Raw genomic sequence first — 57671 nt, 5'->3', positions numbered from 1 at the left:
TAAACAGGACTACCTGTTTACCACTTTGAGTTACTATGCGAAAACCAATAAATTTTGGTATAGTTAAAGCGTATTGAAATAGCCGCCAATAGTTTTGGTGGCCAACGTAATAAAATGAGGTAGCTGAATGTCTGACACTCCTACAGACGGCGACAAAAGTAATAAATTGTTATACTGCTCTTTTTGTGGAAAAAGCCAACATGAAGTGCGTAAATTAATTGCAGGCCCTTCAGTATACGTTTGTGATGAATGTGTAGAGTTGTGTAACGATATTATCAGGGAAGAGATCAAAGACATTGCTCCTAAGCATGATACGTCTGACAAACTACCTGTACCAAAAGAAATTCGTAAACACTTAGACGATTATGTTATTGGTCAAGATCATGCTAAAAAAGTATTGTCTGTTGCCGTTTATAACCATTATAAACGGCTACGTAACCAATCGACTAAGCAAGACATTGAATTAAGTAAAAGTAATATTTTGCTTATCGGCCCAACAGGTAGTGGTAAAACATTACTTGCAGAAACATTAGCGCGCCTACTTGACGTGCCGTTTACTATGGCCGATGCCACTACATTAACCGAAGCAGGTTATGTAGGTGAAGATGTTGAAAACATCATTCAAAAGCTTTTACAAAAGTGCGATTACGATGTTGAAAAAGCACAGCGCGGTATTGTCTACATCGATGAAATTGACAAGATTTCTCGTAAATCAGATAATCCTTCAATTACGCGTGACGTATCAGGCGAGGGCGTTCAACAGGCGCTACTTAAACTGATTGAAGGCACCGTTGCTTCTGTTCCACCGCAAGGTGGTCGTAAACATCCACAGCAAGAGTTTTTACAAGTAGATACATCTAAAATCTTGTTTATTTGTGGTGGTGCATTTTCAGGCCTAGATAAAGTAATTGAGCAACGTAGCCATAAAAACACCGGTATCGGTTTTGGCGTGAGCGTAAAAGAGTCTGCGGCGAGTCGTTCTTTAAGTGAAACATTTAAAGATGTAGAGCCAGAAGATTTAGTTAAATATGGCTTAATTCCTGAGTTCATAGGCCGTTTGCCGGTAGTGGCTACGTTAACAGAACTTGATGAAGCAGCTCTTGTACAAATATTGAGTGAACCTAAAAACGCGATTACTAAACAGTTTTCAGTATTGTTTGGTATGGAAGACGTTGAACTTGAGTTTCGCGATGATGCCTTAGCTGCAATTGCCCACAAAGCAATGGAGCGTAAAACAGGCGCACGTGGTCTTCGTTCAATTGTTGAAGGTGTATTACTTGATACTATGTACGAACTTCCTTCAATGGATGATGTAAGCAAAGTGGTTATTGATGAAACCGTTATTAAAGGTGAGTCAGATCCAATCTTGATTTATGAAAATAATAAACAAGATAAAGCTGCATCAGAATAGTTTTTAAGCTATTTGAATGGAAAAAGGAGCCTTAGGCTCCTTTTTTTATAATTAATTTAATCGAGTAAGGGAAAATTGTTGAACTTTAATTAGGTTATCCCCATATACTTGAGTAATCTTTAAAATAAATGAAGTGCGAAGAGAAACTATAATGACGCTTGAGAGAACCGACCGAGTCGAAATCCCAGTCCTTGCACTGCGCGATGTTGTGGTATACCCGCACATGGTGATCCCGCTTTTTGTTGGCCGTGAAAAATCAATAAAATGCCTAGAAGCGGCAATGGACAAAGACAAACAAATTTTCTTGGTTGCACAAAAAGATGCAACTGTAGATGAACCAGAGCAAGATGATATTTATCGTATCGGTACTATTGCCACTGTACTTCAGTTATTAAAATTACCAGACGGTACAGTTAAAGTTTTAGTCGAAGGTACACAGCGCGCACAAATTGAAGAATTTGTAGATAACGATGACTTTTTTGTCGCTAATGCTCAATTTATTGAATCTGATTCTGTAGATGAACAAGAGCAAGATATTTTTATCCGAAGCGCAATTAGCCAGTTTGAAGGCTATGTAAAGCTTAATAAAAAAATTCCACCTGAAGTACTAACTTCAGTTTCAGGTATCGATGAGCCAGCACGTCTTGCCGACACAATGGCAGCGCATATGCCGCTTAAAGTACCTGAAAAACAAAAAGTGCTCGAAATTTCAAGTGTCACAGAACGTCTTGAATATTTAATGGCACTAATGGAAGGCGAAATAGACTTATTGCAAGTTGAGAAGAAAATTCGTACCCGCGTTAAAAAGCAGATGGAAAAATCTCAGCGCGAGTATTACCTCAATGAGCAAATGAAAGCCATTCAAAAAGAACTTGGTGAGCTTGATGATGTGCCTGATGAATTTGAAGCGCTTAAAAAGCGTATTGAAGATTCTGGCATGCCTGATGAAGCTAAAGAAAAGGCAACTACAGAGCTCAATAAGCTTAAAATGATGTCGCCAATGTCTGCAGAAGCAACTGTAGTGCGTTCATACATAGATACATTAATTAATGTGCCATGGAAAAAACGCTCTAAAGTGAAAAAAGACTTAGCAGGCGCACAAAAAATTCTTGATAGCGATCACCACGGCTTAGATAAAGTAAAAGAACGCATTATTGAGTACCTCGCAGTACAACAGCGTACTAATAAGCTCAAGGGGCCAATTTTATGTTTAGTTGGACCACCAGGTGTTGGTAAAACATCACTTGGGCAATCTATTGCACGTTCTACTGGTCGTAAGTATGTTCGTATGGCACTTGGCGGCGTACGTGATGAAGCCGAGATTCGCGGTCATCGTCGTACATACATTGGTTCAATGCCAGGTAAGCTAATTCAAAACATGACAAAAGTGGGCGTTAAAAACCCATTATTCTTATTAGATGAAATCGATAAAATGTCATCAGATATGCGCGGCGACCCAGCATCAGCATTGTTAGAGGTGCTTGATCCGGAACAAAACAGTCATTTTGCCGATCACTATCTTGAAGTCGATTACGATTTATCTGACGTTATGTTTGTAGCAACATCAAACAGCTTTAACATTCCTGGTCCATTATTGGACCGTATGGAAGTTATTCGCTTGTCGGGTTACACCGAAGATGAAAAGCTAAACATTGCAAAAGAGCACTTAATTACTAAACAAGTAAAACGTAACGGCTTAAAAGAGTCTGAAATAGTTATTGAAGACAGCGCAATTATTGGCATTATTCGTTATTACACACGTGAAGCGGGTGTACGTAACTTAGAGCGCGAAATTTCGAAACTATGTCGTAAAGCAGTTAAAAATATCTTACTTGAAAAGGACACTAAAATAGTGACCATCAATCAAGATAACCTAGAAGACTTTTTAGGTGTGCAGCGCTTTGACTATGGCAAAGCTGAAGATGGCGACCGTATTGGTCAAGTTACAGGCTTAGCATGGACAGAAGTTGGCGGTGATTTGCTAACAATTGAATGTGCGGCAGTGCCAGGTAAAGGCAAGTTAAGTTACACCGGTTCTCTTGGCGATGTAATGCAAGAGTCGATTCAAGCGGCAATGACGGTTGTGCGTAATCGAGCAGATACTTTCCGTATTAATAGCGACTTTTACGAAAAACGTGATATTCACGTACACGTACCTGAAGGCGCAACACCAAAAGATGGTCCTAGTGCGGGCGCAGCAATGGTAACGGGTCTTGTATCTAGCTTAACGGGTAATCCTGTACGAGCAGATGTTGCTATGACTGGTGAAATTACACTACGCGGTGAAGTACTTCCTATTGGTGGTTTAAAAGAGAAGTTATTAGCGGCGCATCGTGGTGGAATTAAAACAGTGATCATTCCAAAAATTAACGAACGTGACTTAAAAGAGATACCAGACAACGTGCTGGCAGGTCTTGATATTCACCCAGTTACTTGGATTGACGAGGTGTTAAAGCTTGCTTTAGTGCATCCTGTTGAGAGTTTTTCGGTCGAAACACCTAAAAACCAAGAAAAAACATAAAAAAAGTGCTTTTTAGGGCTTTTCAAATCTAAACGGTATGATAAGTTAAGCACTGGTTTTCAAGCCTAGCCCTTACGGGGCCTAGGCTTAAGAAAAATATAATCATGTGGGCATTAAAAGTTTGCTCTAAAATTTTCAAAAAAGTGATGTTAGTTTAAAAAACCATCGCTCTTGATAATAACAATGAAAGAGGATGATATTGTGAATAAATCTCAATTAATCGATCAAATCGCAGCTGATGCTGACATTTCTAAAGCGGCTGCAGGTCGTGCACTAGATTCATTCATCGAATCTGTATCTGGCGCGCTAAAAGATGGCGACTCAGTTGCACTTGTAGGTTTTGGTACTTTCTCAGTACGTGAACGTGCTGCACGTTCAGGCCGTAACCCGCAAACTGGTGAAACTATCCAAATTGCTGCTGCAACTATTCCAGCTTTCAAAGCCGGTAAAGCGCTTAAAGACGCAGTAAACTAATCACTGTTTTAAACACATTAGTTATGGCGAGTGTAAAGTTACTGATTCACCAAAACAGATGAGTTAAGTAACTTTTCCGCCAGTTACTTCAAGTGAAAAAGCGTATCTGGTAAGATACGCTTTTTTTACATGTGACAAGGTAAAATACCTTGATCAAAAAGAGATAAACAAATGCTTGAGAAAATCAGAGAAGGTTCGCAAGGACCTGTAGCCAAAATAATTTTAGGCGCGGTGATTTTATCTTTTGCCTTAGCAGGGATCGGTAGTTACTTAGGTCAAACCACAGAACAACCCGTTGCTGAAGTAAATGGAATTAAAATTAGTCAAACCGATTTTAACCGTGCTTACCAAAATGAACGTAGCCGTTTAGAGCAACAATTTGGTGAATACTTTACACAAATTGCAGCTGATCCAAATTACATGGCACAAATTCGCCAAGGTGTAGTTGACCGCTTAGTACAACAAGAATTGCAATCACAGCTAGCGGCTGATTTAGGCCTTCGCGTAAGCGACGAAAGTGTACGTAAAACAATTTTAGAATTACCGTACTTTCAAATTGGTGAAAAGTTTAATAACGATCGTTACCTACAAGTAATTCGTCAAATGAATTTTCAACCAGATGCTTTTCGTGAATATTTACGTAAAGATATGACACGCAGCCAGGTAGTATCTGCTGTTGCAGGTACAGACTTTGCCCTAGAGAGCGAGCTGAAAAGCGCAATTGCTCTTCAGCAGCAAACTCGTAGTATTGATTACGTAGTTGTAAACAAAGAGGCACTTGCGGCGAATGTTGAAGTATCAGATCAAGAAGTATCTGATTACTACGACCTAAACGCATCTCAATTTTTATCTCCAGAGCTTATCTCAGTAAGTTACATTGAGCTTAAAGCAGCAGATATCAATGTTGAATCGGTAACCGAGGATGACGTTAAAGCGTATTATGAGCAAAACAAAGCACAATACGTTGAGCCAGAAAAGCGTCGCGTATCACATATCTTAATTGATAACAGTGAAGACGATGATGCAGCAAAAGAAAAAGCCAATGCACTTCATGCACAACTAGAGCAAGGTGCAGACTTTGCTGAGTTAGCGCAATCATCATCTGACGATATCGTTAGTGGCGAAATGGGCGGCGACCTTGAATGGATTGAACGTGACGTAATGGACCCTGCATTTGAAGACGCGACTTTCGCACTGCAAAACAAAGGTGACATTTCTGAGGTTGTTGCTTCTGAGTTTGGTTATCACATAATTAAACTTACAGACATTCAACCACAACAAGTTAAAGCGTATGACGATGTTAAAGCTGACTTACGTGCTGAATTAGAACAAGCTGAAAAAGTAGATGCGTTTTACGAAAAGCAAACAGAAATGGGCGCACTTGCATTTGAAATTTCAGACCGCTTAGACGACGCTGCAGAAGTTGCTGAAGTGGAAGTTAAATCTACACCTCTTTTAGCACTTAATGCTCTACCAGAGCCTTTAAACAGCCCTGCAGTTGTAACAGCACTAACATCAGTTGATTTACTTGAAGATAAAGTAAACTCTGAAGTTATTGAGCTTGGTGAGGAGCATGCAATTATTGTTCGTATTAACGAGCATAAACCTGCTGCTACTAAAGCGCTGGATGAAGTAAGCGAGCAAATTAAAGCGCGTTTAGTTAATGAAAAATCATCTGAGCTTGCTAAAGAAAAAGCGCGTAGCTTATTTGCAGAAGTACAAGCAGGTAAGAGCTTAAATGATGTAGCAAACGAGCAAAGCTTGACGGTTCGTCAAGAAGCGCAGTTAACACGTCAAAGCTACACTGTTTCACCTGCTATTGTGACTCAAGCATTTAAAATGGCTCACCCAGCAGGTTCTGCGGTAGTTGAGCTTGTTAATTTAAATAATGGTGATGCAGCAATTGTTGCGCTTAAGTCGGTAACAGATGCACAAGTTGCAGCTAATATTGACCCTCAAGCAAAACAAAGCATTACTATGGCGCAAGCTAATAAAAACTACATGGTATTTATTGAAGCGCTTAAAGCCAATGCTGAACTTAACTTACCAACGGCTACACAAACTGTTGAATAATTAATTTTAGCTCATAAAGAAAGGCGCTTTTAAAGCGCCTTTTTTATTGTCTTAAATAAAGTTGGTATATTACCAATTCGCTTAATTAAGTATTATTGCGGATTGGTATTAATTACCTCTGGCAATAAACTCAATCCGATTGCCGCTAGGCTCTCTTATCATCATATGTTGGGTTGGACCTTTACCTAAGTTTTCTGGTGCAAACTCTATAGTAATATTATTTTGCATTTCTAAGTGTGTATGTAGCTCGCTTAACTTTTTGATACTTTCAACACTGAGTGCTAAATGGTGTAGGCCCACATTTTCTGCCCGATTAAACTCCACACGTTTTTCATCATTTTTTACGCGCCATAATGTAATGGTTATTTTATTGTTTGATAAAAAATAAGCGGGGTAGGTTGGATCACTTCCTAGCGTTTTAAAACCAAGTACATCAGTAAAAAATGCTTTGGATGCATTTAAGTTTGATACGGTTAAACCTAAATGATCAACGCCACCAACCCAACTTTTAGAGCTAGAGTTTTCGTCAGCTATTGAGGTTGTTGATAGCAGTAGTAACGCTAATGATGAAATGCCTGTGAGTAATGTTTTTTTTAGCATAGATCCTCTTTATGGTTTTAGTTGTTAAATTGCGTATTTAACAAAGACCTTCATAAAGGAGATTACATTACACGCTAGGCTGCTTTTAGCAGCTCAGTAATCGCTGCGTTACTTTTGATTGGGGGTTTTGAAAAACATCTTCAGTAGGGCCGTATTCAACTACTTCGCCTTTATCGAGTACAACCACATAATCACTGATGTGGCGCACTAGACTTAAATGATGGGTGATCATCACATACGTAAGGCCTGTGTCGCGCTGCAGTTTAAGTAATAAATTCACTATTTGCGCGCGTATAGAAGGGTCTAAAGACGAAACGGCTTCATCAAGCACAATCACCTTAGGATCTAAAATTAATGCACGAGCAAACGCCACACGCTGTAGTTGCCCCACACTAAACATATGCGGGTAGTAGTGTTTATGATCGATTAACAAACCCACCTTTGAAAGCGTTGCATCAATCTTTTCAGTGCGTTCACTAGCATCAAGTTCAGTATTATATTGCAGGCAATCATCAAGCATTTCGCCAATGGTTAATCCCGGGTTGAGCGATGCAGCTGAATCTTGAAAAATCATACGAATATGGCGACATTGATTATCGCGTACGCCATTATCTTCGATAATATTATTCTCGAGCAAAATTTGCCCGCTATCAGCAGTATCAGCTCCTGAAAGTAGTTTTGCTAATGTACTTTTACCTGCACCTGTTTCACCAATTATGGCAATACTTTCGCCTTTACCGACACAAAACGAAATATTTTTAAGTACTTCAAACTTTTTACGTGAAAAAAGCCCAGCTCGCACATTGAACGTTTTTGATAGTGCTTGTACTTTTAGTAGCGGCTGCATTATTTCATGTCCTTAATTAACGGAAAATGGCACGCATAACTATGACCATGATGCTTAGTAAGGGTGGGAGTTACCACGCAGGCTTTTTGTGCTTGCGGACAACGCGGCCCGAGGCGGCAGCCAATAGGCAAATGTTGCAGAGTAGGGATAGTCCCTTTAAGTGCATAAAAAGGTTCTTTATGTGCTAAACCTTGTTCGTAGTCTGGCAAGCTTTTTAGTAATGCTTGCGTGTATGGATGGCGAGGCTGTTTAAATATTTCATGGGTTGGGCCTGCTTCAACCATTTGCCCGCAATATAAAACATGAATGCCATGCGACCAATGTGCAATCTCTTCAAGTTCATGAGAGATCATCAAAATAGACATGTTTTTAAGTTGGTTTAAGCTTTTTAGTAATCTAAATACTTGTGCGCGAGTCGTGCTCTCAAGCGCTGTAGTTGGCTCATCAGCGATTAATAACTTAGGCGTGCGAGCAATGGCCATCGCAATCATTACTTTTTGACATACGCCCTCTGAGAGCTCATGAGGGTAACTACTTAATACCGCTTCGTGGTTTTTAATGCCCACCTTATGAATAAGCGCTTTTACTCTGTCTTTTCTCTCGCGGTTGCGCTTTAAAAAGAAACCTTTAGTTGCGATCTCTGGGAGTGTTTCGGCAATTTGGTCAAATATTTTAGCGGTTGGGTCAAGGCAGCGACTTGGATCTTGATAGATCATCGCTATATCTTGGCTTACTATTTTACGGCGTTTCTCTGGGCTTAAACGCATTAAGTCTACGCCGCGCCAATGAATACGGTCGGCAGTAATATCCCAGCGTTCGTTCAATACACCAATAATCGCTTTTGCTATTAGGCTTTTACCAGAGCCAGACTCGCCCACAAGCGCATGTACTTCGCCTTCTTTTAAGCTAAAGCTCACTCTGTCTACGGCTCTAATTACAGTTTCAGAGGTACGTAGTTCAATTGTTAAGTTACGAACATCGAGTAATTGCATTTAATCAGCCTTACGTGCTTTTAGCACTTGTCGCAGGCCATCGCCTACTAAATTAGTAGATAACACGGCTAAAAATAACAGTACACCAGGTAGTGCTACAGTCCACGGCGCTAGATAAATAAGGCCTAAGTTTTCGGCTAATATTGCGCCCCATTCGGTCGTCGGTGGCTGAGCCCCTAATTTTAAAAATCCCAGTGCTGAAATATCTAATATAGCGGTAGAAAGCGCCATCGTGAATATAACCACAATATGCTCATAAATATTAGGAAAAATACCACGCGATATAATATGCCAATTAGACGCACCATCGAGTCTAAACGCAGTAATGTAATCTTTACTTAATTCATCAACAATCAGGTTACGCACTGAGTGAATAAATTGCGGCAGTAATGCTAAAATAATTGCCCATACGGTATTCATTAAACCCGGGCCGAGTATGGCGATTATTATTATTGCCAGTAACAAAGAAGGAATAGAAAGCGTTATATCAAGCAAGTGATTTAAAAAGCTTGAACGCAGCCCTTTACTAATCCCTGCAAAAGTACCCACTAACACACCAAAAATAGTCGTGATTAGGGCGGCTACAACAGAGAGGCCAAACGTATACGTAGCACCATTCATTAAGCGCGAGAGTACATCACGGCCTAAATCATCGGTACCTAAAAGAAAGCGTACATCGCCCATTTCTCGCCACGATGGCGGAATAAGTAGTGCATCGCTATGCTGTTGATTTACACCATAGGGGGCTAAAAAAGGAGCGGTGGCGGCCAATAATGCAAACGCCATAAATATCCATAAACCAACCAAAGCAGGGTGGTTATTTTTAAACTTTCGCCAAAATCGCGCGAGTGGCGATTTATTCGACTCTTCAGAAAATAAATTAAACTTTGCCATGGGCCTGATTCCGCGAGAGTGGATCGAATAAAGTGTAAGTAAGCTCAGCTGTAATAGAAGCTAAAATAACAAATAAAGACACTGCCATTAACCCGCCTTGAATTGCAGGAAAGTCACGCTGATAAATACTATCGATTAACCATCGGCCAATACCCGGCCACGAAAAAATAACTTCGGTAATCATCGCAAGCGTTATTAGCGTACTAAATTGCAAACCAATTTGCTTAATTACCGGCAGTAATGCATTACGCAGTGCATGGTGCATGATAAGTTGACGGCGGTTAAGGCCTTTTGCCCTAGCTGTTTTAATAAAGTTTTGATCCATTACCTTAAGCATAGACTCGCGAGTAAAACGCACTAATACCGTGGTTGGATACATGGCTAGTACAATAGTAGGGAGTGTTAAATGGCGCAGCGCATCAACAAAAGCCATTCCTTTATATGGAAATCCAGCTAGAGCAATATCAATTAATATAAACCCTGTACTGGCGGGTATTTCGTAAAGGAGCCCCATTCTGCCCGACATAGGAAACCAGCCAAGCTTTAATGAAAAAACCATTATTAATAACAATGCGAGCCAAAATACAGGCATTGAATAACCCACCATAGTGGTAGAGTTTATAAGCTTGTCGGGCCAACGTTTATGATACCCAGAGCCTAAAATGCCAGTCGGTACACCAATAACAACCGATACAATTAATGCGTATACGCTTAGCTCTAAAGTAGCCGGTAGCAAATCAACAATATGGCTAAACACACTATTACCAGAGGCAAACGAAAGCCCCCAATCACCCTGAAATATTCGCCCTAAAAAGGCAATGTATTGCATAAAGTAATTGCTGTTATATAAATATTTGTCTTCAAGCTCACTATGCTGTGCAAAGTTACTACTTGGTATGCCGCTTAAATTACTTAGCGGATCACCGGGAAATAAATACGCCAGTGAAAACGTAAATACGCTGAGCATCAGTATCATAAAAAAGAACAAACCAAGGCGACGTAAAATATAATCTAAGATCATTATTTCTTCCTCGCATTGGCAAGCGAAATAGCGCCAAACGGGCCAAGTGTTATGCCTTCCACATCGGCGCTACTCGCTTGAAAGCGCAGGCCATGAGCAATCGGTAATAACGGCAGCTCTTGAATAATTAAGCTTTGTGCGTCTTCGTAGTATTTTTTACGTTTGTTTAAATCAGTGGTGTCTAGTGCTTGAGTAAGCAATAAGTCAAATTGGGGATTACACCAGTTTGCTGGGTTTTTACCACTAAAAGTAGCGGTACAACTCAGCAGTGGGCTAAAAAAGTTATCAGGATCGGGTGTATCTGCGGCCCAACCAAGTAATACACTGTCGTGCCTATGCTCGCCAATACGTTGAATAAACGTGTTCCACTCATATTCTACAATGCTTACATTAACGCCCACTTTGCGTAAATCACTTTGCATAAGCTCAGCCATTTTTCGCGCGTTAGGGTTATAAATACGACTCACAGGCATAGCCCATATCGTCATATCAAAGCCATCAGGTAAGCCTGCTTCAATTAGTAACTTTTTAGCAAGTTCTGGATCAAACGTAGGTATATCTTCTTGTGGCTCAAACGCCCAAGAGGTTGGCGGCAAAATAGATTGTGCGCGAGTACCGTTACCGTAATAAACCGCCTGCATTATTTTATCTACATCTATTGCATGTGCGAGTGCTTGGCGTACGCGCAAGTCGTCAAACGGGGCACGTTCTGTATTAAATGCCCAATAACCTATGTTTAAGTTCGTTTCTTTTTCAACGTTTATATCATCACGTTGCGCTAAAATACTTAATTGCGCACTACTTGGATGAGCCGTTACATCGCACTCTTTAGTCAGCATTTTTGCTATACGCGTAGTGCCGTTAGGGGTTATGTCGTAAACCAATTGTTCAAGTGCAACGTCGTGCTTCCAATAAAGTGGATTACGGTAAAAGCGTACAAGGTGATCTCGGCGGTATTCTTTGTAAATATACGGGCCAGTGCCAATAGGGTACTGATCAAATAAGTTTTCTTCGTTTTTTTTCTTAAGTTCCATGGCGTATTCTTCTGAAAGCACCACGGCAAAGTCGGTGGCCATATTAGCTAAAAAGCTGCTTTCAGGATTAAACAGTTCAAAACGCACTTGGTAGTCAGACACACGCACAATTTTACGAATGAGTTGATCAATTCCCACACTTTGAAAATACGGGTAATTAGCATCGCCCACAAAGTGATATGGATTGTATACATCGAATAATCGGCTAAAGGTGAATATAACGTCGTCGGCGTTAAAATCCCGCGATGGGGTAAAATAAGAAGTTGTATGAAACTTTACATCTTTACGCAAGGTAAAGGTAACCGATTTACCATCTTTACTAATTTTCCAATCGGTTGCTAACTCACTTTGAAATTCTGCCGTAACAGGGTCAATGCTAATTAAACGGTCGTATAATTGGTTAGCAATTATATCAATAGTTGAACCGGTGGTCGTGACTTGCGGATTAAACGACACAGGGTTAGCTTCAGCGCAATAAACTAAGCCTTGGTTTTTTTCTTCTATGATTTCTTCTTTGCTATCAAGGCAACCAACTAAAGTGGTGGCAAGCAAAACAAGTAATAATTTATGCACCCGCATAACCTCTGACTATTGTTGATCCAACAAGTTGTATTTTTTAAGATAACCACGTAATTGATGATACGTTAAACCAAGTACTTCTGCAGTTTTCTTTTGATTAAATTGGCTATGTTCGAGCGCTTTATTAATCATGTTTATTTCAAAGTCGTTAGAACGCTCTTTTAAGCTGCACGGAAATTGAATATCGACGGCTATATTACTGCTTGCCTGAGCAATCGGCGGCGCAACAACAATAGGCTCGGCATTAACAGTTTGAGCCGCTATAGGTGCTTTAATGCGCGCTTTTGGTCTAAATGGGCTATCGAATGGGTCTAAAATAATCTGGTGAACGGGGATATGTTCACTACCGTGGCGATACAAACTGCGTTCAACCACATTTTTAAGTTCACGAATATTACCAGGCCAATCATAACTAAGCAGTGTTTCTGTTGCGCTTCGGGTAAAACCGCTAAAGAGTTCCCACTCTAAATCGCGCGCCATATTCATCGCAAACTGCTCAGCAAGAAGCATAATATCGTCTTGGCGTTCGCGCAGTGGCGGCAGGGTAATTACATCAAAGGCAAGGCGATCGAGTAAGTCACTTCTAAATTCACCTTGCTCAGCTAAATAAGGAAGATCTTCGTTTGTAGCACACACTAAGCGTGTATCTACTTTTACAGTTTGTTTGCCGCCAACACGTTCAAACTCACCGTATTCTATAACGCGCAGCAATTTTTCTTGTACCATAGCTGAGGTATTAGCTAATTCATCTAAAAACAGTGTGCCGCTGTTAGCGCGTTCAAAACGACCTTCGTGGCGTTTGCTTGCCCCCGTAAAAGCACCGCTTTCGTGGCCAAACAATTCACTTTCGAGTAAGTTTTCGTTAAGCGCTGCACAGTTAAGTTTTACGTAGTTTTGATCCCAACGCTTTGATAAAAAGTGTAAGCGTGCTGCTATTAGCTCTTTACCTGTGCCGCGTTCACCAATAATAAGTACCGGTTTATCTAAATTAGCCAGTTGCGATACCTGATCTAATACAGACAGAAAGCTATCTGATTGGCCGAGTAAATTATCCTGTTGGCGATATTGGCTCATATTTCCTAACTCTTGGTCATTTTTACTAACAGTTAGTGTATTTCATAAGTAGGGATAACTAAAGAAATTTGTATATTTAGTTTAACGTAATGAAAATAAAGTGTATTTTAACTTTTAAAAAGTTGGCAAGCATATTGATACTAGTTATAGCAGACTAACTAAGTTTTAATTACAGAGGTAAATGTTATGGGAATTTTTTCACGTTTTGCAGATATTGTTAATTCTAATATCAACGCCATTTTAGATAAAGCAGAAGACCCAGAAAAAATGGTTCGTCTGATTATTCAAGAAATGGAAGATACGCTTGTTGAAGTACGTTCTACATCAGCTAAAACATTGGCTGAGAAAAAAGAAATTGTACGCCGCTTAGATACACTTAAAGCGCAGGTAAGTGATTGGCAAGATAAAGCCGAACTGGCTTTAAGTAAAGACCGCGACGATTTAGCGCGTTCAGCCTTACTTGAAAAGCAAAAGTCGGCAGATGCAGTTGCTTCAGTAGCGAGTGAGCTTGAACATGTAGAGTCTCATATTGAGAAATTACAGCAAGAAGTAACGACGCTACAAGAAAAGCTAGCAGATGCTAAATCTCGTCAAAAAGCAATTATACTTCGCCAACGTTCGGCTGAGTCGCGCCTTGAAGTTAAAAAGACACTTGATAGCTCAAAAGTAGAAGAAGCACTTAACCGCTTTGAACGTTACGAAACCAAAATTGATGGACTAGAATCTCAAATTGAGTCGTACGATTTAGGTAAAAAGACGTTAGCGGATGAAATTGCTAATCTACAAAAAAATGAAAAGATAGATGATGAGCTAGCCGAACTTAAAAAGAAGTTAGCTGATAAATAATTACATATAAAAATATATGGGGCCCATGTGCCCCAGCTTAAAAACATCAAAACGGATTATCAGGAGAGGATTATGTTTGATCCAGAGATATTAGTTGCACCATTTATCTTGTTTATGATTTTTGTTGCTCCGCTGTGGCTAATTTTGCACTACCGTAGCAAGAAACAAGTAAGCCAAGGTTTAAGTGAGCACGAACATCGCCAATTACTTGAGCTTGCACACAAAGCTGAAAAAATGGCTGATCGATTAGAAACACTTGAAGCATTGCTTGATCAAGAGTCACCACAATGGAGACGCAAAGTATGAGTGCCAAACGCGAATTATTAAGAGACCCACAACGCGGTAAAATAGCCGGTGTATGTGCGGGATTAAGTGACTACTTTAATATGGAGTTATGGTTAGTTCGCATTATATTTGTTAGTGCGGTACTGCTAACGGGTGGCCCATTATTTGTGGTAGCGTATATTGCAGCCTGGTTCATTTTAGATAAAAAAGAGCCCGCAACAGCGCAAACTAAAAGCTCAACTAAAACTGACGATCCGCTAGAAGTGAAATTTAAAGTATGGCAAAAAGGCGAGCCGCCGCGCCGCGCATTGCAAGACTTAAAAGAGCGTTTAACGCGTGTAGATACTCGCCTTCAAGATATGGAGCGCCATGTAACTTCAAGCGAGTTTACGGTGAGCCGTGAAATTAACAAACTTTAAAGGATTTAATAGCACCTTATTTGCAGCGTGATAAATTACGGCAAATTAGGTGCAAGACACTTTATGAGCCAATCATTTGCAAAAAAGACCTTTAAAAGCATTAAAGGCAAAGCACAAAAAGCCCTTCATCGCAGTTTAGACCAACACGTAAAGCTTGCCGTAACTGGCCTAAGTGGTAGTGGTAAAACAGCCTTTATTACCGCGCTTGTTAAACACTTAACAACCCAAGCGGACGATAAAAACTTACCTTTTTTTGATGTAATGCGCGAGCACCGCCATGTGGCCACTAAAGTTGTGCCGCAAGAGGCGTTAAAAGTTCCTACGTTTAATTATACCCGCGCGCTAAATTCATTATTACCCAGCGATGGGATGCCTACATGGCCTGCATCTACCGAGCGTATTAATACGCTGCGCTTGGCAATAAAGTATCAAAGTAATGCAGGGCTGCGCGGCCACTTTTCACCGCAATCAACGCTTTATTTAGATATTATTGACTACCCGGGTGAATGGCTCCTTGATTTACCTATGCTTGAGCAAAGCTATGCTCAATGGTGCGAGCAGCAATACCCGTTATTAACTCAGCCTTCGCGCGTAAACACATCAAGTGATTTTTTAATGGCCGTTGAGCAACTTGACTTAAACGCTCCCGTTGATGAAAACGCACTTGCCCATATTGCTCAGCTTTATCAAAGCATGTTAGTCGGGCTTAAAAAAGACACCAAACTTGCCATGTTACAACCTGGGCGCATGCTTATGCCTGGCGACTTACAAGGCGCGCCATTGTTATTGTTTTTTCCGGTATCGGGTGAAATAAACAGTGACGATGTCGTTGTGGGTTCTAATTTAGCGCATTTAATTAAGCGCTTTAACGCTTATATAAAAGAAGTTGTAAAACCATTTTATAATGAGCATTTTAGGCACTTTGATCGCCAAATCGTACTTGTAGATGTACTTAGTGCGTTAAACGAAGGGCACGAAACACTCCAAGAGCAAAGCAGTGTAATAAACCAATTACTCGCACACTTTAATTATGGTGAGTCGGGCTTTTTTAAACGTTTATTTAAGCCCAACATAGACAAAATATTATTTGCAGCTAATAAATCAGATCACATAAGTGCAAAACACCATAAAGATTTAGCACTACTACTTGATTCGCTCGTGCATGAGCAAAGTAATCATTTAAAGTTTGATGGTGTAAAAATAGAAACCATGGCTATGTCGTCAATTACAGCAACGCAGCCGCGCCAAATTACCGACAAAGGCCAAACGCTTGACTGTATTTATGGTAAACCGCTAAACGAGCCAGATTGGCTTACGTATTTACCGCCGCAGCCTCCCTCGCGGATGCTTAATAAAAATGAGTGGCCAGAACAGGGATTTGAGTTTTTATCGTTCTCTCCAATGCCGAGCCCCGATAAACAACTAAAACATATTCGATTAGATCATGTCATGCAGTACCTGCTAGGAGACAAATTAACATGAGTGAGTCAAACCAACCATTTCAAGCAGGGCGTCGTATAGATACGCAAAGCATTGAGCAAAACGAACCCGTTTTAGAACCTGCAAAAATTATTCAGCACGGACAAAGTGATTACGAAGAACTTGAAGATGAAGCACTAGAGCCAGAAATAGATCTAGAACCTGTATACAAAAAGTCAAAGTGGCAAACACTTAAAGGTGTTTTTGCTATTAGTTTTATAGTGCTGGTGCTTTTAGAATTTGCGTACTCGTTAGTATTTGCTTTCGAGCAGTCAATTATTTTAGGCAGTGTTTATTTAACTGCGGTTGTAAGTGGCGTACTGCTAATAGGGCGCTTATTGTGGCGAGAGTACCGAATGCTGCGTAGTTTAAAGCGTAACCAATTGCACCGAGTTGAAGCCGACAGGCTTTTAAACAGCGAGCAAGTAGGTGGTGCATTACCTTGGCTCGAAAAGCTTAATAAACATCAAGAGCTTGATAACTTTGAAACCTTTAAAAACCAAGCAGCGATGCATCACAGCGACAAAGAAATAATGACGCTGTACGCCAACAGTTTATTAATAACCCAAGACACCAAAGCTAAAAAGCTTATAAATCGTTTTGCGACTGAATCCGCACTGCTAGTTGCTCTAAGCCCGCTTGCGCTGGTGGATATGATGGCTGTGCTTTGGCGTGGTACTAAGTTAATAGAACAAATTGGTAAAATTTACGGCATTGGTTTTGGCTACGCGAGCCGTATAAAGCTGTACCGTATGCTGATAAAACAAGTAATGTTTGTAGGCAGTGCTGAGCTTGTATCTGACCTTGCTGCAACTGCATTAAGTGCTGAGCTTTTAGGTAAGCTTTCGGGACGAGCTGCGCAAGGGGTCAGTGCTGGTATTTTTACAGCGCGTATTGGTTACAAAGCAATGGAGCTTAGTCGCCCGTTACCAAGGCTTGAAAACAAACGCAGCTTACTAAAAGGCACTGTGCAAAGCATCGCAGGTAAAATTATGAGCCGTAAAAAGGCTGAACCAACACACTAGATTAGCAGTGGCAATATTTGTGTACAAACGTGCGCTGCACGGTTTTTACACAAATAGCCATCTGAGCATCCGGCATGCTTGCTGTTTGTAAGCGCATACGTTTTGATTGTTGAATCGCAAAAACATAATAATCAAAAAAATGAGCCTACAATGAGCAAGCATCATATAAACACCCAGTGTATTCACGGACCACAAAAAGCAAACGACCCGCACGGCGCACTCACTTCTCCTTTGTATCAAACCTCTACCTTTCATTTTGAAAATGCCGCACAAGGTGCTGCGCGTTTTGCAGGCGACGAACCTGGCTATATTTATACGCGCTTAGGAAACCCTACAACCACAGAGCTTGAACAAAAAGTTGCTCAACTAGAGAGCTGTGAAGCAGCTGCTGCAACCGCAACAGGTATGGGGGCCGTATCTGCCTCAGTACTGAGCTTTTTATCGCAAGGAGATCACCTTGTTGCCTCAAGTGCTTTATATGGTTGTACCTTTGCGTTTTTCTCGCATATGTTGCCGCGCTGGGGAATCGAAGTCACTTTTGTTGATATGACCAACGAGGACGAACTACGCGCTGCCATCAAACCTAATTCAAAAATGATATTTGTAGAAACGCCAATCAACCCCACTATGGCGGTTATTGATTTGGCACTGATTGGCGCAGTTGCTAAAGAACACAATTTAATTAGTGTGGTCGACAACACCTTTTTAACGCCGCTACTGCAATCGCCTAAAAAATACGGCATCGACATTATAATGCACAGTGCGACCAAGTACTTAAACGGCCACGGAGACGTAGTAGCGGGTATTGTATGTGGATCGCTTGAGCACATAACACACATTAAAATGACCGTACTAAAAGACATTGGTGCAACTATAAGCCCGCACGATGCATGGCTAATTAATCGAGGTCTAAAAACACTCGCCATTAGAATAGAGCGCCATTGTCAAAGCGCACAAACGATAGCCGAATATCTAGAAGCGCACCCACAAGTAAGCACCGTATATTACCCGGGGCTTAAATCGCACCCAGGTTATAAGTTTATTGGTAATCAAATGAAAGCCGCTGGTGGTGTTATTGCGTTTGAAATAAAAGGCACGCTACAAGATGGCGCTCAATTTATTGATAGTATGAAACTTTGTACACTTGCAGTAAGCCTCGGCGACGCTGAAACACTAATTCAGCATCCTGCATCTATGACTCACTCGCCTTATACGCCAGAGGAGCGAGCCGCCGCTGGAATAAGTGATGGGCTGATCAGGCTCTCGGTTGGGCTTGAAGATGTTAACGACATTATTAGTGATTTAGACCAAGCTTTTACTAAAATTGGTTAGATGTATTTAATTGTATACACATAAAAATAAGCTGCAGGCCTTTATTTAAAGGCCTGTATTTTTAATGTGCCACAGGTGTAATTTTAACTTTACGATATAAGTGATCGCGCTAAATACTGATGTTAGCCTATCTATTAAACTTTTCTTCACTTTTGCATAGTATGGGGTCATTCGATATTCATTAGGTTTGAGTATCACACTGACACCGATTTAGGGCTCACACCCAAGAAGGTACTTATGGCTAAAGCAAGTAAATACACATCTAAAACACCAGACGAAAATGGTGTTATACACTGGAGTGATGAAGAAAATAAAATTTGGTCTGAGCTTGTAGCGCGCCAACTTGCATGCATTAAAGGCAAAGCTTGCAACGAGTACATGCAAGGGTTAAAAAAGATTAACCTGCCGCACGACCGTATTCCGCAGTTAAGCGAACTAAACGAAGTGTTGCTGGCCACTACCGGTTGGCAAGTTGCGCCAGTACCTGCGCTTATCGACTTTGATGAGTTTTTTCGATTACTGGCAAACAAGCAGTTTCCGGTAGCTACATTTATTCGTAGCCGCGAAGAGTTTGACTACCTACAAGAGCCAGATATTTTTCATGAAATATTTGGCCATTGCGCCATGCTAACTAACCCTGACTTTGCCGAGTTTACGCATAAGTACGGGCAATTAGGTTACGCAGCGCAGAAAAAAGACCGTGTATACCTTGCGCGTATATACTGGTTTACAGTCGAATTTGGTTTAATGCAAACCGAAGACGGCCTGCGTATTTACGGCGGCGGTATTTTATCAAGCCCAGGGGAGACTCAGTACGTATACTCAAACACGCCAGAAATTAGCCCAATGAATGTGCTTGATGTACTGCGTACGCCGTACCGTATTGATATTATGCAACCACAGTACTACACCATAAATTCGATTCATGATCTGTTTGATATATCACAAATGGATATTATGACTTTGGTTGAGCGAGCTAAAGAGCTTGGTTTGCACGACCCAAAATTTCCACCAAAAGAAAAATTAGCCAGTTAAATATTAATGCTACAAAAGCTAAAAGTAAGGATTTAGAATGTCTTCATTAAGTGCACAAAAATGCGAAGCCTGTCATGTAGATGCGCCAAAAGTATCTGACGAAGAGTTAGCACAATTAATTACTAAAATCCCAGACTGGGTACCAGAAGTGCGTGACGGCATTATGCAGCTTGAGCGTGTTTATAAGTTTAAAAACTTTAAGCAAGCTATCGCGTTTACTAACAAAGTAGGCGACATGGCAGAAGACGAAGGCCATCACCCAGGTTTATTAACCGAGTGGGGCAAAGTAACGGTTACATGGTGGAGCCATTCAATTAAAGGCCTACACAAAAACGACTTTATTTGCGCAGCTAAAACAGACGACGTATTTAACGCGCTGTAAACTTTTTAAAGGTTTAACCTTCGCAACAAAAAACCCGCTAAAGTTATTTAGCGGGTTTTTTTATATACCGTTGTCACTGGCATTTATAGAAATTGAATGAACCTTTAGCTGCTTATCTGAAAACTTACTTTTAAGCATGTCGATGGTTTTTTCTTGTTGCCTACAAGGCGGACAGGGGCCTACATCTTCATCTATTGAGGTGTAAAACAACGTATACTTTTGCTGGGTAAAATCGGGCAATATTGTTAATAGCTGCTCTAAATTACTTTTAATTAAATCAGAATCAGCATGGCTTTGTTTATTTTTAAAAATGGATAAAATATTTGGTAAATATTTATCAGAGTAATGCATCAACTCGCCTTTGCTGTTAAATAAAAACATTTGTGGTGCGGTATTATTAATGGGCGATTTAACCATTTGGTAATGAGAGAAACTGTACTGCTCAGCGTATGTATTTCCACCATATATAAGTAGTGTAGCTAGTAGTAATTTATACATGCTTATCCTTAAGTTAAGTTATTCCACGAATTGTTAAGTGTTTTTTTAATCTCTATAGCAATAATACATATAACCGCTAACAAAATGACTAAATGCACTGTAAGTATCGTGTTTAGGTCAAAAACGGATTGTTGAAATAAAAAAGTTTGTAGTTTTTCATGTTGGATGAACAATAGCGCAATAATAACTATGTGGGTTATCACAAATGCAGTGAAAAATAGCTTTAAAAATAAATAGCATATTTGGTAGCTGCGAGCGCCCATAGCACGCCTTAATGCAAGCTCTGTGGATGATTTAGCCGTAAGCTGTTTAATACTGCTGTAGTTGTATAAAAACGCAGAGAGTAGAAGAATTGAGGAACACACAACGGTAATTATTAGTAATGCATTTCTAGGGGCTTGCTCATTTTTTACTAAAGATGAAAGGGGGGTAAGTGATAAATCGTTAAAGTTAACACTTAATGCTCTTACTGCCGTTTGCAGTTCACTTTCAACTTGTGTGATGGGCGCATAAGTTTTAATTATAATTGTTTCAAAACCTGTCAGGGCACTTATTACATTATATACAGTTGGCTGAACCGGTGTGTCGGCTCCTTCATTATAAATATCATTAACAACACCAACTACTTTATGTTTTACTTTTCCAGTATCAAATTGGGCTAATAAATAAGCTTGGCTTAGTTCTGTGCCTGCAAAGTATTGATCCCATAAAGCGCTGTTAACGACAATGTTTTGGTACTGTTGCCATTGCACGCTTTGCCCAGAAATAAGCTTAGCGCCAATAGTTTTAAAGTAATGCGGGCTCACTCTATGGCTTGCGGTACTGGCGCTTTTACCCGAACTGATAGCTTGTCCGGTAACGGTGTACCATGCACTAAACCCACTGCGATCTGATAGGGGCGGGGCTGAGCTAAGTGATACTTCTTCAATAATGGGCAGTGAATTTAATTGCTGAATTAATTGTTGAGCAGAGTTATTTGCATTAAAGGCCTTGCTAGGTGATTGTGGAAAACTAAAGCTGGCAATTAGAATATTATCTGCATTAAAACCCATACTTTTATTATTTAAATTAATCTGGCTGTAAATAACCAAACTACTAATATAAACACTTGTAATAGCAAGGCTAGTAAGTAACGAAAGCAATGAGAACACTTGTACTTTTTCGCTTGTTGTTGCACTTTGGCCGCGTCCAATACTGCTGTGTATCCACCTTCGCTGAAAATAACTAAGCGCCGATAAGAAAGTAATAATAACAATGTAAAATATCACCAGCGTAAATAATGAAAAAGAGCTGCTTAGCTTATTCAGGCTTGGTAATAAAATTGCGCTAATGCGGTCGCTCAGTGGATACAAAACGCACATTACAATAATAAGTAGTAGGCTTGTGAGTGCAATATCAATAATTTGCTGCACAAAAATGTGTTTGTTATTGGCCCCACATAGTTTGCGTATAGTTTCTTCTTGTTGCTTTTTAATTGACTCTGCACAGTAAAATGCACAAAAGGCAATAAAGCTAAATGAGAGTAAAATATAATAAAGTAACTGCAATAAGTTTAGGCGCTTTATTATTTTATTAAAGTGAGTAGGGCTAACGCCAATACCATCACTAAACTTAAGTTCGGTGTTATCAAATATAAACATTTCGTTTTGTAAGTGCTTATTTAGCAAGCTTAAAAAGAGTGTTTTATTTTTAACGTTTCCTAGAATATACGTAAATGTATCTGGGGTCAGGCTACTTTCTTGAGGCAAAATACGCTTGAGTTGCGAGTAAGAAATAACGAGTTTAGGTTCATAGGCACGTTTAAAGCTTTTAAACTCTTTTGGCATTACAGCAACAATGTTTATGCTTTTATTATTAACAACAAGCTGTTTGCCAATAATATCAGTGACACCTTTAAAATGAGTATGCCAAAACGAATAGCTAATGGCGGCACTTAGTGCGCTGCCTTGTTTTGGGAAATCTAATTTCTCAAAGCTGCCTAAAGCAGGAATGATACCTAATTGTTTATAACCCCCCGATATAAAGCTTACCTTAACAGGCTCGCTATCATGATTAACCGAAAGCTTTAATGATAAATCAATAGAGCGTTCAAAAACGCCGACTAAATCTTGGTGCAATACGGTTATTTCATCAAAAATGTACTCATCAACGGGTAAGTCATTTTGAGTGTCACTTAAGTAAACTTGTTTAATGTTGTGGATGTTATTTATTGCCGTGTGATCGGCTGATAAAAACTGACTATGAATATTATTTATATTTAAAATTAAACACAAAGGAATACTCAGCAACAAACAGCTAAGCCATAATTTAGTATTTTGCTTAGCATATTTTAGCCAGTTTAAAGTCAGAACAGTAATTAAGTTCAGCATCAAAAACCTTGCGCACTAAGCTGTCCGTCTTGAATATACAAACGCGTTTTTGCTGTTTTAGCATGGTTTTCATCATGTGTTATTAAGCAAATTGTTTTGCCATCGTCGTTTAGCTTATTGAGTAACTGATATATTTGTTCGCTATTACTCGAATCTAAATTACCTGTTGGCTCATCGGCTAAAATAATAGAAGGCTCATTTATTAATGCTCTAGCAATAGCAACTCTTTGTTGTTGCCCGCCTGACAATTTGCTTGGCTTTCTATCAATAAATTCAAGCATATTTACTTTATTAAGCGCAGCTTCTACTTTTTTTTGGTAATCCTTTCTAGGCACCGATTTGTTGTAACTGAGTGGCAAAGCCACGTTATCAAATACGCTTAAATGATTTAATAAATTAAAGTTTTGAAATATAAAACCAAGTTCTCTATTTTTAATGGCTGCAATAGAGTCGGGTGTTAAGTCTGCTGTGTTAGTGCCTAAAATAGTGTATTGCCCTTGGCTAGGTAAGTTTAGTAAACCTAAAATAGAAAGTAGGGTACTTTTACCACTGCCAGAAGTACCAGTTATTGCAATGTAGTCACCACTGTTTATTTTAAAACTTACAGCTTTGAGGGTATCAATTTTGGTATTAGGGTATTGATAAAAAACATTATTAAACTCTATTAACGGATAACTCATAACTGACACCTCATTAAAATACTTCTTTCAAATCAAGGTAACTTTGAGTGGCATAAGCTGCTGGTAGTAATAAAACATAGTTACCTTGTAGCGACTCATCAAAGCTTAAAGTGTCTTGCTCAGTCGTTTTGTAATTTATATGAGTAAGAATAGCTTTGCTGGAGGGCGTTATTTCATATATTTTCCACAGACTGTAGTTATCAAAATCATTCGGTTTTTTAATGTTTTGAGCTACTAAAGATTGCTCCAAATAAATATGAGCTTCTATTGCTTGGCTGCTTCTAAGCCATGATGGAGGGGAAGCGTCTAATACTAAAAATACATTAATAGCGCCATTTCTTATTACCGTATCAATATAATCAACCTTAGCTGCAATTGTGCCACTGGGTGTAACTATGTCTGCTTTTTGGCCTATTTTTAACTGAGTAGATGAATACTGAGGGACTTGTATTTTAGCCAGTAAGTTGTCGGTCTCTATTAACTCAAACAGCGATTGCCCTTGAGTAACCGCTTGACCTAATTTAGCTAAGTTTTGGCTTACGGTACCGTCAAAGTTTGCTGTGAGTGTTAGTTGCTCTTGTCGCCTTTGTAAATAGCTAAGTTTGTTTTTTGCGATGTTTACTTTGTTATCAAGCGCAATTAATTGCTGATCAAATGCCTCTTTAAATAGACTAAGTTCACCATTTTTAGCATTAACTTCAAGTTCACTTTGCTTGTAAAGCATTTCGCTTTGTTTAAAGCGAATTGCAGAAATAATACCTTGTTCCATTAAAACTTTATTAGCATTTAATTCAAGTGCTTGTTGCTGCAATGCCATTTTAGCTTTTGATAAGTCGACCTTAATTTGCGAGAGCTTAATTGCTAAATTGCTTTTATCAATAGCTACTTGGGATTCTAAATTAAGCTGCTCGTAACTCGCATTATGTATATCTTGCTCCAATTCGTAGTTAGTCAGCTTTGCTAATACTTGGCCTTTTTTTATAGCTTGCCCTTCACGAATTGTAAGTGTGTTGATATTGCCTTTTAGCGGCGCAGACAAAAGCTCTCTTTGTGTAGGCTCTATTGTACCAATCCCTTTTAATACATTGGGTAATGATACTTGAGAGACTAATATTGGCTTTAAATAACGTTCAGGAATATCATTTGAGAAAAGTAGTGTCTTAATTAAATAACCCAAAGCCAACAACAATAAAGCCGCAATAGCGATAGGGTATCTACTTTTTTGTTTAACGATTAAATACTCTTCCATTAGTACAACCTACTTGTGCTTTCGTTATTTTAAAATGTGGGAAACGCTGTTTTAGTTAGAGTTTTCACTTACCTTAAGTAAAGGGTGTGAGGGTAAGCTAGCTGAGTAATATTTTTTAGCTTGCAGCTAATGGTTTGATTTTTCACCAACTCCGTTCCCAAAACACATTCAGTTATATCACCACTAAGTTAACTATGTAAATTTTATTTTAATGGGATTTAGTGGGAGAAAGGTTTGTTTATCTTGTTTGTTGATGAAGCAGGGCAAAATAAGTACTACGTTGCTACATAAAAGCACTATTTTTTATAAGTGTTTTTATGTTTAGGGGGTTATTGCTAACAATGAGCAGTAGATCGGGATTAATTAAATCAAGCAAATGTTAAACCTACTACATAAAACATGACCATCCTCTTCAGCGCTACATTTACTACTACTTTCTTTAGGTACAAGATGAAAAATTAGATACTATGAAAATCTACATCGTTGTTAAGTCTAATAAGGAAGTTAAATGGCACCCAAAGATAAAGAAGTAATTTTTATAGAACAAAACACAAAACTTATCCTATTAGGATTATCCATATTTATTCTAATTTCAGTTCTTTCTGCGATATATTTTTATAATAGTACTTTCAACTGGTTGAGCCCAGCTCCAAACCGTGGAGAATGGGGCGCTATGGGAGACTATTTTGGTGGTTTAATTAACCCAATACTGTCTTTTGTAACAATTGTTCTTCTTTTATTATCTATAAAAATTCAAGTGAGGGAATTAAAGGCGACAACACAAGAATTAAGAGAAACTAAAGAAGTTCATCAAGAGTCAGTTATGGCTCAAGACAGGAACCTGATGTTTGCTCCACTCACAAAGAGAATAGATCAAGTTATTGAAGAAATTGAAGCTTTAAAAGGTCAACCTGTAATTAGTAGCAATATCGCGAAAAATAATATTGGATTTGTAGAGCAGCACTTAACCCTATTTGATATACACCACAAAGGGTTAGAAGGCTTGAGCCATAAGGAAGAATCTTTTCAAGTATTATATGTAGAAGGGCTAGTTAAGAATTTAGGTGAGCTTAAAAGGAATCTCTGCAAAATAAATATGCTATTAAGTGAATTATATAGAGTTAAAACTCCTAAAATAGCTTTTATAACAGATGAATTAGAAACGTTGACTTATTTTATGTTTAGATTGCTAAAAAAATTAGAAGCTCAGTTTACAAGTGATTCACAGCTTAATGTTACAAGCGAAATTGAATCGTTAAAAAGTAATATTTTGAAATTGAATCTTTATGTAAACTAAGGTAAATATAGAGAACAGGAACATTAAACAAAAAAGCTCCAAGCCAAAGGGCTTAGAGCTTTTCTATATACAATTAAAGTTTAGCTAAAACACTTAACTTCAACGTATCGTTGGGTTTCGTTTCACTCAACCCAACCGACTGTTACTCATCAATTGAGCGTAGTAGGGCGTTTATGCCTACTTTTTCACGTGTTTGCTTATCTACTTTTTTTACGATAATTGCAGCGTAAAGGCTGTGGGTGCCATCTTTTGACGGTAGTGCGCCTGGTACAACTACTGCGCCTGCTGGTACGCGGCCGTAGTGAATTTCGCCGGTTTCGCGGTCGTAAATACGGGTGCTTTGGCTGATGTAAACGCCCATTGAAATTACTGCGCCTTCTTCAACAATTACGCCTTCAACAATTTCAGAACGTGCGCCAATAAAACAGTTGTCTTCGATGATAGTTGGATTAGCTTGTAGAGGCTCTAAAACGCCGCCTATGCCTACGCCACCTGATAAATGTACGTTCTTACCTATTTGTGCACACGAGCCTACAGTTGCCCATGTATCAACCATGGTGCCGTCGTCAACGTATGCGCCAATATTTACGTACGATGGCATAAGCACGACGTTTTTACCTACAAAGCTGCCTTTACGTGCTACAGCGTTTGGTACTACGCGCATACCACCTTGTTGAAATTGCTCTGGCGTGTAGTCGCTAAATTTAAGTGGTACTTTGTCGTAAAACTGGTTTACGCCGTCATTCATTGGTTGGTTGTCGCGAATACGAAACGACAGTAATACGGCTTTTTTAAGCCACTGGTGTACAACCCATTCACCTGATATTTTTTCAGCAACGCGTGCTGCGCCGCTATCAAGTAAATCAAGTGCGTCAATAATGGCTTGCTTTACGTCGCTTGATACTGTGCTTGGGCTAATGCTATCGCGGTTGTCCCATGCGTTTTCGATCATCGTTTTTAAATCTGACATGTGTGTCCTCTATTCTGTTTCGGCGTTGAATTTTTTACGTAATGCCTGATGAATTTTTGCTTGCTCTTCATCAGTCAGCGCTTGGTATTCGTTATTAGATACGACAAAGAAATCCTCTGCACGTTCACCCACCGTGGTAATACGGGCAGCGTGAATGTGTAGTAAATGCGCTTGGAAAACTTCGGCTATTTTGGTTAGTAAACCTTGTATATCGACGGCTTGAATTTCTATTAAGCTACGGTCTTTGCGTGCATGTGGGCGCAATACAATTTTAGGTTTAATATTAAAATCTTTAAAGCGTTGAGAGCGGCTCTTTTTAAAGCGAATTTTTTTACGCGGATCGCTCAGAGCTTGCTCAAGCCCACGTTTAATTGATTGCGCTCGACCGCTCGCTATAGGGTCGCCACTTACTTCAAGTATTACAAAACTAAACAGGACGTAACCGTCTTTTGTGGTCAGTACTTGCGCGTGTTGTATTTGTGCTTTTTTAGAGCCAATTACACTCACTAATCTCGCAAAAAGCGCACCAGAGTAGGGGCTGTATACAAATACTTGTGTACCCCCATGCATTGCTTTGTTAGATACAATTACACTGGGTTGGCTTAAATCGGTGCTAGTTAATAAATGCTCACTTTGCCACGATATTTGCTGTTCGCTAAAGGCGGTAAAGTAGTTGGCTTTAAAGCGACTCCAAATTAAATCAATTTTATTCTCAGGGTAACCTAAGTTGAGTAGACGTTGTTTAGCTTGGTGCTTTTTATCGCGAATTTGGTCGCGCTGATCCATTGGGTTTTCAAGCCCTAAGCGTAATGCGCGCTGCGTGTGCAAGTACAATTCACGCAGTAGGGTGTTTTTCCAATCGTTCCATAAGTTGTCATTAGTTGCACGTATGTCGGCAACGGTTAAACAATATAAATAGTCGAGTTGGCGCTCTGTTTTAATACGTGTTGCAAAGTCTTTTATTACAGCAGGGTCGTTAATATCTTTACGCTGCGCGGTAACCGACATAAGTAAATGGTTACTTACAAGCCATGCTACTAATTTTGCATCAGAGGATGAAAAACCATGTAATTTAGCAAAGGCTATAGCATCAACAGCGCCAAGTTCTGAGTGATCTCCCCCTCGACCTTTAGCAATGTCGTGAAATATACCGGCTAAATAAAGTAGCTCTGGTTTGTCCATTCGAGTGACTATTTCACTACAAATAGGAAACTCGCTAATGCCTGTTTTATCAAAGTATTCGTAAATATTTTTGATTAATTTGTGAGTATGCTCATCTACGGTGTAGGCGTGAAATAAATCGAACTGCATTTGCCCAAATATATTACGCCACTGCGGTAAGTAGGCGGCAAGCATGCCGTGCTTGTGCATAAGCGTAAATGCGCGGCCCATACCATTAGGGTGTTTAACTAAGCGTAAAAAGGCTTCACGACAGGCTGCATAATCTTGTAAATCCCCCAATAAACGGCGGCGTACTTGGCGGATTGTACGAATAGTGCTTGGGTAAATATGCGTTATTGCAGGGTTGTCTGCTATGTGCTCAAACAATACAAAAAGTTGGTCACGTCTAAAAAATACGGATGGATCTTTTACGCGTATTTGATGGCCCACTTGCTCAAAGTTTCTGTCGAGTACTATCACCGTTTTTTCACTACTTTCGGGCATGATACTTTGCTCAAAGTATGAAAGTAGCATTTGGTTAAGTTCGCGAACGCGGCTCATTATTCTAAATAAGCGCTTCATCATACGCTCAACAGAGGCTTTACCGTCGCTACCAAAACCTAAAATTTCGGCGGCTTGTGGTTGATGATCAAACAATAAGCGGTTTTCAGCCCGACCTGCGGCTAGATGCAGTGCAAAGCGAATATTCCATAAGTTTTCTAGGCACTCTGAAAGCTCTTGAAACTCTTCATGGGTTAAGTAGCCGTGACTTATTAACTCTTGCAGGGTTTCGGTTCTAAAGTGCTTTTTTGCAACCCAAATAATGGTTTGCAAGTCGCGCAGGCCACCGGGGTTTTCTTTAATGTTTGGCTCAAGATTATACGCGGTGCCGTGGCACTTTTTGTGGCGTAAGTTTTGTTCTTGAACTTTGGCAGTAAAAAACTCACCGGAGCGCCATACGGGTGTTTCTAGAATATGCGTTTTGAGTTTTTCAAACTCAATATGATTACCAAAAATAAGGCGGCTTTCAAGTAAGCTGGTGGCAAAAGTAACGTCTTCACGTTTTTGCTCAATGGCTTGTTCTATCGTGCGCACGCTGTGGCCAATCTCTAAGTTGAGATCCCATAGCATGGTGACAAACTGGCCTATTTTTTCGCATATTTCTTCGCTTGGTGGTTTAGTTACAAGCAATAAAAAGTCGATGTCGGAGTAGGGATGTAGCTCGCCACGTCCGTATCCGCCTACTGCTATTAATGCTAAATCAGGTTCGCGCGCTAAGTCGTAAACATGAAAAAGCTTAATTAGTAGGCGGTCAATAAACTCAGCCCGGGCATTAATTAAATTCCCAACCGGTTGTTTAGAAAATTCGTTATGTAACCATTTATAAAAATAGCTAGAACAATCGCGATAATCACTAAGTTGCTCAGCATCGCTGAGCAACTTTTTTACTTTGTTGGGTAATGCCACGTGGGCTGGCTCCTAATTTCTTATTTATTATTAGTGTTCTATGATCCTGTCGATAGTATCATCTGATCGTAGCGTTAAAATTTCAACACCATTTTCAGTCACTAATAAAGTATGTTCCCACTGTGCAGACAAGCTGCGGTCGCGAGTTACTACAGTCCAATCATCTTTAAGTAGCTTACATTGGCGTTTACCCGCATTAACCATTGGCTCAATTGTTAAGCACATGCCCGCTTTTAAAGTTTCGCCAGTACCCGCTTTACCGTAGTGCATTACTTGTGGTTCTTCATGAAATCCTGCGCCAATACCGTGGCCGCAATATTCACGAACAATAGAGTAATTAAAACTTTCGGCATATTTTTGAATAGCAGAGCCAATATCACCTAAGCGCACACCTGGTTTTACCATTTTAATAGCAAGGTATAAGCTTTCTTGTGTTACTTCTGCAAGACGCTTAGCTTGGATGTTTGGTGTACCAACGTGGAACATTTTAGAAGTATCGCCGTGGTAGCCATCTTTAATGACAGTTACGTCAATATTTACGCTGTCGCCTTCTTTTAATGCTTTGTCATTTGGAATTCCGTGACAAATAACATGATTAACTGACGTACAAACTGATTTTGGAAAGCCATGATAATTTAACGGAGCAGGGATTGCTTGTTGCACATTAACAATATAATCATGACAAAGTGTATTTAGCTCATCGGTGGTAACACCCGGCACTACATGAGGGCCGATCATTTCAAGTACATCGGCCGCTAAGCGCCCAGCTACGCGCATTTTCTCTATTTCTTCAGGGGTCTTGATAATAGCGCTCATTGAGGCTCCAAAGTTGAGTTTCTAACATTTATCGCCGAACAAATTTTGCACGCGACGTTGAGTATTTAATTTTAATATGGTATAAAGCGCGCCGTCTTTTTACAAATAAATTCTTAAATGATTTTTTGTATTTAAGGCAAACACAATTTTATTTTAACACACACACGTATCGTCACATACACTTGGGTGCATTTGAAGTTTAATTACTTCGGTGTTGGTGCTATGGGATATGTGGAGGCCTAACCCTAAACAACTATAGAGGATCTATAAAATGGCAAACGTTTCAATGCGCGATATGCTTCAAGCTGGTGTTCACTTTGGTCACCAAGCACGTTACTGGAACCCTAAGATGAAGCCTTTCATCTTCGGCACACGTAACCGTGTACATATCATCAACCTTGAGCAAACTGTACCAATGTTCAACGACGCACTTAAGTTTTTATCAAGTGCTGCAGCAAACAAAGGTAAAGTTCTTTTCGTTGGTACTAAGCGCGCAGCAAGCGACGCAGTTAAAGCAGCTGCTTTAGAAAGCGATCAGTTCTTCGTAAATCACCGTTGGTTAGGTGGTATGTTGACTAACTGGAAAACTGTACGTCAATCAATCAAGCGTCTTAAAGACCTTGAAGCACAAAGCCAAGACGGTACTTTCGAGAAATTAACTAAGAAAGAAACGTTAATGCTTAACCGCGAAATGGAAAAGCTTGAAAAGAGCCTTGGTGGTATCAAAAACATGGGCGGTCTTCCAGACGCGCTTTTCGTTATCGATGCTGACCACGAGCACATTGCTATCCGTGAAGCAAACAACCTAGGTATCCCTGTTGTTGCAATCGTTGATACTAACTCTAACCCAGACGGCGTTGATTACATCGTTCCTGGTAACGATGATGCTATCCGTGCTGTAAGCCTTTACACTAGTGCTGTTGCAGCTGCTATCACTGAAGGTCGCGAGAATAACATCGTTGCTCAAGCTGAGAAAGACGATTTCGTTGAAGCTGAGTAATTAGCTATCATCAAGTCTTCATCTTTTTAAGGTGAAGACTTGTTATTCTTGTAGAGCGGGTAACCCGCTTATCTAAACCAGATTTCAGATTTGAGGATTTACTAATGGCTGTAACTACTGCCCTAGTTAAAGAATTACGCGAGCGCACAGGCGCTGGCATGATGGATTGTAAAAAAGCGTTAACTGAGACTGATGGCGACATCGAGTTAGCGATTGAAAACATGCGTAAAAGTGGCGCTGCTAAAGCTGCTAAAAAAGCAGGTAACATTGCTGCTGAAGGTACTATCATCATCAAGCAAAACGCTGGTGTTGCAGTACTAGTAGAAGTTAACTGTCAAACAGACTTCGTTGCAAAAGACGTAAGCTTTTTAGCATTTGCTGATAAAGTTGCTGAAGCTGCAATTGCTGACACTCTTACTATCGAAGACTTACAAGCTAAGTTTGAAGAAGACCGTGTTGAGCTAGTAACTAAAATTGGCGAAAACATCAACGTACGTCGTCTGCAGTACATCGCTGGTGAAAACCTAGTTGAGTACCGTCATGGCGACCGTATCGGTGTTGTTGTTGCAGGTGTTGCTGATGAAGAAACACTTAAGCACGTTGCAATGCACGTTGCTGCTTCACGTCCAGAGTACTTAACTCCTTCAGACGTACCAGCTGACGTTGTAGAAAAAGAAAAGCAAGTACAAATCGAAATCGCGATGAATGAAGGCAAGCCTGCTGAAATCGCTGAGAAGATGGTTGTTGGTCGCATGAAAAAATTCACTGGTGAGGTTTCTCTTACTGGTCAAGCTTTCATCATGGAACCTAAAAAATCTGTTGGCGATATTCTTAAAGAGAAAAACGCAACAGTTACTGGCTTTGTACGTGTAGAAGTTGGTGAAGGTATCGAGAAGAAAGAAGAAGATTTTGCTGCTGAAGTTGCTGCTCAAATTGCAGCTGCTAAAGGTCAGTAAGATTAACTATTTGTGATGCAAAAGGAAATTAGATGCAATTAAAGTACTATTTGGTTTTGCTTCACAGCTAGAAATTCTTTAAAATAACCGCGCTTTTATGTTTAACATAAGCGCGGTTATTTTTTATCCATAATTCAATAAAAGTTGGCCCCTATACTATGACTATCAATCGCAAACCTATTTTTAGACGTGTTCTTCTCAAATTAAGTGGTGAAGCTTTAATGGGAGACGAAGGCTTCGGCATCGACCCTAAAGTTTTAGACCGTATGGCACAAGAAATTAAAGAGCTAGTAGAGCTTGACGTAGAAGTGGGTTTAGTTATTGGTGGAGGTAACTTTTTACGCGGTGGTTCACTTGCAGAAGCAGGTATGAACCGCGTAGTAGGCGACCACATGGGTATGCTTGCAACGGTTATGAATGGCCTTGCAATGCGTGATGCGCTACACCGTGCATTTGTAAACTGTCGTTTAATGTCGGCTATTCCGCTAAATGGTGTATGTGACGCTTATAACTGGGCTGAAGCAATTAGTTTATTGAAAACTGGCCGCGTTGTTATTTTTGCAGCGGGCACCGGTAACCCATTTTTTACTACCGATTCTGCAGCGTGTTTACGCGGTATCGAAATTGAAGCGGATACAGTAATTAAAGCGACTAAAGTGGATGGCGTGTACAGTGATGATCCTGTTAAAAACCCAGAAGCGACGCTTTACAGCCACTTAAGCTACAATGAAATCATTGAAAAAGAATTAAAAGTTATGGATTTAGCGGCATTTACTCTAGCCCGCGATCACAATATGCCATTGAGCGTATTTAATATGAATAAATCAGGCGCGCTAAAACGCGTAATTATGGGTGAAGAAGAAGGAACACTTATTTCTTCACAAGCCTCAGATGAAATAATCAAATAATTAGGATTAAACCGTGATTAACGATATTCAAAAAGACGCGCAAGCGCGCATGCAAAAAAGTGTAACTGCACTAGGTAGCCAATTATCTAAAATTCGTACTGGCCGTGCACATCCTGCAATCCTAGATGGCATTATGGTGTCGTACTACGGTGCACCAACGCCTTTAAACCAAGTTGCTAACGTAACAATTGAAGATTCTCGTACACTTGCTATTGGTGTATTTGATAAGTCTTTAGCGCAAGCTGTTGAAAAAGCAATTATGGCGTCTGACTTAGGTTTAAACCCTATGTCGGCAGGTACTGTTATTCGTGTACCACTTCCTCCACTTACAGAAGAGCGTCGTAAAGACCTAATCAAAATTGTACGTGGCGAAGTTGAAGGCGGTCGTGTTGCTATTCGTAACATTCGTCGTGATGCTAATGGCGATGTAAAAGGTTTATTAAAAGATAAAGAAATATCTGAAGATGAAGCGCGTCAATCAGATGATGCGATTCAAAAACTTACAGATAAGTTTATCAAAGAAATGGATACTCTATTAGCTGCTAAAGAAGCAGAGTTAATGGAAATCTAAGTAGGGCCTGTTTATCTTTTGAGGTTGAATTTGCAGTAGTGTGTTTGGTTTTAAGGCAAGGCAGAGCCTACGTAGTGTGGTTATTTCCCATTATTAGGCGATAGCAATGCATAAAATCTAAAAACGCGCTGCTCAAAGGGTTCTGCCTAGATTGAATAAATTACAATCCTGAAAGGTCGACAGGACCTATTAAAATTATTAGTTTTGAAACGCCGTCTAGGGTATACTAGGCGGCGTTTTTTTATGGAATACTCGATATTTATGGTTCTAGATGCTGACACAATTTCACAGCAATGTTTACCCAAACATGTTGCTATCATCATGGATGGGAACGGACGTTGGGCACAAGCTAGAAATAGACCTCGTGTGTATGGGCATAAAAAAGGCGTAGACGCAGTTCGTCAATCTGTTCAGTTTTGTACTAAATTAGGGATACAATCGTTAACCTTATTTGCTTTTAGTAGTGAAAACTGGCGCCGCCCTGAAGACGAAGTAAACACTTTAATGGAGCTTTTCTTATTTGTTTTAACAAAGGAAGTTAAAAAGCTTCATAAAAACAATGTAAAACTGACCATTATTGGAGACTTATCACGATTTTCTGAAGGATTACGTAGCAAGGTAGACGCTGCGCATAAGCTGACTGAAAATAATACCGGATTGCGCTTAAATGTTGCAGCTAATTACGGTGGTCGTTGGGATATGGCTAACGCGGCTAAACAACTTGCTTTGCAAGTTGCGCAAGGCACACTCAACGCAGAAGATATTACAGAAGAGCGCTTAGCACAGCATATGAGCATGGCAGATCAGGCTGAACCTGATTTACTTATTCGCACTGGTGGCGATGTTCGTATTAGTAATTTTTTACTATGGCAAGTTGCTTATGCAGAACTTTACTTTACCGAGACACTTTGGCCTGATTTTAATGAAGCAGCATTTGCTGAGGCTATAGCGTGTTACGTTGCCAGAGAGCGACGTTTTGGTTGTACGGGCGAACAAATAAAACAATTACTCGCTCAAACCTAAATAGAATAAGGGTCACATTTTGTTAAAACAACGAATTTTAACCTCACTTGTGCTTGCACCATCGGCATTAGCTTTGGTTTTTTATACACCGCTTACGTTATTTAGTTACTTTGCCGGTGCAATAGTATTATTAGGCGCATGGGAATGGTCTGCGTTTATGGGTTTATGCGATAAGCTCAAACGTGGTGCTTTTGTTATATTGATTGCAGCCTTACTTGGCCTGCTTAATTTACATTGGCCTATTGAATCACTATGGGAAAATGGCAAGCTAGTAGGTGATGCAAATTACGTATTTACGCTTTCGTTTGCTTGGTGGATTGTTGCTAGTTATTTAATTTGGCGCTATCCAGAAATGGCTAAAGCGTGGAATGAAGGTTTAGTAATGCGCGGCATTGCAGGTTTATTAACACTTGTGCCGTTATGGCTTGCACTAAATACGCTGCGCAGTGCGCAATATGCTGAATCAACACATTTTGGCTCTGTACTTATTTTAGTCGTATTGGGTATTGTGTGGAGTGCAGACGTAGGCGCTTATTTTTCAGGTAAGAGCTTTGGTAAGCATAAACTTATGCCAAAAGTGAGCCCTAATAAAACAATTGAAGGGTTAGCAGGCGGTGTAGTCGCTTCTATCATTTTTGTTTTAGCATTTTGTCACTTTACCGATGTTGATTTAGGTGTTTGGCCTATCTACGCGATAATGACTGCATTTATTGCATTGTTCTCTGCGGTAGGTGATTTACTGGAAAGCATGTTTAAACGTGAAGCCGGTTTAAAAGATAGCGGCCGTTGTTTACCTGGGCACGGCGGTATTTTAGATCGCATTGACAGCTTAACGGCTGCAGCTCCAATGTTTGTAATGTGCTATGCGTGGACTCTTAGTTTATGAGCCAAAAGCAATTGCTGGTTATTTTAGGCGCAACAGGTTCAATTGGTTTAAGTACACTAGATGTTGTATCGCGCAATAAAGAGTTATTTGATGTTTTTGTTTTAGCTGCAGGGCAAAACGCAAAAAAAATGGCTGAGCTGTGTATTGAACACGAACCACTTTATGCGATTATGGCTACCCAGCAAGCCGCTGAGCAGCTATCTGCTTATTTAGCTAATACACAATGCCAAACGCTTGTTATGCACGGCGAGCAAGCAATGTGCGACTTATGTGCTCACCCAGATGTTGATGTCGTGATGTCGGCAATTGTAGGTGCAGCTGGTTTACTGCCAACATTAAGTGCAGTAGAAGCAGGTAAAAAAGTACTCCTTGCTAATAAAGAATCGTTAGTTATGTCAGGTCAGTTGTTTATTGATAAAGTTAAACAACATAAAGCGACCTTGCTGCCAATTGATAGCGAACATAATGCTATTTTTCAATGCCTACCTTCTTCGTTACAAAATGCCAAAGGCGATCAAAATTTACAGCAACATGGCGTAAGTAAAATTTTGCTTACCGGTTCTGGTGGCCCGTTTTTAACGCGCGATATAAACACACTAAAAGATGTAACTGTAAGTGAAGCCGTGGCGCATCCTAACTGGTCGATGGGTCAAAAAATATCAGTAGACTCGGCCACTATGATGAATAAAGGCTTAGAGTTTATTGAAGCTAAGTGGTTATTCAATTGCGACACCAGTGATATAGACGTAGTGATTCATCCACAAAGTATTATTCACTCAATGGTGCAATATCATGACGGTTCTATTTTAGCGCAAATGGGTAACCCTGATATGCGCACGCCAATTGCCCATGCACTTGCATACCCGGAGCGAATTAATGCAGGCGTTAAACCGTTAAACTTCTCTGATATATGTGATTTCTCATTCACCAAGCCTGACTTTTCTCGCTATCCAAATTTACAATTAGCGATTGATGCGTGTAGTGCAGGGCAGGGCGCGACTACAACGGTTAATGCTGCAAATGAGATAGCAGTAAGTGCATTCTTAAACGGTAAAATTGGTTTTACTGATATATACAAAATAAATGCACAAACGCTTGAAGCTGCAACGTATACCAATGTACAAAGCTTAGATGAAATTTTAGAGTGCGATAAATTAGCGCGTATTAGCGCTTCAGAATTTATAACAAAAGTGGCGCATTAATATGTTTGATTTTTTTTGGAATCTTGGCTCATTTATTTTAGCGCTTGGTATTTTAGTGGCCATACATGAATATGGCCATTTTTGGGTTGCACGAAAAATGGGCGTTAAAGTGCTGCGTTTTTCAATTGGCTTTGGTAAGCCATTGTTAAAATGGCACGATAAATATAATACCGAATACGTGATTGCCGCTATTCCATTAGGCGGTTATGTAAAAATGCTTGATGAGCGTGTTGATGACGTGCCGGCAAACCAACGCCATTTATCGTTTAACGCTAAATCTGTACAAGCACGTATTGCCATAGTTGCAGCGGGTCCAATGGCCAACTTTTTGTTTGCCATTTTTGCTCTTGCTGTAATGTATATGGTGGGTGTGCAGTCGGTAAAGCCTGTGGTAGGTAGCATTACCGAGGGTAGCCGGGCAGAGCAAGCGGGCATTATGCCTTCTCAACATATTATAAAAATTGGCGATGATGATATAACGACATGGCAAGATGCCACGTTTGCACTTATGTCTAATTTAGGTGAAGAAAGCGTTGAAGTGATAGTGCGCGATAAAAACCTTCAACCACGTGTTAAAACCCTTAATTTAGAGGGGTGGAAACTAGATCAGCAAGACGTGCCACCACTAAGCTCGTTAGGTATTGTACCGTTTAGACCTCAAGCCACTTTAACAATTGCCGCCGTAACTAAAGACTCAGCTGCAGAACACGCTAATTTACAAGTTAATGACACAATTTTGGCTGTAAACGGTGAAACAATAAGCAATTGGCAGCAATTAGTTAATCTTATTAAGCAATCAGCTAACAAATCTTTACAATTTAGTGTAAAAAGACAAGATACTATAAAAGCCATTACAGTAACCCCTAAAGGGCGCATTGATAATAACGGTATTGAGCAAGGCTTTTTAGGCGTTGCTCCTGTTGTACAGCAATGGCCTGATGGTTATGTAGAGACTAGACATTACGGCCCGCTCGATAGTATCGTGCGAGGCACAAAAGAAACGTGGCGCTTAATTACACTCAGTTTTGATATGATTGGTAATTTAATTACAGGCCAGGTTTCGGTTAAGAATTTAAGTGGCCCTGTGGGCATTGCAGTAGGCGCTGGAACTAGCGTAAGCTATGGGTTAGTGGCCTTTTTAAGCTTTTTAGCCTTAATAAGCGTTAACTTGGGTGTATTTAATTTATTACCCTTACCAGTGCTTGATGGTGGACACTTAATGTATTACATAATTGAACTTTTTCGTAAAAAGCCGGTCTCTGAAAAGACACAAGAGTTTGGTTTTAAAGTGGGCGCCTTGTTGCTCATTTTTCTAACATGTTTCGCTTTGTTCAATGATGTATCGCGTTTGTAGTTTTACAGCGTGGCAAATTACTAATTAGAACACGATTGTAAAGCACCACTTTAGTAGGGTGTTATGCGGTAATACAGTTGTAAAGGATAAAGATAATAAAATGGCTATAAAAAAACATTTGGCAGTAACAAGTTTATTGGGTGCAAGTTTTGCAGCCCTAGGCCAAAACTCCTTTATTGTTGAAGACCTGAAAGTTGAAGGTTTGCAGCGTGTAGCACTTGGTGCAGCGCTAACACATATTCCTATTAACGTAGGCGATAATGTTGATGACTATACGATTTCAAAAACAATAAAGTCACTTTATCGTTCTGGGCACTTTGATAACATAAAAGCCCTTCGTGATGGCAACAACGTTATTTTTAAAGTAACGGAACGTCCTACCATCAGCTTCATTGAGTTTGAAGGCAATAAAGACATTAAAGACGAGCAGCTTAATGAGTCTCTTGATCAGCAAGATATTCGCCAAGGTGAACCACTTGATAAAACCGTTATCGATAGTATCGAAAAGGGCTTAGTTGAGTTTTTCCACAGTATTGGTAAATACAACGCTAAAGTAGATATCAGTATTACTAAGTTGCCTCGTAACCGCGTTAAACTTAAATTAGAGTTTGATGAAGGTGATGCAGCTTCTATCCGACAAATTAACTTAGTGGGTAATGAACTTTTTTCTAATGAAGAGCTTCTTAAACTTGCTGAATCGCAGCAAGATTTACCTTGGTGGCAGTTTATGGGTAGCGATCGCTACCAAAAGCAAACCATTGAAGGCGATTTAGAAAAAATTCGTAGTTATTATTTAGACCGTGGTTACCTACGTTTTAATATCGATTCAACGCAAGTATCAGTGAGCCCTGAACGTGAATCAGTTTACGTTACAGCTAACTTAACTGAAGGCGTAAAATATACCGTTAAAGGCTTTGACTTTATTGGTGACTTGCTTGGCCGTGAAGACTTAATTAAAAGTGTTATCCCACTTAGAGCGGGTGAGCTTTATAACGGTTCTGTAGTTACTTCGTCAGAAGAATTTATTAAAAGCTACTTAGCACGTTTTGGTTACGCTAATGCTGAAGTGCGTACAATTACAGAAATTGACGACGAAAAGCAAGAAGTACAACTAACACTATCGGTTAATCCAGGTAAGCGTGTATATGTTCGTCGTATTATTGTTGGTGGTAACCAAAATACAGCTGATGAAGTACTTCGCCGTGAAATGACACAACTTGAAGGCGCCTGGTTATCTAATCAAAACCTTGAGCGTTCAAAACTACAAATTCAACGTTTGCCTTATATGGAAACTGTTGATTTTAACGTAGTGCCTGTACCAGGTGTGGATGACCAAGTAGATGTAGACTTTACTGTAAAAGAGCAATCAGCGGGTAGCTTTAATGCTGGTCTTGCTTATGGTTCTTACTTAGGTCTGCAGTTTAATATTGGTGTAACAGAATCTAACTTTTTAGGCACAGGTAACCAAATTGGTTTAAACCTTAATACGTCTACAGGTTCTGAAAGCTTAAGCTTATCGTACACAGACCCATACTTTACGCCAGATGGTGTATCGCAAGGCAGTAGCATCTTTTACAGAAACTACGATGCAAGTAAATTCAGTCTTGTTGAGTACAAATCAAAAAGTTATGGTTTAGGCACAAATATTGGTTTTCCAATTGATGCTGTAAATCGTGTTAACTTTGGCGCCCGTTGGATTAAAGAAGAGCTTTCGGATATTGCAGAGTACGAGCAAACGCGTGTACTTCGTGAAACATTCTTAGATCCAGATAACCCAGATGCAGGCTTTGACTTTACTAAGTATGAGCTGAGTGTTGGCTGGTCGCGTATCACCGTTAACCGTGGTTTATTCCCAACAGCGGGTTCGCGTCAAACTCTAAACTTAACAGCAACAACGCCTAACTCAGATCTTCAGTACTTTAAACTGAATTACGATTCGCGTTTTTACTGGCCTATATCAAATGACCACCGTTGGGTATTCTCAACCCGTGCAGCACTTGGTTATGGTAATGGTTATGGCTCTACAAACGGGTATGAGCAAACACTTCCATTCCAAGAATACTTCCGTATAACGGAAATGGAACTTCGTGGCTTTGACCGTAATACAATATTACCACGTGCTGTATCGCGTATACCGCAGTCTATTCCAGGTACGCCAGGTGCAGACGGTACTACAACCGGTAGCATTGGTGGCGCATCAGAATTTGATATTCTAGTGCCACAAGGCCGTATTGGTGGTAATGCTAAAGCAGTGGCAGGTATGGAGCTAATTGTTCCTACGCCATTCTTAGATGAAGAAAATACCAGCTCTGTACGTACTAGCTTCTTTGTTGATGCTGCAAACGTATGGGATACTGAGTTTAACGTAGACCGCTATCAAAACTTAGGCGTTGATGAACGTGCTAAATTAGATGACTATTCAGACCCAATGCGCTTTAGGGTTTCAACCGGTCTTTCATTACAATGGATCTCTCCAATGGGTCCAATGCTGATCAGTTTTGCGTATCCATTGCAAAAAGAAGAAGATGACGATACGAAAACCATCAGCTTTAACATTAGTAACACTTTCTAAAGGAGTTTTTTGTGAAAAAATTATTTAAATCAACAGCTGTAGCAGTTTTAGCAACTTTAATGATGGGTACTTCTGTGAATGCATTTGCACACAAAGTAGGTATTGTTGATATGCAGGAAATCTACAAGCAAATTCCTCAAATGGCTAAAATTGAACAGTCTTTACAAACTGAGTTTGCTGAACGTCGTCAAGAGCTTGAAAAGTTACAAGGCGATATCCGTTTTGAAGCTGAAAAATTTAAACGCGAAAGTACAACTATGAGCCAAGCTCAAAAAGATGCACTACGTGATAAAATCCAAGGCATGCAAAAAAATCTTGCTGAACAAGGTCGTCCTTTAGAGCAAGAAATCAAAGCGCGCCAAAACCAAGAACTTGCTAAAGTTCAAGGTGTAATCATCAAAACAATTGAAGAAATTGCTAAAGACGGCGACTTCGACGAAGTTAAAGTAAAAGACACAACAATTTACTTTAATCCTAAAGAAGTAACTGATCTTTCGTCTAAAGTTGTAGCTGCAGTTAGTAAGAAATAATCACTCTATGCAAAATTATACGCTTTCGCAAATTGCGGAACTTCTAGGCGCCGAACTTCAGGGTGATGGCGCTTTAGAAATAAAAAAAATAGCGACACTTGCAAATGCCCATTCTGGGCATATTGCATTTTTAGCGAACTCAAAATATCGCTCGCAACTTGAAACTACTCAAGCTAGCGCTGTAATAGTAAGCCAAGCCGATGCTCAGTACTTTAGTGGTAGCAAGGTTATTGTTGCGAATCCGTACGTAAGTTACGCAAAATTAGCGCAATTTATGGATACTACACCACGCTCAGCCTCGACGGGTATACATCCAAGTGCCACTGTTCATTCAACAGCGATTGTTAGTGACAGCGCCGCCATAGGTGCTAATGCAGTCATTGAAGCTGATGCGGTGATAGGTGACAATGCGCAAATTGGTCCGAACAGTTTTATCGGAGAACGTGTTAAAATAGGCTCTGGCACTAAGCTTTGGTCTAGTGTGACTATTTATCACGATGTTGAAATTGGTTCAGATTGTTTGTTTCAAGCAAATAGTGTTGTAGGTAGTGATGGGTTTGGCTATGCGAACGAACGCGGGCAATGGGTAAAAATACCTCAGCTTGGCTCTGTGATCATAGGTAACAAAGTTGAAATTGGTGCAAGCACGACAATTGATCGTGGCGCACTGGACAATACCATCATTCATAGCAATGTTATTATCGATAATCAGTGTCAAATAGCGCACAACGTTGAAGTTAATTCAGGCACCGCAATCGCGGGCTGCACCGTACTTGCAGGAAGCGTTACCATTGGCAAAAACTGTCAAATTGGTGGCATGGTTGCAATTAATGGTCACATGTCTGTATGTGATGGTGTTATAATTACCGGCATGAGTATGGTGACAAAATCAATCACCGAACCAGGTATTTACTCATCTGGTATGCCCCATACAACAAACAAAGAATGGCGTAAATCAATAGCTCACTTGCGTAACCTTTCAGACATGAAATCACGTCTTAAAGCGCTGGAAGCATTGGCTAAGTCATAACGTTGAACACTAATAAGGATGCTATTTTGGCAAACGAATTAAATAGCCTTGATATTCAAGAAATTTTAAGTTTATTACCGCACCGTTACCCGATGCTATTAATTGATCGTGTTATTGATTTTACACCTGGCAAATCTTTACATGCTATTAAAAATGTTTCTATAAACGAACCTATATTTACTGGCCATTTCCCAAATCAGCCAATTTTTCCTGGTGTGCTAATATTAGAATCAATGGCGCAAGCCACGGGTTTATTAGGTTTTAAAACAGTAGAAAATCGTAGTGAAAACGAATTATATTTATTTGCTGCTGTTGATAACGCACGTTTTAAACAGCCAGTGATCCCAGGTGATACAATGCATCTTCATGTTGAGTTTTTAAAAGAACGTCGCAACATTTGGAAGTTTGCAGCAGAAGCTAGAGTCGACGGCAAAGTAGTGTGTAGTGCCGAAATTATGTGTGCGAGAAGAGAGTTTTAATAGTGATCCATTCTACAGCAATAATCGAACCTGGCGCTAAACTAGGCAACAATGTCTCAGTTGGTCCGTATAGTTATATTGGCAATGATGTTGTTATCGGTGATAACTGTATTATTGAGTCTCATGTTGTTGTTAAAGGGCCATCAACTATTGGCTCTGGCAATCATATTTTTCAGTTTGCGTCTGTGGGCGAAGCCTGCCAAGACAAAAAATACAACAACGAGCCAACCACATTAATCATGGGTGATAACAATGTTATCCGTGAATGTGCCACTATTCACCGTGGTACAATTCAAGACCAAGGCGTTACTAAAATTGGTAGTAATAACTTATTTATGGCTTATACACACGTTGCACATGACGCAGTAATTGGCGATAACGTAATTTTTGCTAACAATGCAAGTGTGGCCGGCCATGTACATGTAGGCGACTGGGTTATCTTAGGTGGTAATTCGGGAGTTCATCAGTTTTGTAAAATTGGTGCACATGCCTTTATTGGTATGTATTCAGGTGTTAACAAAGATGTACCACCTTTTGTTACTACTATTGGTATGCCAGCAGGTCCTGCCGCTATCAATAAAGAAGGCATGAAACGTCGTGGTTTCGAAAGTGATGAAATTATGGCTGTACGCCGAGCATACAAAGCGTTTTACCGTAAAAGCTTAGGTGCAGACGAAGCGATTGAATCGCTTAGTGAAGATGCTGCAAAGTACCCTGCTGTGAAATTGATGGTCGACTTTGTTAAAAGCTCAGAGCGCGGCATTGTAAGATAATTCGCGCGTTTTGCTTCAAGCATAAAAAACCACCCTAGATGATAAATCGAAGGTGGTTTTTTATTGCCCACGGTTTAGACCTAATTCAGTTAATACTCAGCGAGCTCAAGTTAGTATGCATCCAATTTGTATAATAAAAGTCATCCTATGCGTTTACCTAAGTTAGTTGTCACTCTTTTTATTACTTCAGCGTTAGCCGCTTGTAGTAGCCAACCTATTGTTAAATCATCTATTGGAGAGGTTACTCAAGTTGGTAAAGCATCTTTTTATGCTGACAAATATCACGGGAGAACAACTGCCAACGGAGAGCGCTTTAGCCAACAAGCCGCCACAGCAGCACATTTAGAGTTCGACTTTGGCACTAAGGTCGTTGTTACCAACCTCGCTAATAATAAATCAGTCACGGTAAGAATTAACGATAGAGGCCCGTATGTGCGAGGTCGTATTATTGATTTATCAAAGAGTATGTTTAAAAAGATAGCCGACCCTAAAGTCGGCGTTATTGATGTATCAGTAACGGTTTTAAAACCGGGTAGTTAGCGCAACATAGTCGGGATAAGTGCTACTGAGCTCTTTATGAGAGCCTTGTGCGACTACTTTGCCGTCTTCTAACCATATAACATTATCCATTTGAGCAAGTAGAGCGGGGTCGTGCGTGATTGTCAGCACGCTGGCGTTATTCATAACGTGCATTATTGCTTGCATTACCCCTTGCTTAGATTGATTATCAAGACCCTCAGTTGGTTCATCAAGTACTAAAATAGCAGGGTTTTTAAGTAATGCTTGGGCAATGGCTATACGCCTAGATTGGCCTTGCGACACGTTACGCCCGCCAGTGCCTAATCGTGTTTTTAAACCTTCTTTTAGTTCATTAAACCATGGGCTTAATTGAGCTAATGCGAGCGCTTCAATCATTTGCTCTTTAGTTGCATTTGGCGCGGCATAACGTAAGTTTTCACTTAATGTGCCATCAAAAATATGGTGCTGCTGGGCGAGTATATTTATAACATTTGCGTGTATATCATTATTTAACGAATGTAAGTCAACAACGCTATCTTGATTGTTTAGCGCTATGCTGCCTTGTTGCAAAGGCCATAAACCAGTAAGTAAATTTACAAGCGTCGTTTTACCGCTGCCGCTTCTACCTACAATTGCTACCTTTTGCTGGGGCTTTAGTTCAAAACTGATATTGGTTAGCGCTGTTTGTTCACCATATTGGTAGCTAATATTGTTAAGTACTAACGTGTGGTTTTGCGCATTAAAGTTTTCATCAACGTCTATATGTGTGCTTTCAATTTGCGAACTAGCAGCCTTATCTTCAAGTGTAAACAATCGCTCTGCTGCTTTTAAAACACTCGGAAGCTCTATAAACGCATTGGGTAGTAGCAATACGCTTTCAAAGCTTGCCAGTACAAATAAACTCAACATAGCAAGCTCTACATTTACCATACTGTTTGCGTAAACTAGTGGGACAATGGTTACTATGCTAGCAAGCATGGCTAATTGAACAACCAACAAGCTTAATCCATCTGAGTTTGCCAATGCTTTGTGGCGAATAAATAATTGCTGATTGTACTGCTCGCTTAATTCGTCGCACTTATTAAGCTGCTGCGAACGGGCTTGATAAATACTAAGCTCTCTAAGGCCTGTGAGTGTATCTGAAAGCTCAGAGCGAAGTTGTGCACTAAGTTGTGTTTCTTTGTGGCTGTTTTTAGTGAGCTTTGCGCTGAGTAGGGCAGGTATAACTACACCAATAAGTATAATGCCAGTAAAGCAAATAAGGGCGACGTTGCCATTATAGGCCGACATAAACAGCATGATGATTGGCACACTTAAAAGAGCGACCAGCATAGGAAGTAAAACGTTTAAATAAAATTTGTCGAGTGCGTCTACATCGTTTTGTAATCGGTTAACTAAATCAGCGCTGCGGCTCATTGCTAAATCAACATTGTTAAGCTTGCTTAACGTTGCAAATACATTGGTACGTATTTCACTTAGTAATAAAAACGTGGCGTTATGAGTAACTAGGCGTTCGCCATAGCGCGATGCTGTTCGCACAATAGCTAAAAAACGAATCGTGCCGGCAGGAGTAAAATAATTCATTTGTACGCCCGCAATACCAGCAGCGGCCATTGATGCTAAAAACCAGCCAGATATAGCCAATAGACCCACATTAGCTAATACCGTAATCGTTGCTAAAAATGTACCCAATAGCATAGCTTTGTAATGAGGAGCACAAAGCTTTAATAAGCGAATAAAATTACGCATGCGCCACCCCTTGTTCAGCCGTTTTTAGTAAGTTAGCAAATGCACCATTTTGTGCTGCAAGTGTTTCAAAGTCACCTTGCTCAGCTATTTTTCCATCGTGCATCACAATGATATTGCTGGCATGTTTAACCGTATTTAATCTATGGGCAATAACTAACACTAAGTTGTTTTTAGCATATTCATTAATAGCATCTTGAATAAGCAGCTCTGTTTGGCTATCAAGGTGCGCTGTGGGCTCATCAAGCACTAAGACTGGTGCTTGTTTTATGAATGCACGAGCCAGTGCAATACGTTGCTTTTGACCGCCAGAAAGCCCTTCGCCTTGCTCACCTATCAGCGTGTTAAAACCACCGGGTAGGGTATTAATAAATTCAAGCACACCAGCTTGCTTTGCCGCGTGTTCAAGCTCTTGCTGTGTGGCAGTGGGTTTGGCCAATTTAATGTTGGCAGCAATGGTGTCGTAAAATAGCGTCGCTTTTTGTGGTATCCATGCAATATTATTTTGCAAGTAAGTAATATCGGTTGTACTTAAACTCTGATCATTAATAGATAGGTTGTTAATCACTTCAGGGTGAAACCCTAATAGACAATCAAACAACGTACTTTTACCTGAGCCACTACTGCCCACAACGGCAATTAAGCCTTTATTTGGCAATGTTAAATTTATATTTTTAATCCCTTCGTTACTACCAGGGTATATAAAATTAAGGTCGGTAATACTTATTGAATTAATTGTATTTAAAGTTAAATTGTTTTCAGGTGCGCTGGTAGTTACTGGCGCATTTACGTCACTTGGCAGTGGGGCATTTAAAATTGCAACCATATCGGCCGCCGCACTAATACCTTGTAAACGTGCATGGTAATGGCTACCAAGCTGGCGCAGTGGTAAATAAAATTCAGGCGCTAAAAGTAGCACCACAAAGCCAGTGGCAAAATCAAGAGTGCCAAAAAATAGTCTAAAACCAATAATTACGGCAACGAGTGCCACGCTAATGGTGGCTAAAAACTCAAGTGCAAATGATGATAAAAACGCGATTTTTAAAACATCGAGTGTCGCGTGTCTAAAGTCGTCTGAAATTTTAGCTATTTGTTTAAGCTCGGTACGTGTTGCATTAAATAGCTTGAGTTGAGTTAAACCTTGCACGCGGTCAAAAAAGTAATTGCCCAGTACAGCAAGTTGCTTCCAGCGTTTTTGGTTTAAAGCTTCGGCTTTAGAGCCTACTAAAATCATGAAAAAAGGAATAAGCGGGGCGGTTAATAAAAATATTAGCCCTGCTTTATAATCTGTCGGAAAAATAACTACCAATATTGCCAGCGGAATAAGCGCGCTGTAAGCAACACCTGGCAAGTATTTAGCATAATAGTCGTGAAGTGCTTCAACGCCATTATGCAGGGTGTTTAATGTAGCGCCTTGGCCGTGTTGTTCTATATAACTAGGCCCAAGTAAGCTGAGCTTATGCAGAAGTGTTTGGCGCATAGCCGATTTTATTTTAAGTGCAGCAAATGCACTTAAGCGTTCACTTAACGCTAAAAACACCGCGCGCAATAAAATAATGCCTGCCAAGGGCCATAATAAATGAGTGACTTGGGCTAAGTTATTACCTTCAAACATTACATTATGAATAGCTTGAGCCAGTAAATAAGCACCTGCAATCATCAGTAATGCGTTAAAAGTACCCAGTGCAATGCTTAACTTTAACCACACTGCAGCGGGTTTACTTTGACGCTTTAAAAAAGCGCGCAGTGATTGCTGCTGCGCGCGATCTGGTCGGGGGTTAGTCGTCATCTTTTGTGTTGTTAGCATCATTTAATAAATCGTGCATGGCTTGTTCATCATCAGCAATGCTGTTTTTATTTTGATGAAATTCGTACCACATTACATTTATTACACCTAAGGTACAGGCCAAAAGTACACCTAAAATCCAAGCGAAATACCACATTGTTTAGTCTCCTTAGTAGCTACCATGAGTGTTGTTTTCAATTTCTTCTACCGTTACTCTGCGCCACATTTTTACGTAACACCAAGTGGTGTAGGACAAAATTAGTGGTACAAAAATACACACTGCAACAAACATTATATTGAGCGTTTTATGGCTCGATACCGCATCCCAAATTGTTAAGCTAATATTAGGGTTGTTACTCGATGGCATAATAAATGGGAACAGAGAAACACCGGCCGTCATAATTACGCCAATTAACATTAAGCTTGTTGAAATAAGTCCAAGTGCAGGTTTATTTAATTTTGAAAACACAAATGCACTTAATGCCATTGCAAAGGCTAAAATAGGGAAGGTCATTGTCCATGGGCGTTCACTGTAATTACTTAACCAAGCACCTTGCGCTGTAGTGACTACTTTAGCTAGAGGGTCTGCATGACTTTGTGTATCAGCCATAGATACAACTTGGTAACCCGTTAAGTTAGCCACCCAAAAACCAGCTGCAGCAAATAACACGATAAACACAATAAGAGAATAGCGACCATATTGACCCGAACGCTCTGCGACCACACTTGCTGTACGAAGTTGTAACCACATACCCGCATGCGCAACTAACATGGTAATACTTACTAAACCTGCAAGTAATCCAAATGGGTTAAGCAAGCCAAAAAATGATCCTTGGTAGCTTACACGCATAAGGTTATCAATATTAAACGGTACGCCTAAAAATAAATTACCAAACGCCACACCAAATACTAATGCAGGAATTGCGCTGCCTGCAAGCAAACCCCAATCCCAGTTATTGCGCCAGCGTTTTGAGTCTACTTTACTGCGGTAATCAAATCCAAGTGGTCTAAAAAACAAAGCAAAGAGTACTAGCATCATGGCAAAGTAAAAGCCCGAAAATGCAGCTGCATAAACCATAGGCCACGCCGCAAATAACGCGCCGCCTGCCGTTATAAACCATACTTGGTTACCATCCCAATGCGGGCCAATTGTGTTTATTACTGTGCGGCGCTCTGAATCTGTTTTACCAACGAGGCGAAGCAACATAGCAACGCCCATATCCATACCATCGGTAATAGCAAAACCAATAAGCAGCACACCAATGATCAACCACCAAAGCATTTTTAATGTTTCATAATCAAAAATCATGATTGCTCTCCTTCAGTTTTATCAGCTTTGTTTGGTAATTCAAAATGATATTTACCAGTATGTAGCGAGCTTGGCCCTTGCTTAACAAAGCGGATCATCAACCAGCCTTCAACAATGGCTAAACCAGTATAGAAAATAACAAACCCAGTTAAGCTAATTAAAATATCGTTTACTGTTAGTGACGACGTGGCTAAAAAGGTCGGCAGTATTTCAGATATAGCCCAAGGTTGGCGACCATACTCGGCAACAATCCAGCCAAATTCAATCGCTATCCAAGGTAGTGGAATACTCAATACGGCAGCCCATAACAACCAGCGTTTTTGCTCAATAACACGGTGTGCGTTGTAGTAAAATGCCAATATAAATACACCAAGCATGACCACACCACAGGCAACCATAATCCTAAATGACCAAAACATAGGGCCTACTTTAGGAAAAGAATCTTTAACTGCTTTTTGAATTTGTTCTTCAGTAGCATCTACAACATCAGGTGTGTAGCGCTTAAGTAGCAAGCCATAACCTAAATCATCTTTTAGAGTATTAAATTTGGCAATATTATCTGGCGTATCTTCACCGTTTCTGAGTTTTGTAAGGTATTCATAAGCAATCATACCGTTGCGAATACGTACTTCATGTTGTTTTTCTAGGTCGTTAATACCCGTTACTTGCTCATCAAGTGAGCGAGTAGCAATTAACCCAAGTGCGTAAGGTATTTTAACCGCCGCATGTGTTACTTGCTCTTCTGAATCAGGAAAACCAAATGCGGTAAACGCAGCCGGAGCTTCTTCTGTGTGCCATTCGGCTTCAATTGTGGCAAGTTTTACTTTTTGGACTTCGCCTACTTCGTAGCCTGATTCGTCACCGAGTAAAATTACACACAAAATTGACGCTAAACCAAAGCCTGATGCGACTGAAAAAGAGCGTTTAGCAAATGCTAAATCACGACCCTTCAATATGTACCAGCTACTAATACCAAGCACAAACATAGACGCCGCTACATAACCTGCCGATACAGTATGAATAAACTTAACTTGGGCTACAGGGTTAAACACAAGCTCTGCAAAACTGGTCATTTCCATGCGCATGGTTTGATAGTTAAATTCAGCGCCTACTGGGTTTTGCATCCAACCGTTGGCAATTAAAATCCACAGCGCCGACATGTTAGTACCAATGGCCATTAAAAAGGTCGCGCCTAAATGTTGGCGTTTAGAAAGCCTGTCCCAGCCTAAAAAGAACATACCCACAAAGGTCGACTCTAAAAAGAATGCCATTAAACCTTCAATAGCCAGGGGAGCCCCAAAAACATCACCTACGTAATGGGAGTAATAAGACCAGTTAGTACCAAACTCAAATTCCATGGTAAGGCCTGTTGCCACACCAACTGCAAAGTTAATACCAAACAATTTTCCCCAAAACTTAGTCATATCACGATAAATTTCGCGACCGGTCATAACATAAACCGATTCCATAATAACTAAAATCCAGGTCATACCTATCGTTAACGGTACGAATAAGAAATGAAAGAGAGCGGTAACAGCAAACTGTAATCGCGATAGATCCACAAAGGTTTCATCTATCATTATTGGCTCCTTGAGAGTGACGGATTAACAGGGCAACATTTTATTGGCAAAGTTAAGATTTAATAAACTTTCAGTAATTACTGAAAGTTTATAATAGTATTTACGTTTGTGCAATCTTTGTCAACATACATATTAGTAAAGCGTAATATATATTTCCTATGCTACATCAGTATTAAAAACAAACAACATAAAGCCTTAACTTAGGTAATAAAAAACCAGTTATTTAAAGCGTTTAACCAAACAGTAAAACACGGTAAACTAACAAGCATGAACGCCTGGTTTACTTGTGAAATAAAATCAAATGAATAAAGATAAAAAACAACTACGTATTGGTATTGTGGCAGGTGAACTGTCGGGCGATATTTTAGGTGAAGGTTTAATTAAAGCCCTTAAAAAACACTTTCCGGACGCTATTTTTGAAGGAATAGCAGGACCTAAAATGCAAGCGCAGGGCTGTAAAACACTTTACGACATGGATGAGCTTTCGGTAATGGGGCTTGTTGAGGTGCTAGGGCGTTTACCACGTTTGCTTAAAATACGTAAACAACTCGTGCAGCATTTTGTAGATAACCCACCTGATGTATTTATAGGTATTGATGCACCCGATTTTAACTTACGTGTAGAAAAACCACTTAAAGATACGGGTATTAAAACCGTGCAGTATGTAAGTCCGTCTGTTTGGGCGTGGCGCGAAAAGCGCATTCATACAATAAGTGCAGCCACTAACTTAGTGTTAGCATTATTACCATTTGAAAAAGAGTTCTACGATAAGCACCAAGTGCCATGTACATTTGTGGGGCATACCTTGGCTGACGACATTGCACTTGAGCACGACGATACTAAAGCACGTGAAGAACTCGGCTTAAGCCTTGATGACAAAGTCCTGGCGCTACTACCCGGTAGTCGAGGCTCTGAAGTTGGTTTGCTAAGCGAGACTTACATTAAAACAGCCGCAGAGCTGCAAGCTAAAAACCCCAATCTTAAAATTGTGGTGCCGTTGGTTAACGAAAAACGCAAAGCGCAGTTTAGTGATATATTAAACGCTACCGCACCGAAACTTAATGTTAACCTGCTTGATGGGCAATCTAAATTAGCGATGCAAGCTGCTGATGCTATTTTATTAGCCTCGGGCACTGCAACACTCGAAGGCATGCTTTATAAAAAGCCAATGGTTGTGGGCTATAAAATAAAGCCTTTGAGCTATTGGATTTTTAAAACTTTATTTACGTTTAATATTAAGTACTTTTCGCTGCCTAATTTATTAGCCGACGAAGAGCTTGTGCCTGAGTTTTTACAAACCGAGTGTAATGTGACTAACTTAACAAACGCACTTACCCCTATGCTCAACACAGATAACAAAGAGCTAAAAGCACGCTTTTTAGCTATTCACGAAAAAATTAGATTAAATGCCAGTGAACAAGCAGCCAATGCTGTGGCGGAGTTAATAAATGCAAATTGATAGACCCAATGTATCCTTAATTGCTGGTGTAGATGAAGTAGGGCGCGGCCCGCTTGTTGGTGATGTAGTTACTGCCGCCGTCATTTTAGATCCCACTAAACCAATTGCAGGCTTAGCAGATTCTAAAAAATTAACGGATAAAAAACGCCAAGCACTTGCAATTGAAATAAAAGAAAAAGCATTGTGCTACGCGTATGGACGCTGCAGTCCAACAGAAATTGATGAGTTAAATATTTTGCACGCAACGATGCTTGCCATGACTCGCGCAGTGGAGGCATTAAGCACACAACCTGAATTTGTATTTATAGATGGTAATCGATTGCCAAAACTCACTATGCCAGCACAAGCTGTTGTTAAAGGTGATAGCTTAGTGGCCGAAATTTCAGCGGCGTCTATTTTAGCTAAAGTAGCACGCGATGACGAAATGCTTGAACTTGATAAACGCCACCCAGAATATGGTTTTGCAGGGCACAAAGGGTATCCCACTAAAGCGCATTTTGCAGCACTTGAACAATACGGTGCAATTGACGAACATCGTAAAAGCTTTAAACCTGTGCAGCGCGTTTTGGCGCAAGCCAATGGTGAGGGCTAAGCATGGCTGTTCCTGATTTTGTTCATTTAAGAGTTCATTCAGACTTTTCGATGGTTGATGGCCTTGCTAAAACAAAGCCAATAGTCGCAAAAGCGCAAGAGCTGCAAATGCCAGCCATTGCAATTACTGATCAAATGAACTTTTGTGGTTTAGTGCGTTTTTATGGCGCCACGCATAATGCAGGTATTAAACCTATAGTGGGTGCTGACTTTTGGATTCGTAGCCCAGAGTTTCCTGATGAGCCAAGCCGCTTAACCATATTAGCCAAAGACAACGACGGCTATAAAAACATTACCTTATTAATATCTAAAGCGTATCAGCGTGGGCATGTATTTCATCGCCCTGTGATTGACCGCGAATGGTTAGTTGAACTAAAAGCAGGCTTAATTATTCTCTCAGGCGCTAAAGACGGTGACTTAGGTAAAGCGTTATTAAAAAATAATCCGACTGTAATAGAATCAGTTGTTAGTTTTTATAAGCAGCATTTTAGCGATAACTACTACCTAGAGCTTGTTCGCACCAACCGACCGCTTGAAGAAGATTACTTGCACATGGCGGTAGAGCTTGCTGCTAAAGAGCAACTACCGGTTGTAGCGACCAACGAAGTGGTGTTTTTAAAGCCCGAAAACTTTGAAGCGCACGAAATTCGTGTTGCTATTTTTGACGGTTACACGCTCGATGATAAGCGCCGCCCTAAACGGTTCTCTGAAGAACAATATCTAAAAACACCTGAGCAAATGGCTGAGTTGTTTAGCGATATTCCAGAAGCCCTACAAAATACCGTAGAAATCGCTAAGCGTTGTAATGTAACTGTGCAATTAGGTACTTACTTTTTACCTGATTACCCAACCGGCTCGCTTAAAATTGAAGACTTTTTAGTTAAAGTGTCACAAGACGGCCTAGAAGAGCGACTACAGTTTTTATTCCCCGACGAAGAAGATAGAAAAGTAAAACGTGTTGAATACGATGAGCGTCTTGCAATTGAACTCGGTGTAATCAACCAAATGGGATTCCCAGGTTACTTCTTAATCGTAATGGAGTTTATTCAGTGGAGTAAAGATAATAATATTCCAGTTGGACCTGGTCGTGGTTCAGGTGCGGGTTCGTTAGTTGCGTACGCGCTTAAAATTACCGACCTTGATCCACTTGAGTTTGACTTACTCTTTGAGCGATTCTTAAACCCTGAACGTGTATCAATGCCCGATTTCGACGTCGATTTTTGTATGGATAGACGAGACGAAGTAATTGATCACGTGTCGGCTTTGTATGGTCGGGATGCGGTTTCGCAAATTATTACCTTTGGTACCATGGCTGCAAAGGCGGTAATACGCGATGTAGGGCGAGTGCTTGGGCATCCTTACGGGTTTGTTGATCGAATTTCAAAATTGATTCCGGGTGACCCCGGTATGACACTTGCCAAAGCGTTTGATGTAGAACCACGCTTGCAAGAAGCCTACGATGGCGACAATGAGGTAAAAGACTTAATCGACATGTGTCGCATCCTTGAAGGGTGTACACGTAATGCCGGTAAACATGCGGGTGGCGTAGTAATATCGCCAACCACTATTACCGACTTCGCTGCGCTTTATTGCGATGACGAAGGTAAGTTTCCAGTAACACAGTTTGATAAAAACGATGTAGAAACAGCCGGCTTAGTTAAGTTCGATTTCTTGGGTTTACGTACACTGACTATATTGCAGTGGGCGGTCGATATGACCAATGTGCGCATGAAGCGCCAAGGTAAAGACCCCGTTGATATAAACACCATTCCACTGGATGATAAAAAAAGTATTGAGTTGTTACTTCGCGCCGAAACGACCGCTGTATTCCAGCTAGAGTCGCGTGGTATGAAAGACTTAGTACGTCGACTTAAGCCCGACTGCTTTGAAGATATGATTGCACTTGTGGCCTTGTTTCGACCAGGTCCACTGCAATCAGGCATGGTAGATAACTTTATCGACCGAAAACTGGGCCGAGAAGAAATCTCATACCCAGATGCGCAGTATCAGCACGAAAGCTTAAAACCAATACTTGATCCAACCTACGGCATTATTTTGTATCAAGAACAAGTAATGCAAATTGCGCAAGTACTAGCAGGTTACACGCTAGGTGGCGCCGACATGCTGCGTCGTGCAATGGGTAAGAAAAAACCCGAAGAAATGGCAAAGCAGCGTTCAACATTTGAAGATGGCGCAAGAAATAACGGCATTGACGGCGAGCTTGCGATAAAAATCTTCGACTTGGTAGAAAAGTTCGCAGGTTACGGTTTTAACAAATCTCACTCAGCAGCTTACGCACTCGTATCGTATCAAACATTGTGGATGAAAACGCATCACCCTGCAGAGTTTATGGCTGCGGTAATGTCGGCCGATATGGATAACACCGACAAAATAGTTATTTTGGTGGATGAATGTGAAAACATGAAGCTCACCTTATTACCACCAGACGTAAATGCAGGTGAGTTTAAGTTTACAGTAAACCTTGAAGGTGAAATTGTTTACGGCATTGGCGCGATAAAAGGTGTGGGTGAGGCACCGGTTGAAGCAATTTTAGAAGCGCGTGCAAAAGGCGGCCCATTTAAAGATTTATTTGATTTTTGTGCCCGTGTTGATTTAAAACGCTTAAATAAACGTGTTACTGAAAAATTAATTTACGCAGGTGCTTTGGATCAATTAGGACCAGAGAAAACCCAATCTGGGCGTGCTACATTACTAGCCAGTTTAAAAGATGCTATGCGTGCGGCCGATCAACACAACAAAGCTGAGCAATTAGGACAAAGTGACTTGTTTGGTTTATTAGCCACTGAGCCTGATGAAGTTGAACAAGCTTTTATTAAAGCCACAGGGCTTACTGATAACGAGTGGTTAGATGGCGAAAAAGAGACGCTAGGCCTTTATTTAACTGGGCATCCAATAAATCAGTACCGCCGTGAACTTAGGCATTACACTAGCGGAAAAATAGTTGATTTACAGCCAACTAATCGTGATGTGTTTGCAACGGCAGCTGGTTTAGTTATTGCTTCTAGGGTATTAATTAATAAAAAAGGAAATCGTTGGGCCTTAGTAACTTTAGATGACAAGAGTGCACGGATTGATGTACGCTTGTATTCAGACGAGTTTGAAAAGTACCAAGATATGCTCCAAGTTAACAATATCTTGGTAATATCTGGACAGGTCAGCTTTGATAACTTCTCCGGTGGTATTACAATGACCGCCAGAGAAATAAACACCATTGCTCAAGCGCGTGAAAAGCGTATTAAAGCGATTAAAATGACGCTGAACATGGTGCAAATCGAGGCAGGTTTCTTCGATAAATTACAAAAAGTACTCGAACCCTATAAAATGGGAACGTGTCCGATCAAGGTTTATTACCAACGTCCAGATGCGTTGGCGCAATTAACTCTTGGGATCGAATGGTGTGTTACGCCAAGTGACGACTTAATCCATAAGTTATCACTAATGGCTGCGCAAGATGTAGAACTAGAATTTAACTAATTAGGTAGTTTAGAGCATGAGCCTCAATTATCTTGATTTTGAGCTTCCAATTGCAGAATTAGAAGCAAAAATTGAAGAATTACAAAGTATCAGCCGCGCTGGCGAATTAGACCTTGAGTTAGAAGAGGAAGTCAGCAAATTAAAAGAAAAAAGTGCCAAACAAAAACAGGAGATTTTTTCTAATTTAGGCGCTTGGCAAGTATCACAGTTAGCACGTCATCCGTTGCGTCCTTACACTCGAGATTATATCGAGCGCATTTTCACGGAATTTGACGAGTTTGCTGGCGATCGTACTTTTGCTAACGATCCAGCTATTTTAGGTGGCATTGCGCGTTTAGATGGCGAACCAGTAATGGTTATTGGCCAACAAAAAGGTCGTGATACTGCTGAAAAAATTAAACGCAACTTTGGTATGCCAAAGCCAGAAGGCTACCGTAAAGCATTACGCTTAATGGAAATGGCTGAGCGTTTTAAAATGCCAATCATGACCTTTATTGACACACCAGGTGCATACCCAGGTGTTGGCGCTGAAGAACGTGGTCAATCTGAAGCAATCGCACGTAACTTAAAAGTAATGGCGTCACTTAAAGTGCCGACAATATGTACGGTTATTGGTGAAGGCGGTTCAGGTGGTGCATTAGCAATTGGTGTTGGCGACAGAGTTAACATGTTGCAGTACAGCACTTATTCTGTAATTTCGCCTGAAGGTTGTGCGTCTATTCTTTGGAAAAGCGCTGACAAAGCACCGCTTGCAGCAGAAGCAATGGGTGTAACTGCAGAGCGCGTTAAAGAGCTAGACTTAATCAACAACTTAGTTGATGAGCCTCTAGGTGGTGCACATCGTAATTACGATGCTATGGCACGTAACTTAAAAGTACGCCTTAAGCGTGACCTAGCAGACTTACAAGCGCTTACGCTTGAAGAAATGCTTGATCAACGTTACAAACGTTTAATGTCGTTTGGTTATTGCTAAACACATTAATTGTTAAAAAAAGCCGCTTATGCGGCTTTTTTGCTTTAAAATGTTCAGAGTTTTTATATAAAAGTGCGGCCATATGCATACAACAGCAAT

General features: G+C 40.3%; 51 protein-coding genes (1 of these 51 cut by a window edge). 32 read left to right on the top strand and 19 right to left on the bottom strand.

The window, feature by feature from the left end; genetic code table 11:
* The first annotated feature begins 127 nt into the window (after positions 1 to 127).
* From clpX to I6E69_RS04180, 4 genes are all read left to right on the top strand, one after another.
* On the top strand, positions 128 to 1411 hold the full coding sequence (gene clpX / locus I6E69_RS04195; protein ID WP_002958344.1) for an ATP-dependent protease ATP-binding subunit ClpX: 1284 nt from the start codon (positions 128 to 130) through the stop codon (positions 1409 to 1411).
* Positions 1412 to 1562: 151 nt separating this feature from the next.
* The gene (gene lon, locus I6E69_RS04190; RefSeq protein WP_024596372.1) at positions 1563 to 3932 is read left to right on the top strand and encodes an endopeptidase La; all 2370 of its coding nucleotides are present in this window, start codon (positions 1563 to 1565) and stop codon (positions 3930 to 3932) included.
* Positions 3933 to 4115: 183 nt separating this feature from the next.
* Positions 4116 to 4406 carry an HU family DNA-binding protein gene (locus I6E69_RS04185; RefSeq protein WP_158000827.1) on the top strand — a complete coding sequence of 97 codons (291 nt, stop codon included), beginning with the start codon at positions 4116 to 4118 and terminating at the stop codon, positions 4404 to 4406.
* 171 nt (positions 4407 to 4577) lie between these two features.
* Positions 4578 to 6479, top strand: coding sequence for a SurA N-terminal domain-containing protein (locus tag I6E69_RS04180; RefSeq protein WP_197120708.1), 1902 nt, complete (start codon positions 4578 to 4580; stop codon positions 6477 to 6479).
* 108 nt (positions 6480 to 6587) lie between these two features.
* Here the strand turns inward: I6E69_RS04180 and I6E69_RS04175 are convergent, their stop codons facing one another.
* The 7 genes from I6E69_RS04175 to pspF form a co-directional block, all read right to left on the bottom strand.
* A complete protein-coding gene (locus tag I6E69_RS04175; protein ID WP_197120707.1) occupies positions 6588 to 7079 on the bottom strand; it encodes a VOC family protein in 492 nt (163 codons plus the stop codon).
* An 85-nt stretch (positions 7080 to 7164) separates the two neighbouring features.
* A complete protein-coding gene (locus I6E69_RS04170; RefSeq protein ID WP_010553756.1) occupies positions 7165 to 7926 on the bottom strand; it encodes an ABC transporter ATP-binding protein in 762 nt (253 codons plus the stop codon).
* A complete protein-coding gene (locus I6E69_RS04165) occupies positions 7926 to 8918 on the bottom strand; it encodes an oligopeptide/dipeptide ABC transporter ATP-binding protein (RefSeq protein ID WP_007580952.1) in 993 nt (330 codons plus the stop codon). The genes I6E69_RS04170 and I6E69_RS04165 overlap by 1 nt, the downstream gene beginning before the upstream one ends.
* Entirely contained in the window at positions 8919 to 9812 is an 894-nt protein-coding gene (locus I6E69_RS04160) for an ABC transporter permease subunit (protein WP_024592757.1), read from the bottom strand. It lies immediately after the preceding gene.
* Entirely contained in the window at positions 9799 to 10833 is a 1035-nt protein-coding gene (locus I6E69_RS04155) for an ABC transporter permease subunit (RefSeq protein WP_007580956.1), read from the bottom strand. Before I6E69_RS04155 ends, I6E69_RS04160 begins: the two co-directional genes overlap by 14 nt.
* Positions 10833 to 12440, bottom strand: a complete 1608-nt coding sequence (locus tag I6E69_RS04150; protein WP_010553755.1) for an ABC transporter substrate-binding protein — start codon at positions 12438 to 12440, stop codon at positions 10833 to 10835. The genes I6E69_RS04155 and I6E69_RS04150 overlap by 1 nt, the downstream gene beginning before the upstream one ends.
* A gap of 15 nt (positions 12441 to 12455) precedes the next feature.
* On the bottom strand, positions 12456 to 13520 hold the full coding sequence (pspF, locus tag I6E69_RS04145) for a phage shock protein operon transcriptional activator (protein WP_002958334.1): 1065 nt from the start codon (positions 13518 to 13520) through the stop codon (positions 12456 to 12458).
* Between the two features lie 186 nt (positions 13521 to 13706).
* Between pspF and pspA the strand changes: the two genes are divergently transcribed.
* From pspA to I6E69_RS04105, 8 genes are all read left to right on the top strand, one after another.
* Positions 13707 to 14366 (top strand): phage shock protein PspA, encoded by a 660-nt coding sequence (gene pspA / locus I6E69_RS04140; protein WP_007376832.1) that lies wholly within the window; start codon positions 13707 to 13709, stop codon positions 14364 to 14366.
* Between the two features lie 72 nt (positions 14367 to 14438).
* Complete coding sequence (pspB, locus tag I6E69_RS04135; protein WP_024596504.1) at positions 14439 to 14672, top strand: envelope stress response membrane protein PspB; 234 nt, start codon at positions 14439 to 14441, stop codon at positions 14670 to 14672.
* Complete coding sequence (gene pspC, locus I6E69_RS04130) at positions 14669 to 15070, top strand: envelope stress response membrane protein PspC (protein WP_024596503.1); 402 nt, start codon at positions 14669 to 14671, stop codon at positions 15068 to 15070. Before pspB ends, pspC begins: the two co-directional genes overlap by 4 nt.
* A gap of 63 nt (positions 15071 to 15133) precedes the next feature.
* Entirely contained in the window at positions 15134 to 16552 is a 1419-nt protein-coding gene (locus I6E69_RS04125) for a YcjX family protein (RefSeq protein WP_197120706.1), read from the top strand.
* Entirely contained in the window at positions 16549 to 17574 is a 1026-nt protein-coding gene (locus tag I6E69_RS04120; protein ID WP_197120705.1) for a TIGR01620 family protein, read from the top strand. Before I6E69_RS04125 ends, I6E69_RS04120 begins: the two co-directional genes overlap by 4 nt.
* A gap of 150 nt (positions 17575 to 17724) precedes the next feature.
* Positions 17725 to 18906 carry a methionine gamma-lyase gene (megL, locus tag I6E69_RS04115; RefSeq protein ID WP_166376987.1) on the top strand — a complete coding sequence of 394 codons (1182 nt, stop codon included), beginning with the start codon at positions 17725 to 17727 and terminating at the stop codon, positions 18904 to 18906.
* Positions 18907 to 19143: 237 nt separating this feature from the next.
* Entirely contained in the window at positions 19144 to 19941 is a 798-nt protein-coding gene (gene phhA / locus I6E69_RS04110) for a phenylalanine 4-monooxygenase (RefSeq protein ID WP_197120704.1), read from the top strand.
* Positions 19942 to 19978: 37 nt separating this feature from the next.
* The gene (locus I6E69_RS04105) at positions 19979 to 20323 is read left to right on the top strand and encodes a 4a-hydroxytetrahydrobiopterin dehydratase (RefSeq protein ID WP_002958326.1); all 345 of its coding nucleotides are present in this window, start codon (positions 19979 to 19981) and stop codon (positions 20321 to 20323) included.
* A 60-nt stretch (positions 20324 to 20383) separates the two neighbouring features.
* On the opposite strand, the gene I6E69_RS04100 is transcribed toward I6E69_RS04105, so the two are convergent.
* From I6E69_RS04100 to I6E69_RS04085, 4 genes are read right to left on the bottom strand one after another with little or no spacing between them, the layout of a single operon-like run.
* A complete protein-coding gene (locus I6E69_RS04100; protein WP_197120703.1) occupies positions 20384 to 20821 on the bottom strand; it encodes a hypothetical protein in 438 nt (145 codons plus the stop codon).
* Positions 20822 to 20829: 8 nt separating this feature from the next.
* Positions 20830 to 23190: an ABC transporter permease gene (locus tag I6E69_RS04095; RefSeq protein WP_197120702.1), complete on the bottom strand. Its 2361-nt coding sequence runs from the start codon at positions 23188 to 23190 to the stop codon at positions 20830 to 20832.
* Positions 23190 to 23870 carry an ABC transporter ATP-binding protein gene (locus tag I6E69_RS04090; RefSeq protein WP_197120701.1) on the bottom strand — a complete coding sequence of 227 codons (681 nt, stop codon included), beginning with the start codon at positions 23868 to 23870 and terminating at the stop codon, positions 23190 to 23192. The genes I6E69_RS04095 and I6E69_RS04090 overlap by 1 nt, the downstream gene beginning before the upstream one ends.
* Positions 23871 to 23883: 13 nt before the next feature.
* Positions 23884 to 25119 carry an efflux RND transporter periplasmic adaptor subunit gene (locus tag I6E69_RS04085; protein WP_197120700.1) on the bottom strand — a complete coding sequence of 412 codons (1236 nt, stop codon included), beginning with the start codon at positions 25117 to 25119 and terminating at the stop codon, positions 23884 to 23886.
* A 508-nt stretch (positions 25120 to 25627) separates the two neighbouring features.
* On the opposite strand from I6E69_RS04085, the gene I6E69_RS04080 reads away from it, so the two are divergent.
* Positions 25628 to 26416 carry a hypothetical protein gene (locus tag I6E69_RS04080; protein WP_197120699.1) on the top strand — a complete coding sequence of 263 codons (789 nt, stop codon included), beginning with the start codon at positions 25628 to 25630 and terminating at the stop codon, positions 26414 to 26416.
* A gap of 142 nt (positions 26417 to 26558) precedes the next feature.
* On the opposite strand, the gene dapD is transcribed toward I6E69_RS04080, so the two are convergent.
* From dapD to map, 3 genes are read right to left on the bottom strand one after another with little or no spacing between them, the layout of a single operon-like run.
* Entirely contained in the window at positions 26559 to 27386 is an 828-nt protein-coding gene (gene dapD, locus I6E69_RS04075) for a 2,3,4,5-tetrahydropyridine-2,6-dicarboxylate N-succinyltransferase (RefSeq protein ID WP_002958324.1), read from the bottom strand.
* Between the two features lie 9 nt (positions 27387 to 27395).
* Positions 27396 to 30014, bottom strand: coding sequence for a [protein-PII] uridylyltransferase (gene glnD, locus I6E69_RS04070; protein WP_002958323.1), 2619 nt, complete (start codon positions 30012 to 30014; stop codon positions 27396 to 27398).
* Between the two features lie 30 nt (positions 30015 to 30044).
* Positions 30045 to 30830: a type I methionyl aminopeptidase gene (gene map / locus I6E69_RS04065; RefSeq protein ID WP_002958322.1), complete on the bottom strand. Its 786-nt coding sequence runs from the start codon at positions 30828 to 30830 to the stop codon at positions 30045 to 30047.
* A gap of 271 nt (positions 30831 to 31101) precedes the next feature.
* On the opposite strand from map, the gene rpsB reads away from it, so the two are divergent.
* From rpsB to I6E69_RS03995, 14 genes are all read left to right on the top strand, one after another.
* Complete coding sequence (gene rpsB, locus I6E69_RS04060; RefSeq protein WP_002958321.1) at positions 31102 to 31830, top strand: 30S ribosomal protein S2; 729 nt, start codon at positions 31102 to 31104, stop codon at positions 31828 to 31830.
* A 104-nt stretch (positions 31831 to 31934) separates the two neighbouring features.
* The gene (gene tsf, locus I6E69_RS04055; RefSeq protein ID WP_002958320.1) at positions 31935 to 32786 is read left to right on the top strand and encodes a translation elongation factor Ts; all 852 of its coding nucleotides are present in this window, start codon (positions 31935 to 31937) and stop codon (positions 32784 to 32786) included.
* 158 nt (positions 32787 to 32944) lie between these two features.
* Positions 32945 to 33694 carry a UMP kinase gene (gene pyrH, locus I6E69_RS04050; RefSeq protein ID WP_024596498.1) on the top strand — a complete coding sequence of 250 codons (750 nt, stop codon included), beginning with the start codon at positions 32945 to 32947 and terminating at the stop codon, positions 33692 to 33694.
* A 13-nt stretch (positions 33695 to 33707) separates the two neighbouring features.
* The gene (frr, locus tag I6E69_RS04045; protein ID WP_002958318.1) at positions 33708 to 34265 is read left to right on the top strand and encodes a ribosome recycling factor; all 558 of its coding nucleotides are present in this window, start codon (positions 33708 to 33710) and stop codon (positions 34263 to 34265) included.
* A 243-nt stretch (positions 34266 to 34508) separates the two neighbouring features.
* Complete coding sequence (locus I6E69_RS04040) at positions 34509 to 35288, top strand: isoprenyl transferase (protein ID WP_024596497.1); 780 nt, start codon at positions 34509 to 34511, stop codon at positions 35286 to 35288.
* A gap of 19 nt (positions 35289 to 35307) precedes the next feature.
* Positions 35308 to 36174: a phosphatidate cytidylyltransferase gene (locus tag I6E69_RS04035; RefSeq protein WP_002958316.1), complete on the top strand. Its 867-nt coding sequence runs from the start codon at positions 35308 to 35310 to the stop codon at positions 36172 to 36174.
* Positions 36171 to 37376: a 1-deoxy-D-xylulose-5-phosphate reductoisomerase gene (gene ispC, locus I6E69_RS04030; protein ID WP_165742985.1), complete on the top strand. Its 1206-nt coding sequence runs from the start codon at positions 36171 to 36173 to the stop codon at positions 37374 to 37376. The genes I6E69_RS04035 and ispC overlap by 4 nt, the downstream gene beginning before the upstream one ends.
* 1 nt (position 37377) lies before the next feature.
* Entirely contained in the window at positions 37378 to 38730 is a 1353-nt protein-coding gene (gene rseP, locus I6E69_RS04025) for a sigma E protease regulator RseP (protein ID WP_197120698.1), read from the top strand.
* A 100-nt stretch (positions 38731 to 38830) separates the two neighbouring features.
* Positions 38831 to 41302 carry an outer membrane protein assembly factor BamA gene (bamA, locus tag I6E69_RS04020; RefSeq protein ID WP_197120697.1) on the top strand — a complete coding sequence of 824 codons (2472 nt, stop codon included), beginning with the start codon at positions 38831 to 38833 and terminating at the stop codon, positions 41300 to 41302.
* An 11-nt stretch (positions 41303 to 41313) separates the two neighbouring features.
* Positions 41314 to 41832, top strand: a complete 519-nt coding sequence (locus I6E69_RS04015; RefSeq protein WP_002958312.1) for an OmpH family outer membrane protein — start codon at positions 41314 to 41316, stop codon at positions 41830 to 41832.
* A 7-nt stretch (positions 41833 to 41839) separates the two neighbouring features.
* Positions 41840 to 42862 (top strand): UDP-3-O-(3-hydroxymyristoyl)glucosamine N-acyltransferase, encoded by a 1023-nt coding sequence (gene lpxD, locus I6E69_RS04010; RefSeq protein WP_024596249.1) that lies wholly within the window; start codon positions 41840 to 41842, stop codon positions 42860 to 42862.
* 26 nt (positions 42863 to 42888) lie between these two features.
* The gene (gene fabZ / locus I6E69_RS04005; protein ID WP_002958310.1) at positions 42889 to 43341 is read left to right on the top strand and encodes a 3-hydroxyacyl-ACP dehydratase FabZ; all 453 of its coding nucleotides are present in this window, start codon (positions 42889 to 42891) and stop codon (positions 43339 to 43341) included.
* A 2-nt stretch (positions 43342 to 43343) separates the two neighbouring features.
* A complete protein-coding gene (gene lpxA / locus I6E69_RS04000) occupies positions 43344 to 44114 on the top strand; it encodes an acyl-ACP--UDP-N-acetylglucosamine O-acyltransferase (protein ID WP_039484358.1) in 771 nt (256 codons plus the stop codon).
* 147 nt (positions 44115 to 44261) lie between these two features.
* The gene (locus I6E69_RS03995) at positions 44262 to 44654 is read left to right on the top strand and encodes a septal ring lytic transglycosylase RlpA family protein (RefSeq protein WP_182712631.1); all 393 of its coding nucleotides are present in this window, start codon (positions 44262 to 44264) and stop codon (positions 44652 to 44654) included.
* Here I6E69_RS03995 and cydC read toward each other — a convergent pair.
* The 5 genes from cydC to I6E69_RS03970 are packed head-to-tail and all read right to left on the bottom strand — an operon-like array spanning position 44637 to position 51054.
* Positions 44637 to 46382, bottom strand: coding sequence for a thiol reductant ABC exporter subunit CydC (gene cydC / locus I6E69_RS03990; protein WP_197120696.1), 1746 nt, complete (start codon positions 46380 to 46382; stop codon positions 44637 to 44639). The genes I6E69_RS03995 and cydC overlap by 18 nt on opposite strands.
* Positions 46375 to 48168 carry a thiol reductant ABC exporter subunit CydD gene (gene cydD / locus I6E69_RS03985; RefSeq protein WP_197120771.1) on the bottom strand — a complete coding sequence of 598 codons (1794 nt, stop codon included), beginning with the start codon at positions 48166 to 48168 and terminating at the stop codon, positions 46375 to 46377. Before cydD ends, cydC begins: the two co-directional genes overlap by 8 nt.
* Positions 48158 to 48322, bottom strand: coding sequence for a cytochrome bd-I oxidase subunit CydX (gene cydX, locus I6E69_RS03980; RefSeq protein ID WP_002958303.1), 165 nt, complete (start codon positions 48320 to 48322; stop codon positions 48158 to 48160). Before cydX ends, cydD begins: the two co-directional genes overlap by 11 nt.
* A 12-nt stretch (positions 48323 to 48334) precedes the next feature.
* A complete protein-coding gene (gene cydB / locus I6E69_RS03975) occupies positions 48335 to 49474 on the bottom strand; it encodes a cytochrome d ubiquinol oxidase subunit II (RefSeq protein ID WP_231619701.1) in 1140 nt (379 codons plus the stop codon).
* Positions 49471 to 51054: a cytochrome ubiquinol oxidase subunit I gene (locus tag I6E69_RS03970; RefSeq protein ID WP_197120695.1), complete on the bottom strand. Its 1584-nt coding sequence runs from the start codon at positions 51052 to 51054 to the stop codon at positions 49471 to 49473. The genes cydB and I6E69_RS03970 overlap by 4 nt, the downstream gene beginning before the upstream one ends.
* A 301-nt stretch (positions 51055 to 51355) precedes the next feature.
* Here I6E69_RS03970 and lpxB point away from each other — a divergent pair, with 301 nt between their 5' ends.
* The 5 genes from lpxB to tilS form a co-directional block, all read left to right on the top strand.
* Positions 51356 to 52513, top strand: a complete 1158-nt coding sequence (gene lpxB / locus I6E69_RS03965; protein WP_197120694.1) for a lipid-A-disaccharide synthase — start codon at positions 51356 to 51358, stop codon at positions 52511 to 52513.
* Positions 52503 to 53105, top strand: coding sequence for a ribonuclease HII (rnhB, locus tag I6E69_RS03960; RefSeq protein ID WP_197120693.1), 603 nt, complete (start codon positions 52503 to 52505; stop codon positions 53103 to 53105). Before lpxB ends, rnhB begins: the two co-directional genes overlap by 11 nt.
* Positions 53106 to 53107: 2 nt before the next feature.
* The gene (gene dnaE, locus I6E69_RS03955) at positions 53108 to 56599 is read left to right on the top strand and encodes a DNA polymerase III subunit alpha (RefSeq protein WP_197120692.1); all 3492 of its coding nucleotides are present in this window, start codon (positions 53108 to 53110) and stop codon (positions 56597 to 56599) included.
* Between the two features lie 16 nt (positions 56600 to 56615).
* Positions 56616 to 57572 (top strand): acetyl-CoA carboxylase carboxyl transferase subunit alpha, encoded by a 957-nt coding sequence (accA, locus tag I6E69_RS03950; protein ID WP_002958297.1) that lies wholly within the window; start codon positions 56616 to 56618, stop codon positions 57570 to 57572.
* An 82-nt stretch (positions 57573 to 57654) separates the two neighbouring features.
* A protein-coding gene (gene tilS / locus I6E69_RS03945) for a tRNA lysidine(34) synthetase TilS (protein WP_197120691.1) crosses the window boundary here: on the top strand, positions 57655 to 57671 show its 5' portion. 1288 nt of this gene lie beyond the right edge of the window; the window shows 17 of its 1305 coding nt (coding positions 1-17); the start codon lies at positions 57655 to 57657; its stop codon lies off the right edge, out of view.

The organism is Pseudoalteromonas sp. NZS100 (assembly GCF_015864815.1).
In the GTDB taxonomy this organism is placed as follows: Bacteria; Pseudomonadota; Gammaproteobacteria; order Enterobacterales; family Alteromonadaceae; genus Pseudoalteromonas; species Pseudoalteromonas distincta.
Note: the sequence above shows the minus strand (reverse complement) of the source record. Positions and strands in the feature narration are given on the sequence as shown.

What these genes read in the sequence shown, in the direction of transcription:
- clpX (WP_002958344.1), top strand. Translation starts at nt 128, where the DNA reads ATGTCTGACACTCCTACAGACGGCGACAAAAGTAATAAATTGTTATAC.
- lon (WP_024596372.1), top strand. Translation starts at nt 1,563, where the DNA reads ATGACGCTTGAGAGAACCGACCGAGTCGAAATCCCAGTCCTTGCACTG.
- I6E69_RS04185 (WP_158000827.1), top strand. Translation starts at nt 4,116, where the DNA reads ATGAAAGAGGATGATATTGTGAATAAATCTCAATTAATCGATCAAATC.
- I6E69_RS04180 (WP_197120708.1), top strand. Translation starts at nt 4,578, where the DNA reads ATGCTTGAGAAAATCAGAGAAGGTTCGCAAGGACCTGTAGCCAAAATA.
- I6E69_RS04175 (WP_197120707.1), bottom strand. Translation starts at nt 7,079, where the DNA reads ATGCTAAAAAAAACATTACTCACAGGCATTTCATCATTAGCGTTACTA.
- I6E69_RS04170 (WP_010553756.1), bottom strand. Translation starts at nt 7,926, where the DNA reads ATGCAGCCGCTACTAAAAGTACAAGCACTATCAAAAACGTTCAATGTG.
- I6E69_RS04165 (WP_007580952.1), bottom strand. Translation starts at nt 8,918, where the DNA reads ATGCAATTACTCGATGTTCGTAACTTAACAATTGAACTACGTACCTCT.
- I6E69_RS04160 (WP_024592757.1), bottom strand. Translation starts at nt 9,812, where the DNA reads ATGGCAAAGTTTAATTTATTTTCTGAAGAGTCGAATAAATCGCCACTC.
- I6E69_RS04155 (WP_007580956.1), bottom strand. Translation starts at nt 10,833, where the DNA reads ATGATCTTAGATTATATTTTACGTCGCCTTGGTTTGTTCTTTTTTATG.
- pspF (WP_002958334.1), bottom strand. Translation starts at nt 13,520, where the DNA reads ATGAGCCAATATCGCCAACAGGATAATTTACTCGGCCAATCAGATAGC.
- pspA (WP_007376832.1), top strand. Translation starts at nt 13,707, where the DNA reads ATGGGAATTTTTTCACGTTTTGCAGATATTGTTAATTCTAATATCAAC.
- pspB (WP_024596504.1), top strand. Translation starts at nt 14,439, where the DNA reads ATGTTTGATCCAGAGATATTAGTTGCACCATTTATCTTGTTTATGATT.
- pspC (WP_024596503.1), top strand. Translation starts at nt 14,669, where the DNA reads ATGAGTGCCAAACGCGAATTATTAAGAGACCCACAACGCGGTAAAATA.
- I6E69_RS04125 (WP_197120706.1), top strand. Translation starts at nt 15,134, where the DNA reads ATGAGCCAATCATTTGCAAAAAAGACCTTTAAAAGCATTAAAGGCAAA.
- I6E69_RS04120 (WP_197120705.1), top strand. Translation starts at nt 16,549, where the DNA reads ATGAGTGAGTCAAACCAACCATTTCAAGCAGGGCGTCGTATAGATACG.
- megL (WP_166376987.1), top strand. Translation starts at nt 17,725, where the DNA reads ATGAGCAAGCATCATATAAACACCCAGTGTATTCACGGACCACAAAAA.
- phhA (WP_197120704.1), top strand. Translation starts at nt 19,144, where the DNA reads ATGGCTAAAGCAAGTAAATACACATCTAAAACACCAGACGAAAATGGT.
- I6E69_RS04105 (WP_002958326.1), top strand. Translation starts at nt 19,979, where the DNA reads ATGTCTTCATTAAGTGCACAAAAATGCGAAGCCTGTCATGTAGATGCG.
- I6E69_RS04100 (WP_197120703.1), bottom strand. Translation starts at nt 20,821, where the DNA reads ATGTATAAATTACTACTAGCTACACTACTTATATATGGTGGAAATACA.
- I6E69_RS04095 (WP_197120702.1), bottom strand. Translation starts at nt 23,190, where the DNA reads ATGCTGAACTTAATTACTGTTCTGACTTTAAACTGGCTAAAATATGCT.
- I6E69_RS04090 (WP_197120701.1), bottom strand. Translation starts at nt 23,870, where the DNA reads ATGAGTTATCCGTTAATAGAGTTTAATAATGTTTTTTATCAATACCCT.
- I6E69_RS04085 (WP_197120700.1), bottom strand. Translation starts at nt 25,119, where the DNA reads ATGGAAGAGTATTTAATCGTTAAACAAAAAAGTAGATACCCTATCGCT.
- I6E69_RS04080 (WP_197120699.1), top strand. Translation starts at nt 25,628, where the DNA reads ATGGCACCCAAAGATAAAGAAGTAATTTTTATAGAACAAAACACAAAA.
- dapD (WP_002958324.1), bottom strand. Translation starts at nt 27,386, where the DNA reads ATGTCAGATTTAAAAACGATGATCGAAAACGCATGGGACAACCGCGAT.
- map (WP_002958322.1), bottom strand. Translation starts at nt 30,830, where the DNA reads ATGAGCGCTATTATCAAGACCCCTGAAGAAATAGAGAAAATGCGCGTA.
- rpsB (WP_002958321.1), top strand. Translation starts at nt 31,102, where the DNA reads ATGGCAAACGTTTCAATGCGCGATATGCTTCAAGCTGGTGTTCACTTT.
- tsf (WP_002958320.1), top strand. Translation starts at nt 31,935, where the DNA reads ATGGCTGTAACTACTGCCCTAGTTAAAGAATTACGCGAGCGCACAGGC.
- pyrH (WP_024596498.1), top strand. Translation starts at nt 32,945, where the DNA reads ATGACTATCAATCGCAAACCTATTTTTAGACGTGTTCTTCTCAAATTA.
- I6E69_RS04040 (WP_024596497.1), top strand. Translation starts at nt 34,509, where the DNA reads ATGGAATACTCGATATTTATGGTTCTAGATGCTGACACAATTTCACAG.
- ispC (WP_165742985.1), top strand. Translation starts at nt 36,171, where the DNA reads ATGAGCCAAAAGCAATTGCTGGTTATTTTAGGCGCAACAGGTTCAATT.
- rseP (WP_197120698.1), top strand. Translation starts at nt 37,378, where the DNA reads ATGTTTGATTTTTTTTGGAATCTTGGCTCATTTATTTTAGCGCTTGGT.
- bamA (WP_197120697.1), top strand. Translation starts at nt 38,831, where the DNA reads ATGGCTATAAAAAAACATTTGGCAGTAACAAGTTTATTGGGTGCAAGT.
- lpxD (WP_024596249.1), top strand. Translation starts at nt 41,840, where the DNA reads ATGCAAAATTATACGCTTTCGCAAATTGCGGAACTTCTAGGCGCCGAA.
- I6E69_RS03995 (WP_182712631.1), top strand. Translation starts at nt 44,262, where the DNA reads ATGCGTTTACCTAAGTTAGTTGTCACTCTTTTTATTACTTCAGCGTTA.
- cydC (WP_197120696.1), bottom strand. Translation starts at nt 46,382, where the DNA reads ATGCGTAATTTTATTCGCTTATTAAAGCTTTGTGCTCCTCATTACAAA.
- cydD (WP_197120771.1), bottom strand. Translation starts at nt 48,168, where the DNA reads ATGACGACTAACCCCCGACCAGATCGCGCGCAGCAGCAATCACTGCGC.
- cydX (WP_002958303.1), bottom strand. Translation starts at nt 48,322, where the DNA reads ATGTGGTATTTCGCTTGGATTTTAGGTGTACTTTTGGCCTGTACCTTA.
- cydB (WP_231619701.1), bottom strand. Translation starts at nt 49,474, where the DNA reads ATGATTTTTGATTATGAAACATTAAAAATGCTTTGGTGGTTGATCATT.
- I6E69_RS03970 (WP_197120695.1), bottom strand. Translation starts at nt 51,054, where the DNA reads ATGATAGATGAAACCTTTGTGGATCTATCGCGATTACAGTTTGCTGTT.
- lpxB (WP_197120694.1), top strand. Translation starts at nt 51,356, where the DNA reads ATGAATAAAGATAAAAAACAACTACGTATTGGTATTGTGGCAGGTGAA.
- rnhB (WP_197120693.1), top strand. Translation starts at nt 52,503, where the DNA reads ATGCAAATTGATAGACCCAATGTATCCTTAATTGCTGGTGTAGATGAA.
- dnaE (WP_197120692.1), top strand. Translation starts at nt 53,108, where the DNA reads ATGGCTGTTCCTGATTTTGTTCATTTAAGAGTTCATTCAGACTTTTCG.
- accA (WP_002958297.1), top strand. Translation starts at nt 56,616, where the DNA reads ATGAGCCTCAATTATCTTGATTTTGAGCTTCCAATTGCAGAATTAGAA.